Raw genomic sequence first — 57,671 nt, 5'->3', positions numbered from 1 at the left:
AGGTCTAAGTACTTAGGAATTAATACTCCATATAAAATTCAAATGCCGGCAGAGTTGCAATTAGAGGATGATGAATTTAGTGATGATAACTTATCAGAGGATGATGAGTTTGTAGAAGAAGAGACAGAAGAAGAATTTAATGATGAGGGGAATGAAAGCTCTGAAGAAAAGGAAGAAACACCTTTAGATAATCAGGAACCTGTAAAAGAGGATGAAGATGATGGCTTCTAGATTAGAAGCCATCTATGATCTAAATTTTTTAGAGAAATTAAACTACCGTTCCCTCCCAGTCTCCGAAAAGCCAGTTACCTGGTGCCTTAGGGTCTGAGTCTTTCATGAATTCATCTACTGATTGGATGATTTCATCATGAGAAAGTTTTCCATCGTTATTAGTATCAAGGTTTCGGAAGGCTTTAGGAGCAAACCTTACCTCTATCCTCAGTCCAATGAATAGGTCTATATATTCAGTCTGAGAAATATACCCATCCTCATTAATATCAAAGAGTTTGAATAAAGTTGAAACAAACTGACGAACGTACTTGTCATATTTATCTTCATTTTCATCCGCAAGTAGCACTGTCATGAATTGAAGCCATTGCTCTTGAGTACCCTGAGTGCCCTTTACGAATGGAACTAGGTTACCCCAGATACCTTTGGTGAGTCTCATTACGGTTTCATACTCGACCGTGTCCATATCAAAGTCTCTGACAATGCTGAGATTATCACCAATGGCTTCGAAGTCATCTTCCTCGATCGTACCGCTACGATCAAAATCCAAGATGTTGAAAAAGTGAGTTTGTTTCTTTATTTGTAGTGGGGAAAGCATACTGTTTTTGCTTATTAAAGGTTATCCAAAATTTTTCCTACGGTGGCTCGCTTTCTATAGTCGGGATCATAAAAGGTGTAAAGTACCTTTTGATCTTTTCCTATAATATAGGTTGCCGGTACAGGGAGATTTGGACCATTAGATCCATTATTTCTTTCGACATAAATGCCGTGTTTTTGATATTGCTTGTTTAAAGATTCACTAATCGAAAAACCAACCTTGTAAAGGTTCATAATTTTCAAGTCTTTGTCATGAATTATCTTGAATGAAGAACCCGTTTTCTTTATCGTTTTCTCGATTCCCTCTGGTTGTTCAGGAGTGACTGCGATGACAGTACCCCCTTTTTGAGTAATGAAATTCAATGAGTCCTCGAGTTGACTAAGTTGTTTATTACAATACGGACACCAATAGCCTCTGTAGAAAATAAGAACTACTGGGCCTTTTTCTAAAGTACTATACAGCTCAAATGGTTTATTGAATTGGTCAGTTCCTGTGAAATTAGGAACAATATCTCCTGGGTTAAAATTAGAATTAGGGTTTTGTGCGTTGCATATACTTAATGAAAGCAGAGCGATGACAAAAAATGCTTGTATTCTTTTATTCACAATCAAATTTATTTGCAATAACGACTAAGATACTCTTTTCTAACAGTACAGTGAACAAAATGCATGTCCAAGTTTTAAACTTAGCACAATAAGACTACCTGATTGATCCTCGAGTAATAGTTAACTCTAAGAGTCTATAATATGGAGAATATTAGTATTCAATGTTCAGATAAGGCTTTTAGAACGGTTTTCACTAAAATAAATAATCGAATTGGAGCTTTTTAATCATTGTTGAGTTGAGCCCAGATCATATCCTTCAATTTGTCAATATTGAACTGAGTAACACTAGATATAAATATATTGGGGATTCCTACAGGTAGCTCCGCTTGCATCTCATTCATCAACTCCTCGTCAAGCATGTCAGATTTTGTAATAGCCAGCATGCGTTGTTTATCGAGTAATTCGGGATTGAATTCGGTCAGCTCATTGAGGAGGATTTCGTATTCTTTTTTGATATCATCAGTATCTGCAGGAATCATGAACAGAAGCGTAGAGTTGCGTTCGATGTGCCTTAAGAATCTTAAACCAATTCCTTTTCCTTCAGAGGCTCCTTCAATTATCCCTGGAATATCAGCCATTACGAACGACTTGTGATCACGATAGCCCACCACACCAAGGTTTGGAACAAGTGTGGTAAATGCATAATTAGCTATCTCAGGTTTAGCTGCTGACACTACAGATAGTAAAGTAGATTTACCAGCATTTGGAAAACCAACAAGTCCTACATCAGCTAGAACTTTTAGTTCCAGTAGAATCCACTCCTCTATCCCTTCTTCACCAGGTTGAGCATAGCGAGGCGTTTGATTAGTGGCGTTCTTGAAATTGTGATTACCAAGTCCACCTCTACCACCTTTGGTTAGAATAAGTTCTTGACCTTCTTCGAGTATCTCTACTATAGTTTCTTCTGTCTCGGCATTCTTAGCTACAGTACCTAATGGTACCTCAAGAATAACATCTTCACCATCTGCACCAGATCTGATGCCGCCTTCACCATTGCCACCGTCTGTGGCGATAACATGCTTACGGTATCTTAAATGGAGAAGAGTCCAAAGTTGTCTATTGCCCCGAAGTATGATGTGCCCACCACGGCCACCATTACCACCATCAGGCCCTCCTTTTGGTACGTGCTTCTCTCTACGAAAGCTGACTGCTCCAGCTCCGCCTTTTCCTGAGCGAGAACAAAATCGTACGTGATCAATGAAGTTGCTGCCTGACATTTTTAATTGGATAATTGTTCAAACAAAAATGTCATTTTAAGAGAATGAAGAGATTATCGTTTTCACTAAATCTATGCTTAGCAATAGATTCTTCACTCTCTTGAAATGACAAATTGTAATTTTTTAAAGCTTCTCAATCACAGTGCTGATTTCACCGAAGATTCCTTCTATGCTACCTACACCATGAATTTTATTGAATTTACCTTGCTTTTCGTAAAACTCAGCTACCGGAATAGTTTCATCCTTGTAGACTTGGATTCTATTGTTGATTTTGTCCACGTTTTGATCGTCAGCTCTACCTGAAGTTTTTCCTCTTTCAAGAAGTCTAGTTCTTAACTCATCGTCTGGTACATCAAGAGCAATCATACCACTGATGTCTGAGTCGAATTCTTTGAGCATAGTATCTAGCGCTTCAGCTTGAGGGACGGTTCTAGGAAAACCATCGAAGATGAACCCTTTAGCTCCAGAAGTGCTTGCGATTTTGTCCTTTACCATGTCTATCACTACGGAGTCAGGGACAAGATTACCATCGTCCATATATTTTTGAGCAAGCTTACCAAGGTCAGTTCCTTCGCCCAAATGCTTTCTAAAAAGGTCTCCTGTAGAAAGGTGAGTTAAGTTAAATTTTTCAATAATGTTTTCACTTTGAGTGCCTTTTCCTGCGCCAGGAGGTCCAAATAATACGATGTTAAGCATCTTCTTCTGATCTGTTAGTTTGAAATATTTTTTTTGGAAATAGCTGATGCAAACTCTTACACATCGAGTCCGATGAGCTATTAGCCATTTTTAGGGTCGCAAAGATACGAAAATCTATTAGTCCTTTAATTGATAGAGCTCATTCAGACTTCTGCCCTTTCCATTGTAGTCCATACCATACCCTAAGACGAACTTGTTGGGTAGCTCTTTGCCGATGAATGACAGTTCAACTTCACTATTGTAGCAATCTGGTTTGAGAAAGAGCGTTCCGTATTTCAAGCTAGCAGGTTCATGTTCTTTAAGATCCTGAGAGATTCGAACAATAGTCTTTCCTGTATCAACTATATCTTCAAGAATGAGAACATGCTTGTCTTCAATATCATCTTCTAACTCAAGCTGAACTTTTACCTCTCCTGATCTAGTGCCTTTATAGGATTTATACTTTAAGAATATTACCTCTGGATCGAGTTTCATTTTTCTTACTAAGTCAGAAACGAATATAAATGATCCATTGAGAATAGCGACGATGACTAAGTCTTTGCCTTGGTACTCTGTATCTAGTTTAGAGGCCAAGTCACTTACTAGAGAGTCGATTTCTTCCTGGGTCATCATGACCTCAAATTCTTTATCTAATACTTTCATCTTTTCAAAGATTCTTTAAAAGGTATTTGTACAAATCCACCATAGCTGCAATATCAGCTTTGTGTACTTTTTCATTAGGGGAGTGAACATTGTCTTCTGGAGCTCCGATAAAGCACCAGTCAACTGGATATGGTGAAGATTGGATTTCTCGTCCGTCGCTTCCTCCAGCTCTTTCCACTTCGATTTGATATGATACGCCAGACTCTTTAGTAAGTTCAATGATTTTATCAACATATGACCGGCGGGGAATACTCATATCGCGCATCGATATGGCAACGCCTTCACCATGTTTGACACCTTCGGTCACCCAGGTGATATCAGAAATCAAAGCCTGCTTTACCCCTAGTTTTTCATAGATATACTTGGTTAAAAAAGGTACTGATCCACCACCATGTTCTTCACCTGTAGAAAAAACTAAGATACCATTCTCTAAGTCCTCAGCGATCTTGAGGCAATTGAAAATGCCAAGACGATTGTCCATATAACATGATTGTATATAGTCTCCTTCAGACCTAAAGTTAGATTTGAATACGAGTTCTGTTCCTGATTGAATACCTCTACCAAAGTCATAAAATAGATGATTTCTACCCATTTCATCTTCTTTGGTGACCAACTTGCAATCAATAAGCCCCAAGTTATCTGAGCCAGTCAGTTCATATCCATCTTCTGCATCAGGGCTACCGATAGGCACTAATTGATTTTCATATCGAACGGTGAATCCGATAGAGTCCATGTGAGCAAAGACGGCGGTTCTTGGTTGGCCAAATTTCAACATAACACAATCTTGAAATTCTGACCCTTCTATGATTTCAGGCTTTACTTTCCAATCTCTTTGATGTGTATGTACAAAATCAATAATGAATTCCTTCATTGCTGACTCTCGCCCAGAAGGAGCGAAGACATTGACTAAGTCTTGGATAAGATTGAGATCTTTTTCTATCATATCTGTGTGATTCGTCATTGAGTTGAGAATATGACAATAATAATGTGCCACAAAACTCTAGCTTTTTCGTCTAAATCAAATACGAAATTTACTTTTGCCTCCCCGATTCGAAAGGGATCATCTGAAAGTCAACTCATGCAAGAATATATCATCAAGTGTTTCATAGTGTTTCTCGGTAGTACTTTCAAGATCATCTTTGGGGTGCTGCTAGGTACTTCGTTTGAATTCAGTGTATTTATGACTGCTACGCTGACGATTCTTGGGATGATGGCTGCCATTTACATTGTAACGTTTTTTGGTACTCCAATTCGTCACTACTCTCAACGTTTGATGAAAAAGAAAGAGAAGAAGTTGTTTTCTCCAAAGACACGGCGATACGTTCGTATATGGCAAAAGTATGGAGTCCCGGGTATTGCTTTTTTGACTCCTCTATTATTTATGCCAATAGGAGGTGCAGTATTAGCGAATGCATTTGGAGGTAAGAAAAGTGAAATCTTCAAATGGATGTGGATAGCTTGTATCGTGGAGACTTACCCGATCACTTGGATAGTGAAGTTTGCTAGTGACCTAGTACCATTTGCAGACGATGTCTTGGACTCCCTTTCAGGGTTTGTGGATTTCTTCTTGTAAGTATTCGTCGGTACGCGGTCGTGAGTTATTTGTACATGGTCGGCAATCTCTAGTACGTGGTCGTGAGTCATTTGTACATGGTTGGCGACCTTTGGTACGTGGTCGTGAGTATCTAGTACATGGTCGTCTGTCATTGGTACATAGTCGGTAGCCTCTAGTACATGGTAGTAGATCATTTGTACATGGTTGGCAATCAAAAGTACACGGTCGGCAGTCTCTAGTACGTGGTGGTGGATGACTGGTACATGGTCGGAGCTCCCTAGTACATGGTAGTGACTCTATTGGACGGTTGCTTAGAAAAGGGGTTTTCCATTTATATCTCTATCCGAGAAGTGATAGTATTTTTCTGACTCTATATTAGAATTTCTAATTTCCATATTTAGCTAGGTTTTTAGTTTAGTAACAAGTTCACTCGCAGTTGCCTTGTTACTAACTTAGCGAATTCGAATCAGATACAAATTTTAATCCCATGAGCAAACCTGAAAAGAAACTATTCCTACTAGATGCCTATGCTTTAATATTTAGAGCGCATTTCGCGTTTAGTAAGAACCCTCGTGTCAACTCTAAAGGCCAGAATACCAGTGCTGTTTTTGGGTTTGTCAATTCCCTGTTGGAGATATTAAAAAAGGAGAAGCCAACTCATATTGGAGTAGCATTCGATACTAAAGCTGCGACTTTTAGACATGAAAAGTTTCCTGAATATAAGGCTAATAGAGATGAAACTCCTGAAGATATCAGGTGGGCGGCTCCAGTGATTAAAAATATGTTAGGGGCGTTCAATATTCCCGTATTAGAGCTGGATGGATATGAAGCTGATGATATCATAGGAACCTTTGCTAAGGTAGCGGCAAGGAAAGATTTCGAAGTATTCATGATGACTCCAGATAAGGATTATGCTCAACTTGTGGAGGAACACATTTATCTCTATAAGCCTGCATACATGGGTAATGGTGTCGATGTATTAGGAATTCCTGAGGTACTCGCCAAGTTTGAGATTGATAACGTAGATCAGGTGAGGGATATTCTTGGGCTAGAAGGAGATGCTGTAGATAACATTCCCGGTATCCCAGGAGTGGGAAAGAAAACAGCTATCAAGTTCGTAAAGCAATACGGAAGTGTAGAAGGCTTGCTGGAGAATACCGCTGACCTGAAGGGGAAGATGAAGGAGAAAGTTGAAGAGTTTGGACAGCAAGGTGTTCTATCTAAAGAATTGGCAACTATCAAAATTGACGTTCCACTGGAGTTTGACGAAGAAGCTCTGAAGCATAAAGAACCAAATAAGGAGGAGGTTACTAAGATTTTCGAGGAACTAGAGTTCAGGACTACACTTAAGCGAATTTTTGGAGATGAAGGAGGATCTGAGACGTCTACTTCTACTGCCAAGGCTACTAAAAAAGCTACCGCCTCATCATCTCAATTGGGGTTATTTGGGAGTGCGCCTAAAGAAGAAAAGGAGGAAGTTTCAATCCCAAAAGAAAAAGAAGATATTACAAATGCTGAACATGATTATTATTTAGTAGATACCCCTGAATTGAGGAAGTCTCTGGTTCATTTCTTATCTATTCAAAATGAGTTTTGTTTTGACACAGAGACGACTAGTCTTAACCCTGAAGAAGCTGAATTAGTAGGTATAGCCTTTTCATATCAAGCTAAGGAGGCATATTATGTTCCGTTTCCGGCTGATCAGAAGGAGGCTCAATCTATAGCTGACGAGTTCAAATCGGTACTTGAAAATGATACTATCATTAAAATAGGGCAGAACCTTAAGTATGATATTCAGGTGATGAAAAATTATGGTGTTGAAGTAAAGGGTAAGTTCTTTGATACTTTACTAGCTCACTATTTAATAGATCCTGAAACTCGCCACAAGATGGATGTGCTTTCTGAAGTGTATCTGAATTATACACCTGTTCCGATTGAGAACCTGATCGGTAAAGGCAAGTCCCAGAAAAACATGCGAGATATTCCGGTGTCCGAAGTCGTTGACTATGCTTGTGAAGATGCAGACATTACGCTTAGGCTGAAGCATAAACTTTCGGAGGAGATTGAAGCTAAGGAGCTAGGTAAACTTCTGCATGATGTAGAAGAGCCATTGAGCATCGTATTGGCTGATATGGAGTATGCGGGAGTGAAGATTGATACCGATGTGTTGGGAGAAATGTCAAAAGACCTCAACGGACTATCTGTAACGGCTCAGGATAAAATTTTTGAACTAGCAGGTCAAGAGTTTAATACCAATTCACCTAAACAACTTGGAGAGATACTTTTCGAGAAGATGAAACTTGTCGAAAAGCCTAAGAAAACTAAAACCGGCCAGTACGCTACTGGTGAAGAAATACTTTCCAAACTAGCTAATGAACATGAAATAGCAGCTAAGATTCTTGAATACCGGGAATACCAAAAGCTCAAGTCTACTTATGTGGATGCATTACCAGCATTGATCAGTTCTAAGGATGGGTTGATTCACACAGATTATCGTCAGGCTGTAGCTGCTACAGGTCGATTGAGTTCTAACAATCCAAACCTTCAAAACATTCCTATTCGTACAGCGAAGGGGCGAGAAATCAGAAAGGCTTTCATACCTAGAAGCGAAGAGTATAAATTGTTTGCTGCTGATTATTCGCAAATTGAGCTTCGTATTATAGCTGCGTTTGCAGGAGATGAACATATGATTGATGCTTTTAAAAATGGAAGAGACATTCACGCAACTACTGCATCCAAAGTCTTTAAAGTGCCTATGGAAGAAATGACTCCAGACATTCGCCGCAAGGCTAAGGAGGTCAACTTTGGACTGATCTATGGAATTTCTGCATTTGGATTATCTCAGAATATAGGCATCAGCCGTACAGAAGCAGCTGAGATAATTGAGGCATACTTCACTGAGTTTCCTAAAATAAAGTCTTACATGGATGATCAAGTCAATAAGGCTAAGGAACTAGAGTATGTAGAGACTATTTTGGGACGAAGAAGGTATTTACGCGATATCAATTCTAGGAATGCTGTACAGAGAGGCTTTGCAGAGCGAAATGCCATCAATGCTCCTATTCAAGGTAGTGCCGCTGATATGATCAAAGTCGCAATGATCAATATCCATAAATGGATGAAGGAGGAAAATCTCAAGTCGAAGATGATCATGCAAGTACATGATGAATTGGTATTCGATGCACATATTGATGAATTGGACATGCTCAAATCCAACGTAGAAGAAATGATGAAGAATGCAATCGAACTTCCAGTTCCTATGGAGATAGGTATGGGAATTGGGATGAATTGGTTAGAAGCTCATTAATCGTAGATAGCTGATTAGGTTTAATTCTCTGCCCCATTTGTTGGAGAGTTTTATTTAGGTTACGGAATTCTGTCAAACTTTATTAAATTAAAGTATAAGTAAATAGTTGATGGTTTTCACCTGCCTATGAAACCAATAAACCCATTTAACCTAGTATTTGAGGATGAAAATATTGAAAGAGAATTTCGCCAACGCTTTGTTTCTCTTGAGCTCATCTATATAAAGCGATTTATCGTCTTATTGATTTTATTCAATTCGATCTATGTGGTTAGGGACATGTGGTTACCGACAGATAGAGGTATGGATTCAATTAAATTCCAAGGCTATATCATATTACCGGTTTGCTTGATTCTCTACCTCTTATTTTCAAGGCATATCTATGGAGTAGGTCGTTTTTTTAAGCTAGGAATATTTCTGTTTTTGTTCACAATGATTAGTCAGTTGACCTTATTGCTAATCAACGATGGTGACGGGTCGGGAATGGTCAGTATCTTCTTAGTAGTGATAGTGGCTTGTTATTCTTTCTCAGGGATCATTTACAAGCATCTACTTTATTTGACGCTACCTATGGTGGTACTAACTACAATTTTGATCTTTTTGGGGTGGCCTTCCTTTACAGTGACTACTAAGATCAATTACCTCATGATTCATGGTATGACTTACATTGGTACCCTGATGATAAAGTATAGAACTGAACATTATCAACGAGCTGATTTTTTGCATACCAATAGGCTTGAGAAAAAGGGAGAAAAGCTTAATAAGAGTCTGGATCGAGTCAATGAAGAAAGCAATTTGAGAAAAAATATTATTTCCGTGCTAGCGCATGATTTGAGATCCCCTATTGCCAACCTTCGAGCTATTTTAGATTTAACAAAAAGTAAGTCAATCACTGAAGAAGAATCAAGGAATTTCTTAGCTCGATTGGATGATCAGGTGTTAATGGTCGATTTTCTGATCAACGACATATTAGTCTGGATTAAGAGTCAAGCAAGTTCTGTAAATATTGAGATGGCGAGTTTGGATGTGAATCAAGCTGCCCAAGATTTAAGTTTTATATTCAATGATCAGTTGACTAAAAAGGGTGTTGATCTTCATTACCAAATTCAAGTCAGTCAAGTCAAATGTCACCCTGATATGATAAAGGCGGTATTGAGAAATCTAATTAGCAATGCTTTGAAGTTTAGTCAACAAGGAAGTTCAATCGAACTGAAGGTGAGTTCTTCAGGGGCAGGAAGAGTTAGTTTTTATGTGATAGACCATGGTGTAGGGATGGATGAAGTTAGAGTTAAACGTTTAGAATCTACTTTTAATTCAAGAAAAGGTACTAATATGGAATCAGGTACTGGACTAGGACTTAAGATATGTCAATCATTGCTCAAAGTACATGGTTCGACCATGCGGATCTCTAGTGAAGTGAACAAGGGAACTGCCATAGAGTTTGAGCTTGCTACATGACGAAATATGAACATAGATAGGAGGTTTGACCAGAGAAATAGTAAAATAAAAGCTCACAACAAATTGCTTGCTGTGAGCTTCTCAATTATGAACTTATATGAATTTTTTTACAATGAATACTCTACTGTAGCCTCACCAAAACTTTCATAAACTCCATCAATATTGACCTTCATTACCTCATATCGATATATACCAGCTACGGCAGGATGGTCGGTAAAGTTGAACATTGACTGATGTCCTGATTCTATTTGTTTCAGTATGTCAGCTTCATTGGATTCGTCATAGCGAAACAATACAAAGCTGTCAGTAGTGTCATCTATAGCGTTTTCCCAATTGAGCGTGATCTCTTCACTTTTCTGTGATACGATCAATGCATCTCCTTGACGTATATCCTTATCTCCTAAAGAGACGAGATAGACCCAAGAACTAGAAAATAAGAGAACAACTAATAGGATTTTAAACGCGTTTCTGATCATGACTAAATTTTTCGATTGCTGACTTTTTCTACTAAAGTAATGGCTGAAACCACCATCTTCCAGTCTATTTAGTGCATTTAAGAAATACCGCAATTAGATTATGAAATTCTCCTAAACATCTGATTAAGAGCTATAACACATATTGCTGTTTCTGAACAAAAAATCACTAAATTCAGCTCAAACTATAACATATGAAACTTCCATCTATTTCCTATTTGACCAAAGCATCACTAGCTTCTTTCAAAAGGTTTCCTCTTTCTATTATTTGTGGGTTCATTGGATCACTTCTTAGCATCTATATGGTAGAATATGAGGATAGTATTGATAACTATTTCCCGTTTATCAATTCTTTATTGGTAGCAGCACTTGGTATACCTCTCTTTTTTTGTGTTAATATTTTTCAAGAGAAGTATTTAAATAATAGGCTATATGAATTACTGACTTATGGGGCTGCAATAAGTTTTTTGGTGCTGATATATTTTTCTTTTCCAGATAGAGAAGTTACTCACAACACTTCTCTGCCTTATATTAGATATGGAATTTTCAATTTGATCGTTCATCTCATAGTATCTTTTATACCATACATTAGGACAAAGCAGCTGAATGGTTTTTGGAACTATAATAAGTCTCTTTTTCTTCGAATTCTAACCTCGATTTTGTATTCTTTAGCGCTTTATCTGGGATTAGTATTGGCCCTTTTTGCCCTTGATACACTTTTTGGGATGGATATCGATGAAGAGCAGTATCTAGACACCTTTTTCTTAGTTGTAGGATTGTTCAATACTTGGTTCTTTTTGTCTGGCATTCCGACTGACTTTGATGCGCTGGAACAGGATTATTCGTACCCGAAAGGGCTGAAAATATTTACCCAATATATATTGTTGCCATTGCTAATACTCTATATCATCATATTGTATGCATATGGTGTTAAGATCATTGGTCTATGGAATTGGCCAAAAGGAATAGTTTCCTATCTAATCTCTGTCGTGTCAGTGATAGGTATATTAGCTTTTCTCCTGATTCATCCTTTTGGATTTCAAAACGGGAATGGGTGGATTAAGAAGTTTTCGAAAGTCTATTATTATTTGCTGTTCCCATTAGTCATTCTTCTTTTCATAGCGATAGGAATGCGAATTTCAGATTATGGTGTGACGATCAACAGATATGTGATTGTTTTACTCGGTGTTTGGCTGACACTAGTGTCAATTTATTTTTCAATTAATAAGACTAATATCAAGTTTATTCCAGTCTCACTCGCCATCATTTTAGTTTTAGTGTCATTTGGTCCTTGGGGGATGTTTTCATACAGCGAAAGAAGTCAAGTTAGTAGATTGATGACCATTTTGAAGGAAAATGATCTATTGGAAAATGATAAGTCTAAGTTTGAGCCGACTTGGCAATTTAGGGGTGATTCTTATCTTGAGGTAGGTAGTAATAGACTTAAAGCGTCACTTTCTGATTCTTTGAGTAATGAAGTGTATTCCATTTTAAACTATTTGGATGATCATCATGGTTTTGTGAGTATAAGGTCGATTTACAATCAAAATCTTGATTCTCTCATAAGTATTTCAGCAGATTCTCATAGGTATATTAATGAGGCAAAGATTTACATGGAATCATTGGGATTGAATGCAGTTTACTTATACAATAACGATTACAACTACTTTTCTTTTTGGGTAAATGATGAAGACAAGTTTCTTGAAATTTCAGGATATGATTATTTAATCAATTTGGGTCAATTGTATTTAGGTAATGGCAAACAGACACAGTCAATCAATGTCAATAATGTCGAGCATACTATTTCCTTTGACTGTGAAGGGTGTATCTCTATGAAGATTGAGTCTCTAAACGATAGTGCAAGTTTGCCTCTTGATTCATTGGCAAATGAATTATCATCTAAGTATGGCAATGATTATAATTCAGCTATTGATCCGAGTCATATGATACTAGAAGGACGAACTAAATCTTTTGAATATCGAATCAATTTTGACCATTTGTATTTAGAACGAAAATCAGGTGTTTTAAAAGTTAATTCTTTTAATGGTTATTTACTGATCAAAGAGCTTTCTGGTATAGAGGACAATCCTTAGATGGATTGGTTATTATACGAAATAAGTTTTTTAAAGAGTGGTAAACCGTTCAACTAATAAAAAAGCACCCATTGATTCCAACAGGTGCTTTATAGAATGATGATGATTCGACTAAACTAAATACTTTGTCCTAGCGATGATAGTTTACTACTGGCTGAAAGACCTTTGAAGTTTATTTTAGACTCATTATATAAGTACTTTAACTTATTGTCTTCTACATATATCACCAAGTCAGCACCTCGCTGAATATGTGCTTTCGTTTCACTTACAAGTAGAATACTCTTCTTATCTATGCCTTTAGCGTAATTGTAAAGTTCCTTGTTATGAGCAGTAGAAATGAATACCATATCGCAATTCACTGCATCAGATACACTAGTTAGCGTTACTATTTCAAGGTTCTCACGCTTACTAGCATAAGACATTATATCCTTATAAATACTTGCATCCTTGAATACGCCAATTTTCTTTACGTGGTCTTCTTCAGGCCATATAATGTACTCAGATACTTTGTATACAAGCAGAGCTTTATACTTATCTAAGTTTTGTGCTTTTGACGAGAACGAGATTGTGCACAACATGAGCACAATAAGGGATAGACGCGCCAATTTAATAGGTGTTTTTTTCATTGTTATTGATTTGTAACGTAAAATTCACGTTTATTAGGTTTTTCGTCAATAGAGTAACTCCGTAAAGAGTATAATAGGTAAATCACTTAAAAGGCCGCAAGTATATATTCTTTGGTCTGGAAATAAAAAAGACCACTCGATTGAGTAGTCTTCATGTTATCATGTAAGTCTTTTATAGCCTAAGCTACTTTCTTTAATTTTAGTTTACTTTCAAACTCTTCTAGTCGTTTTTGTTCTTCTATAGCCGCTTCTTCATCATCTTTAGAAAATTTGATACCGAATCCAAGAAGACTAATTGCTACAACAGCCAATCCAAAGTACATAAAACTATCCTGTAGTGAAGAACCACTTCTCAGTAAGAACTGAGCATAGATTACAGCCCCTACATTCCCACCAGCACCGACGATACCCGCAACTGCTCCAAGTGATTTTTTATTAATGAACGGAACTACTGAATACGTGGCGCCTTCTGCCATTTGCACAAAAAGTGAAAAAATAATCATTGTAGTAATGGCAGGTCCTAACAGATCCATTCGTGAAAATAAAACCAAAGCAGCCCCTTCTGCTAAAAGTACCAGAACTAACCATTTTACTCTACCAGCTAGTCCTCCAGTTCTAGAGAATTTATCTCCTAGATATCCTCCTGTTGATCTAGCAAACAGGTTCATTAAACCGAACAAGGCAGCGATCAATCCAGCCGTGGTTTCATTCAGCATAAATTTGGTTTGATAATAAGTTGCAGCTCTTCCATTTACGAATAGCTCAAGACCGAAACAAGCACCATAGATTGCGAATAGAATCCAAACTCTTTTATCTTTTACAGCTGACATAAATAGTCCTGACTCACCTTCTTTCTTTACGGACCTTTCTTCAGGTGCTTCATCGAAGTTACCTTTAGGAGTATCTTTAGTAAACTTCCAGTATAAGTAAGCTACTATCAACATTATTGCGGCCGGAACAAACATAGCTGGTCTCCATTTTGATAGCTCTGATTCCGCAAACCCAAAAGCCAACATGCCAGATGCGATTAATGGCATTACAGCTTGAGTGACACCTCCTCCTAGGTTACCCCAACCAGCAGTAGTGGCATTTGCAATACCTACTGCGTTAGGAGCAAACATTCTAGTTGTATGGTATTGAGTAATTACAAATGAAGCGCCTATTACACCGATAGCCATCCTAGAGATTAAATACGTTTCCCAGTTGTAGGCGAAAGAAGATGCAGCAACAGCTATAGCTCCGAAGAGTAATAAATAAGTATAGCTTTTTCTAGGGCCGATTTTATCGCAAAGACTACCAATTAATAATCTAGCAAAGATTGTAACACCTACAGAAGCAATGAAAGCTGTGATTTTTTGTGCTTTCGTGAGGTCCATTTCAGGACCAATAGTAGAGTTCATTAATGGTGCATGAGCAAACCATCCAAAGAAACAGAGAAAGAAAGCCAACCATGATAAGTGAAAGGTTCTCATTTGAACCGACTTAAAATCGAACAAGTTGATTCGTGTTGCTTTTTCAAGCGACAAATTAGTATCCATAATTATGGGCTTTGATTTAGTAAACTAAGAATTCTACTGTGCTACGTAAAATTCGTTGTGCAAATGAAAGCATAAAGTGAGTAAAAGCAAGTGTTAATACGTAGTATTTTACGTAATTAACGAATTAAACTACTTAGTTTTGTAGGGGTTTAATATTTGCTTTTTTTGATTCGAAGGAGTGATATAAAAATTCGATTACTTTCTGTTTGTTTACTTAAAGTAAAATATGGGCTATAGGTTTAGCAACCACTAGAATATTTTGGCTTTTGTTTTTCCTCCTAACCAAGCCATTGGGATATATGCAAAGATCAAATCTATTGAATTGAACCAGAGTGGACTAGGGAGCATCATGATGTTTATTATCCCACCAATCAAGAAAAACACACCGACGACTATAGCCATAGTCATTCGATTTGTAGCTATTAATGCAGCAGCAACTGCACCATTTAAAGTTCCTAATGCATGAGCTAAAAATGGCATAATAAAATGTTTCGGCTGGAATAAGTGAATAGATTCCTTTAAGCCTTCCATTGTCGTGATATCCGCTCCTTCTGGTGGAGGTATTATATAGCTACTTGCCGTAACTATAGCCATGTTGATAGCGCTTCCATAAAGCAACCCAACTAGAACTGCTAGAATGTTTTTTAGGATTGGTTTCATAGTGTCCTGATTTTATTCCTAAATATAAGGTTTTATTCATGGATGGTTCTAAACTAAAAAACGCCTGCGAAGCATTAAACTTCACAGGCGTTTAAAGAGGACTAAAGTCAATAGAATTTATGTCCTTCGTCTATTTATTATAAAAGACTTATGCTTTTTTACTGTTGAAATCGATTACAACAGGGGTAGCAATAAAGATTGAAGAGTAAGTACCGATTAAGATACCAACGATCAATGCGAAAGAGAATCCTTTTAATACAGCTCCTCCTGCTACGAACAATACGATAACTACAATTAAGGTCGTAATCGATGTGATCATGGTTCTAGAGATCGTACTATTAAGAGCTTCATTAAAGACTGGCTTCAATTCTGATCCTTCTTTTAAACCCATATTTTCTCTTACTCTATCGAATACTACTACGGTATCATTAATTGAGTAACCTATGATCGTCAACATCGCAGCGATGAATACTTGATCTACTTCAAATGAGATGCCTAATACGTTAGCTATAGCAAATGCAGACAATACGAACATAGTATCATGGAATAGTGCGATAATAGCACCAAGCCCAAATTGCCATTTTCTAAATCTAACTAAGATGTATAGGAAGATTACAATCAACGCGAATACTACTGATTCGAAAGATGCATTCTTAATATCGTCTGCAATGGTAGCTCCCACTTTTGATGAACTAGCGATCGTGAATTCATCAGCTCCACGTTTAGTATCATCTTCGATGTATGACAGCCCAGTGAATTCAGATATACCTTTTACTACAATTTCTTTTACTTGAGCATCAGCGGCATCAGATTCATCGTCTATCATGTATGAAGTAGTCACTTTCAGTATGTTATTAGCACCATAAGTTTTTACCTCTACACCTTTTCCTTCTAGAGTCTTGCTAAGTGCTACTTTCAAGTCAGATGATATTACTGGCTCTTCGAAAGCAACTACATAAGATCTACCTCCTGTGAAGTCAACACCATAAGTCAAACCTTTTCCAATCATTGCTACGATACCGATACCGATAAAGATCAATGAGAATAGGTAAGCGAATTTTCTCTTAGAAATGAAGTCTGCGCTTAGGTTCGTCAAGAAGTTCTTAGCGATACCAGTAGCGAAAGAAATTTTGCTGTCATCGCCTTTCTTGCTAGCCCACTCTACGATCACTCTAGTGATAAATACTGCAGAGAAGAATGAACAAGCGATACCGATCATCAATGTAATAGCGAATCCTTTCAATGGACCTTGACCCAAAGTGTAAAGAATAATACCTACTAAGAAAGTAGTCACGTTCGCATCGACGATAGAAGAGAATGCTTTGTTATAACCTGAAGAAATAGCTTGCTTGATTCCTGCGCCGTTTCTTAGTTCTTCTTTGATTCTTTCGAAGATCAGCACGTTAGCATCGATAGACATACCTATAGTCAATACGATACCAGCTATACCAGGTAACGTCAACGCAGCATTCAACTGTGCTAGGATGCCTAAGATGAAGAATACATTGAAGAATAATGCTACGTTAGCGATAGCTCCACCTTTAGAGTAGTAAAGAATCATGAATACGATCACGATACCTAGACCACAAACAATAGAAAGGAAACCTTGGTTCTGAGCGACCTTACCAAGAGTAGGTCCGATCACAACGTCCTCTACGATAGTAGTAGGAGCAGGTAGACTACCAGCTTTTAAGATGTTAGCTAAATCCTGTGCTTCCTCTAGAGAGAAGTCTCCAGTGATTTGAGACTGTCCGTTTGGAATCTCACCTTGTACGTTAGGCGCAGAGTAAACATATCCGTCCAATACTACTGCAATTCTTCTGTTGATGTTAGCAGCAGTCAGTTTTCTCCATTTCTTAGCACCTGTAGCGTTCATGCTCATGCTGATAGATGGAGCAGATCTTTGATCTAGGTCTTGGTAAGCATTAACGATTACTTCACCTGATAATGGAGCTTTACCACCTCTGTTCATTTTGATAGCATGAAGCTGGATAAATTTATCAGTACTGAAGTCATCCTGATTCTTCATTGGCTTTACATCCCACATGAACTTCATAGTTGAAGGGATGACTCTTGCAGCTTGAGCAGCGTCAATTACTCTGTTTACCTGAGCAGTATCTTTTAAATCGTAAATCAATCCATATTGAGCTTTCAATAGGCTGAATAATGGAGAAACTTGAGTAGCGAGGTTTGCTGAATCGATAGCCGCAGTGCTACTATCGCTTTCTAATTGAGCAGCTAAGTCATCACCTTCTGCAGATGAATCAGACTCATCAGTACTTAAAAGATCTCCTAAATCTTCACTTTCAGTTTCTATAACAGGCTCTGCATCTTCGTCAGCAGATAGTTGAGCAATCTCTGCTTCTGCAGCTTGAGCATTTTTCACAGAGTTATCATTCATGGCTTGAAGCGTAGGGAATATTTCTTGCATTTCATGCACTTCCCAGAACTCTAGCTTTGCTACGCCTTGTAATAATTTTCTTACTCTCTCAGGGTTGTCTACACCTGGAAGTTCAATTTGAATCCTACCAGTACCTTGTAGTTTCTGGATGTTAGGCTGAGAAGTACCGAATCTATCAATTCTAGTTCTTAGAATGTTGAATGATCTATCGATAGCGTCATCTACCTCTTCATTGATCATATCTAGAACCTCTTTATCAGAAGTACTAAGGCTGATTCTCCCCTTATTAGCCGCGGTAGCAAATACACTTGCAAGAGATTTTCCTGGAGCTACCTCTTGGAATGCCTTGTAGAATTCAGAAACGTAATTCAATTGAGTCCCTTTTACATTGGCCTTAGCCATATCAAGAGCTTTCAAAAAGTCAGTATCAGAGCTGTTTCCACTGATACCTTTTACGATTTCAACAGGAGAAACTTCTAAAGTCACGTGCATACCTCCTTTAAGATCGAGACCTAAGTTTAGCTCAGTCTCTTTGATATCTTGATATGTGAAATCAATACCAAAGAGGTTATAAACTGGCTCTTGCCAAATTGAATCAAGATATTGTTGTTTTTTAGTGTAGTCAGTAGTGTTTCCTACTGTAGCAGCTTCAGTAGCTTGTTCATTAATTCTCATTTCCACGAATGTGAAAGAGAGATAATAGATACATAATAGGGAGATGATTACGGTCAAAAAGACCACTCCGCCTTTATTCTTCATTGTATAGTAATTAAAAAAATGTGTTGATAATTATTTGTAGCTGTCAGTGAACAGCATAAGACCTCAATTGTCTGAGGTATTTCTTTGAAAATCTTTTGAGTTCAGTCCGTGAGTTATGGACTAATTAAGGTGCGTTAGGGGCTATAATGAAATTGAAAAGGACACGAATTAGATTAGTGCGAACCTTTTCAATGAAAGCAGAGGTTTTTTCATGAATAACCTCTTCGTCAAGAAAAACTTCATCCAAAATGTAATAGGCTGTCGATACATCTTGGACTTGGTGAGTGGGTGAAACCGCTTCAAGACTAGAGACAGCTTCATCATTTGTTTCAGATTTGTCATCAGATTGTTCGACTTTTTTGTCGCACAAATCAGACTTTTCTGTCAAGAATGGCTGACCTATTACTAGAATAGCAATGATTAGCCCGATCATGATGATCAGTGACTTTAATGATACTATGTTTTGTAGCCTTTTCATTAAGCGCAACAAATGTATATACTAACTTTTAAAGTTCTGATGTCCAATGAATCAAAGTTTACAGGTAATATCAATAAATCGCCATTTTCTTGGTGATCCCATAATAATTTAGCAGAATGAGTCAGCCTTTAGTCTCCATCATATGCTTGTGTTATAATCAGGCTCAGTTTGTCCAAAGGACCTTGGAATCTGTTTTTAACCAAGAATATAGTAACCTTCAGGTTATAGTAGTGGACGATTGTAGTTCAGACAACAGTCAAGAGATTATCAAAAAAGTTCTTCAAGATAAATCAGATATTCCATTCTTGGCTTTGAATCAGAATGTGGGGAATACAAAGGCATTTAACAAAGGCTTGGAGTTGGCTAAGGGGAAATATGTTATTGATCTGGCTTGTGATGATATTCTCTATTCAGATAAGATCTCAAAGCAAGTAGCGTTTTTTGAGAATCAATCCAATCAAGTCGGATTAATTTATTCAGATGTACGTTTTGTCGATGAATCAATCAATGAATTAGGATGGCACTTCCAAGGACAATCATTTCGACTACCATACTCAGGAGAAGTATATGAAAAAGTTATAGATACTTTTTTTATACCTCCTCAGTCAGTAATGATCAAGCGTGAGGTATTTGAAGAGTTAGGTGGATATGATGAATCTTTAGCTTATGAGGATTTCGATCTTTGGGTAAGAGCTTCACGGCATTGGTATATAGCTTATCAAGGCGAAGTGCTGATGGATGTCATCAAACACGAAGGTTCGCTATCCAATAAGTTATATGAGCCAAATGATCAACAGTTGCATTCTACGTATAAGATTTGTCTTAAAATCAAAGACCTTAATAGGACACCGAGTGAAAATGACGCATTAGTGAGAAGGCTGAAATATGAAATAAGACATGCCGTTTTTTCTGCGAATCATTATGAGGCCGAATTGATGGGGAATCTATTAAGTGAGATAAAAGGATTGAGTTTTTCTACTCACATATTGCTTTTTGTAAATAAGTTGAGAGTTAATTTAAGGTGGTTTAGGCAACTATTTTTTAGACTAAAATATGGTTGAAAGCTATCGTCTGTTGTCATCTCCTAGTAGCATACTCAAATAGCTGTCATATCTTGAATGCGAAATTTCCCCTTCTTCGTATGCAGCATGAATCACACAGCCAGGTTCATGAGTATGTGTGCAGTTGTTGAACTTGCATTGACCAAGGTAAGCACGGAATTCAGGGAAATAATGACTTAATTCTTCAGCTTCTATTTCTGCTAATCCCAATTCTTTTATACCAGGTGTATCAATGATGTATGTATTGTCATCCATTGTAAATCTTTCAGCAAACGTAGTAGTATGAGTTCCTTTACCGACGAAATCACTGATTTCAGAAGTCTTTTGTTCTGCATCGGGAACTAATTGATTGATCAATGTCGATTTGCCTACACCTGAGTGTCCCGATAGCAATGAAGTTTTTCCATTCAGCAAGTCATTCAATTCTTCTACGCCGTCATTATTCAAAGCAGATATGTAAGCGACAGTATATCCCAGACTTTCATATTCTTTCATTTTTTCTTGCAGGCCTTCAAGGTGCTCCATAGGGAGTAAATCTATCTTGTTACAGAGAATTACAGCAGGTATTCTGTAAGCTTCAGCTGTGACTAGAAATCTATCAATAAATCCCAAAGAAGTTCTTGGTTCCGCCACTGTAGCTATGACTATCGCCTGATCAATATTACTGGCTATGATATGACTATGTCCTTTTTTCTTCGGAGATATTCTAATAATGTAATTTTCTCGAGGTAGAATTTTGCTGATCACTTTCGTGTTTTCATCGCTGACATCATCTATTAGTTCTACTTCATCACCTACTGCCACAGGATTGGATACTTTCATCCCTTTTAGCTTGAACTTACCTTTTAGACGACAGTTATAAGTTTTGCCTTCATCAGTCTGGACGTGATACCAGAGTCCCATCGATTTTGTCACAATTCCTCGCATAGGTCAAAATTAGTGAAGAGATGCAGTAGTCGCAGTAGAAAAGAAGATTATCAACCTTTTACTCAATAAAAATCTCTTAGGTCAATCGGGTTATGCTTAAAACTTAATTGAACAAACCAGCAATAAGCCTTAAAGAAAGAATAATAGAAGTATTGTGTTAATTGATATTTTGGTAGAGGGGGGTATTTATATCAATTAGAATATATAGGCTCTTTTTTTGGATAAAATTACTCTGATGCTTCATAGGTAATTACTTAATTTGGTAGCTATGAAAATTGACTTCGAACTCAACGGTAAACCTACGTCAGTAGATGTAGACGGAACCACTCCATTGCTATGGGTGATTAGAGATACACTTGGATTCACAGGGACTAAATTTGGCTGTGGAATGGCTCAGTGTGGTTGTTGTACCATTCATTTCAACGGTATGGCCACCCGTTCTTGTATGTTACCTATTCAGGCTGCAAAAGGAGCCAAAATCACCACTATTGAAGGGATCGCAAAAGATGGAAAGCTACACCCAGTCCAGCAAGCATGGATTGAAAAGGATGTAGCTCAGTGTGGCTACTGTCAAGCAGGGCAAGTGATGACTGCTGTCAATTTACTAGAGAGAAATAGTAAGCCTACTGATGAAGAGATAGAGCGAGCGATGGAAGGAAATATCTGTCGATGTGGTACATATCACCGAATCAAAGATGCGGTAAAACACGCTTCCGAATTAATGAACAATCAATAAGCCTAACATGAAAATAGACAGAAGAAAATTTCTAAAAATCTCAGGAGCATCTACTGCCGGAGCACTGGTGATTGGTTTCAATTGGCCAGGTATGGTGAAAGCAGCCTCCGCTGGTGAAACCGAGTTGAGTGGTTATATAAAATTCTTGGCTGATGGCACCGTGGTCATTATGTCACCTAATCCAGAAATAGGCCAAGGCGTAAAAACATCCATGCCAATGATAGTGGCAGAGGAAATGGATGTGGACTGGCAGAAAGTAGTAATAGAACAAGCTGCACTGGACACTACAAAATACAAACGCCAAGTAGCAGGAGGAAGCGGTAGTATTCGGACGAGTTATAAGACTTTAAGAGAAGCTGGAGCCACTATTCGACAATTGTTTATAGAGACAGCGGCTCAAAAATGGAACGTAAAGCCGAAGCATTGTTCTGCAAAAGAAGGAATAGTCACTCATAAGTCTGGTAAGTCTGCTCGATACGAAGATCTGATCGAAGCTGCTAAATCCAGAGAACTGCCTTCCGGTGTTAAACTTAAAGAACCAAGTGAGTTTTCAATCATTGGTAAGGGGAAGGTCAATTTCGATGCAGAGAAAATTGTAAAAGGTGAGATGAAGTATGGGATGGATACTGTTATGCCAGAAATGAAATATGCTGGTATTATTCATACTCCAGCTTTTGGGGGCAAGTATATCTCTCATGACGATAGTTCTTTAGCGTCTTCTTTTCCTGAAGTCAAAACATATAAGATAGGCAATGCCATTGCGGTAGTGGGCTCTAATACCTGGGAGATATTCCAAGCTAAAAAATTAGTCAAAGTAGAATGGGAATTACCTAATACCGAATCATCAGAATCTCAGCTAGAGGATATGAAGAAGATGATCGAGAAAGGGAAGTTAAAAGAGAAAAAGTCGATAGGAGATATTGGCCAAGCCATGGCGCAGGCTGATGAGGTTTTAGAGGCTAATTATTTTACCCCGTTCTTACCTCACAATACTATGGAGCCGATGAACTTTTATGCCAATGTCACAGGAAATAAAGTTCACTTACTGGGTCCTATTCAAACTCCAGAAGGAACTAGAAAAAAAATTAGTAATGATCTCGGGATACCCCAAGAAAATATTACACTGGAGTTGACTAGAATGGGAGGCGGTTTTGGTCGAAGACTGAGAAATGATTTTGTAGTCGAAGCAGCGATGATATCTAAAAAAGCTGGTGTGCCTATTAAACTGGTCTGGACACGAGAAGACGATATGACAGGGGGCTTTTATAAGCCAGCTACCTTGCACAATTACAAAGCCTCTATAAAAGAAGGAAAACTGACGGGCTGGGAACTGAAAGGATTAGGGATGAAATCTCCAAGATCAGTAGACGAGAAAAACTTCCCCGTTGGAGCCATAGAGAATATTAAAATAGAATCTAATGTAGCACCATCTAAAGTAACCACATTCGCATGGAGAGCCCCAAATCATAATTATTTAGGTTTTTCGGAGCAGTGTTTTCTAGATGAAATAGCTGAGAAGATTGGCAAAGATGCAATTTCTCATCGCTTAGAAATGCTTGATGGAATCAATAGTGAAATCAAGTATAGTGCCGCTAAGATGAAAGGCATAGTCGAAAAAGTGCGTGAGATGTCAAGCTGGAGAAAAGACAAGTCTAAAAAACAAGGGTTTGCGGCTTACTATTCTTATTCTTCTTATGTAGCTATGGTGGCTGAAGTGTCAGAAGTCAATGGAAAGATCAATGTAGACAAAGTCTATGCAGCTGTTGATTGTGGACAGGTGATAAATGCATTAGGTGCAGAAGCTCAAATTCAGGGTTCAATAATTGATGCGATAGGACATGCATTCTATGGAGAGATTAAGATCAAGGATGGAACGCCACAATCTCAAAATTTTCATAACTACAGGTTAGGAAGAATGAGCTGCAAACCAGACGATATAGAAGTAGCATTCATAGAAAGCAATGACGACCCTACAGGTCTCGGCGAGCCAGGTATGGCTCCTGCCTCCCCAGCAGTGGTCAATGCTATTTATCAAGCAACAGGAAAACGATATTACAATCTTCCATTGAGTCAATACGGAATCGTCTAGACCATGTCAGATATAAGGAAAATAGTTTCGGAATATCAACGCCTGAAAAGTGAAGGCGTCAATCAGTTAGCTTTAGTTACAGTATTAGAGGTTTACGGGAGTTCATTTAGAAGGCCTGGTGCGATGATGCTAGTAACTGCCAATAGTCGCTGGTATGGTGCAATTTCTGGAGGTTGTTTAGAAGGTGACGCACTGAAAAGAGCCAAGTCTAGCTTGAAAGAAGGCAAGCCATCCATAGTAATGTACGACACAGTCAATGACGAGGAGAATGCACTAGGTCCACGCATAGGGTGTAATGGGATCGTGAAAGTCATGATCGAACCAATAAAATCTAACTGGCTCGATGAACTAGCTATGTTGGATATGAATCAAGGTGGGTTTTTCGTGACCAAAATATCTCAAAACCAAAATTCCGTGTTCAGAGCTTTCCTATCGACAGAAGGCGAAAAGCTATTCAGTGAAATTGATGGTTGGCCACCAGAAAGAGATTTTGAACAAATGGTCAACGTTTCCACCAAATCAGGTGATGGCGAATGGATTGTGCAAGAATTGCCAGCTTTGAAAAAAATCGTGATTTGTGGAGGAGGTAATCACATAGTGCCGCTGATCAATTTGGCTAAGACCATTGGTTGGGAAGTGACACTAACAGACCCATGTGTTGCTCATTCGGCTCCTGCTCTGTACCCTCAAGCCGATAATGTGATTATGCAGCAGGCCGATCAAGTCAGTGAAGGTATGACCGCGCTAGAAAATACGGCATTCGTTATTACCTCTCATAGTCCAGATTATATCAAACAAGTTTTATCTAGCACCATTTCAAACGGAGCCCAATTTGTTGGACTTATCGGAAATAGAATACGACTACAAAAAGTACTCACAGAGCAGTTTGGCAAAACTATTCCCACGGTAGTCAAAGCACCAGTAGGACTGGACCTTGGTGGAAATACACCAGAAGAGATGTCATTGTCGATCGTGGCAGAGGTTCAAGCTTTTTTCAATAAGAAAGCTGGATTACCATTGTCCCAAGGAAAAGGCTATATTCATGATCGTCGTGCACAAGAAATAGAGCGTGACAGTATGATGAAAATTAAGTGAGTCACTTAGCAGTAGCCATATTAGCCGCAGGGAATTCATCTCGTATGAATGGTCAGTCTAAGCAGCTATTAGATTTTGGAGGAGAAACATTGCTTGAAAGAACCATCAACTGTTTCAAAGGACTTGATGTACATGTATTTTTAGGTTCACAGTTTGATCAGCACGCTAAGGTTATTCAACGGATGGATATCAAGATTCACCAAGTAAAAAATTGGCAGTTGGGAATGGGAGCCACCATCAAGTCAGCTATAAAATGTCTTTCTGGTCATCAAGCCATATTGCTTTCAGCCTGCGATCAGCCCTTTTTATCAAATCAAATTGTGAAAGAATTTTTACAAGTCAATAACCAAAAAGCTGACAAGCTGGTGATCTCAGATTATGGTCAAGCAAAAGGAATTCCCATACTTGTACCAAAAAAATACTATTCAGATTTCTTAAGCATACCCGACCAAAACGGAGGGAAGTCTGTCATATCCAAATATTCGGATGAATTCGAAATAGTATTTTTTTCACGAGGGGAAATAGATATCGATACGGAAGAGATTTACCAACAAACAGTTACCGAATTAGTCAACTGAAAATGGCTAACTTTATTCCTTAACCACATCTAGTTATCAAAATGAACATAGAAGAATTCCGAGATTACTGTTTGTCTAAGCCAGCTGTATCTGAGAGCTTTCCATTTGATGAAAAGGCACTTACTTTCAAAGTGTTGTCAAAAATGTTTGCAATTACAGATGTAGATCTATTCGAATCTGTCAACTTGAAGTGTGATCCTGAAAGAGCACTCGAACTTAGAGATCAATATCATGCTGTAAGCCCAGGCTATCATATGAACAAAAAACATTGGAATACTATTCTTAACAATAGCGACTTACCGGATGACCTCATGTATGAATTAATAGATCATTCGTATGAACTAGTGGTCAAAGGGATGAAGAAAAGCGAACGTGAGGAGCTTCTAAAGCTCGGAGAGTTGTAATAATCTAATAATCGTATGAAGAGGTAGCCCATCTCTCAGCCAGTACTGTGGTGATTCGAATCTCAGAGAAAAACAATAAAGTCACTATAAAGATCCAAAACCCATTAAAATGACCTAATCAATATACTACCAGCCTTTAGGTTGATCCTTTTTTATTTCAGCTGCTCTTTTTTTCTCCAGCTCTACGATGAGGTGCTCTAATAACCCTTTTAGTAAAGAATCTATGTTGCTTAAAGGTTTATATGAATTTGATTCGGATACTTCTACTTGCCAAGTCTTATCATCTAACAGTTCGATATCAAGCCCCTCTATATAATAGTTGCCAGGTATATAAAAACTCCCTTGATTAGTTCGGACTTTCAAATCAAGGAGGCCTGCATCACTCCGCCGTGGTTTTAAACCTAATTCAATATCAGAAACGTCAAAGTCATTTAGCTCCTTTGATTTCTGATCAACAGTGTTGATTAATGATGTATTTCCTTCACGTTTCCATTCAACACGATTGTCATATTTATTTTGATTGAAAGCCATGAATTTATCTATAAGTTCTTCGAAGCCAGCAATTATTTCTTCCTTAGAATGCTCCTTTATTGAAGTAGGAGCTGTGACTTTCCAATGACCGTCGACAAGCTTAGCACTGATGTTATCATATTTTTCTGGAACTATATAAAGGTTCTTATTGAGAAGTTTGTATACCCAAGTTTCACGAGCACCTCTATTTCCTCCGCCCCGATCATTGTCTTCCATGTGGATTTTGTATCGATTCAGCGTAATAAAAAACTCCGAGTGTTTTTCTAATGCTAATTCAAATTCAGGTACACGCATACGGAAGAAAATAGAGTTGATTAAGCATATCACAACCAAAAAAGATACAACTGACAAAAAGTATAAAACTCTTTTCCTATTTATTATTGACTTTACATAACGATATATAGCCCATAGCAACATTGAAAAGAGCAAAATGTAAGGAAGCACAGGGAGGAGGATAAAGATTGCAAAATCAAAAAAATATGGTTCCATTTTGGGAAATTGTGGTTTGTACGATTAGGTGACTATATAGTCATATGTCAGCATGATGCTTATTCCAAATCTAGAGAATTTTTTATGTTTTGAAAATTGGGCCTAGCTATATGGATGTATGACAATAATGACGCAATAAAGGAAGAGTCAACTGTCTATAGATGGATGTACGATTATAGCTCGACTTACAACTAAATAGGTACAATCACTCTGCATTCTTTTTCAAAAACGCTCAACCATTCTATCTAATTTCTCTCATTTATAGGTTAGTACATATTATCCTGCTAACTTTGTAAAGTTAGATCTGGAATAAGATGAAAGATCTAGAAAAAATAGCAAAATACCTGCTGGATCAGCAGTCCTCCGTTTAGCATTCTCAATTAGATTTTACTTGACGTTTGAATTTGACCCAGAGTCAAATGACATTTTTCTGTTTTAGAATAAAGTTTTTCAAGAAAATCTAAATTCATTAAGAAGCTCAGATATCCAAAATCAGTAAGCTCTGATTTTTCCACTACACTTAGACATCGTGTATCGGAATACTTCAAAAGCTCCAATAAGAATATATATGGCAATAATCAGATGGTTTATAAATCCATCTTTATGCTGACCTTATTTTTTGCTCCACTGGTGAGCATAACTATTTTCCCGATATCTAGCCTTCCAATATTGTTTACTCTATACATATTGAGTGGCTTTGGTATGGCAGGGATAGGTATCATGCATGACGCTATCCACGGTTCTTATTCTAATAATAGAACAGTGAATAAACTGATGAGTTATACCATCAATTTAATAGGGACCAATGTAGAAGTATGGAGGCTTCAGCACAATGTATTACACCATAGCTATACCAATGTGGAGGAACATGATGATGATATTAATGCTCCGAGATTCTTAAGGTTTTCTCCTCATAGTCCTAAAACTAAACTTCATAAGTATCAGCATATATATGCTTGGTTTTTTTATGGCTTAACCACCCTGACATGGGTGACGGTGAAAGATTTTGTGAAATACAAAAGGTACTTTCGGATGGGATTAATAAAAGACAGGAAAGAATACCGTAAAGGTCTGCTTCGAATCTGCCTTTCAAAAGTATTATACTATTCTATTGCTCTAATTATTCCCATGATCTTTTCATCATTTTCAATAGGAGCAATACTCGGGGCTTTCATAGTCATGCACTTCGTCACAGGTTTTGTCATCACATTAATTTTTCAAATAGCACATGTCACGCCAGATACTTCATACCCTCTTCCAAATGAAGACGGAGATATGGAATATGAACGGTTAGTGCATCAGCTAATGACGACATGCAATTTTGCTCCTAAGAGCAGGTGGTTATCATGGTTTATTGGAGGGCTGACTAATCAAATTGAGCATCACCTTTTTCCACATATATCCCATGTACACTATAAGGATATTGCACCGATCGTTCGTCAAACCGCAGATGAATTTAACCTGCCATATTATTCCTGTGACACTTTTATTTCAGCCGTAGTGCAGCACTTCAAGATGCTACATTTTTTAGGGAAAATGGAAACGCAGTATGTGTATTCTAAATATGACTAACGAATAAAAAATCATATGATGATTTATCAGAAAAGCTCTGAGACAATGATCAAATAAGAAAGAAAAAAATTAAATAGAATAATTATGAAAGAAGGAACAGTAAAGTTTTTCAATGATGCCAAAGGTTTTGGTTTCATAAAGTCTCACGAAACGAATGAAGATATATTCGTTCACTCATCAGGGTTGATAGATGAAATCAGAGAGAACGATGTAGTAGAGTTTCAAGTAGAGCAAGGAAAGAAAGGCTTGAATGCGGTAAGAGTTCAGGTGAAATAATTGATATCTCAGATGTATTCTTTGATCGAAATTTCTCATTCTTAGAATACAACTTCCTTTACGATTACATAGTGCAAGTAAATCAGATACTAGGTATCTTATAACAAAATAGAAAAGATTTAGAACAAAACAATCATATATGGCGAGATCCCAAAAAACATTTCAAAAGAAAGAACGAGAGAAAAAGAAGCTACAAAAACGAAAAGGCAAAGAGGAGAAAAAAGCTTTGAGAAAAGAAAATTCAAAGTCTGGAAGCTTAGATGACATGATGGTCTATGTTGATGAAAATGGAAATCTTATCGATACACCTCCAAAAGAAAAAGATAAGACCATGGAAATAGATGCATCTCAAATTGACGTGAGCACACCTAAATCAGCTTCAGATGATATAGACGCTGAGCGACGCGGGAAGGTAAAGTTTTATGAAAGTAGTAAAGGGTACGGATTTATCATTCAGGATGGATCTAATGACGAGTTCTATGTTCACGGAACGAATGTTGTGGGAAATATCGCTGAAAATGATAAGGTCAAGTTTAAAATCGAAAAGAGCGAAAGAGGATTTGTTGCTATCAATGTAAGTAAGATTGGTTAAATCGTTTGACTACTACTTCGTAATAATTGATAAATCAAACCTTGTGAAGTAGTAGTCAAAGGAAAGAAGGAAAATGGGGACAAGGAGCTTATAAGGTCAAGTAGTAAGAAAGAGAAACAAACTACTGCTTGCTCCTAGTCATGATCCAAAAGTGATCGTTGGTATTAAAGTCTCCTGTAAGTATTGTTTTAAAACCATTGCGCTCATAAAATCTAGCCCCTCCTTCTGTCACCGTTTCTAGATAACAACCCAAATTTTCATCGTTTGCTCTTTTCAGCCATGAATTTAGCAACCGTCCACCTAAACCACCCTTTTGACTATCTGGACTGACCCCCAGTACCAGAAGGTAATAGTGTCTTTTATTTTGTTTTTTATGCTCTCTAGACCACGAATCACTAATTCGGATCAATCTGATAAAACTTTTAAGGCCAACTTTAAAGGGAAATAGGGCTATACCTAATGAGAGCATTTTTAGATCACTTATAAATGGACGATTCGGTCCTACCCATAGCGCAGCAGCTTTGTTGTCACTACTGCATTGGACATACCCGCAAAGAAACGAGTAACGAAGCATAAGTTTCATCCACCACAAAAGCTGCTTGAGCCTTCTACCATTATTAGGCATGATGTACTTGTAATATGGATCATCGTAGAAAGCCTGACTAAGTGATTGGGCTAACTCATTGATGCGATTTGTAAATTCTTCCTTGGTTTTTATGGTGTGGATTTCGTCCAAAGGCATTGAAGGCATTTTGTGTGTTGATTAAATTTTGGGCACTTCATTTTCGGGTTTCTAAGATAGTTTTAATCACCTGCATAAATGAAAGAAAAGTATGGGGAAGAGTCGTAAAGCTTTCAAAACATAAAAAAGAGACTGCTTTGTTCGATAGCAATCTCTTTCATTGAATTACATTTTAATCATAAGGAGGTAGACTATTAGGTTTAATTCACTTACGCTTAGGTCGAGTAACTTCTTCATTATTAATGAATCACCAATCGGTTTGATATGCTATTCTTCTTATTGAAAATAGAAACAGTATATATCCCGGCAGGCAGTGAAGTATTCATTTTGATCGTTTCACTCACTGCGACATTTTCCATTTTTACCATGTTTTGACCCAATGCCGACTGGATGACAATCGTAACTGAGCCATCGAAATTTCCATCAAGATTCAGGTTAAATGTACCATTGGACGGATTAGGAGATATCGTCATATGCTCTTCTTTCAATGAAGGTCTAGTCAAGTAATCATCGACACCCCGTTCAGAAGACAAAGCCTCTGGGTTGACAGCCTCAAAGTGTCCCCATACAGATTCACTTTTGAATTCCACATAATATTTACCCTTGATAGCCTGCGGTATATCAGTCGAAACAAAATTGGTAAAGTCAACACCATTCACTTTGACTGACTGTGTTTCCCACGAATTGACATAATTGATATCTTGAGATATTTCCCAGCAGAAATCACCTTCTCCGTCAAAATAGAAAGGTAACTTGATAGGAATAGGATTAGCACAAAACTGGTCAGCGTACTCTATATATCCAGCACAATGAATCCACTCGCTGTGAGATCCACCACACTTATCCTGCCACACCCCAGTGTTTATAGATTGATCCTCGGACTCATACTTCTTACCATTTACACTGAGGTAGTCTATTTGTACATCTCTGTCAAAAGAATCATTGATGAATTCAACTCTTGCTGTTCCAGTAGCGTCACTTGAGACGCTGTATATCTCGTACTGAGTAGTTAAAGTCAAAGTCTCTATGATTACCTCATTCACCAGGAGGTTGATTTGTTCATCTCCTTGTACACCACGAGCTCTGATCGAATAGTTCTCACCACCACTAGGGCAATTGTTGGATATCATAGAAGTAGGAATAACCGAAGTATTCTGTATCGAATAGGGACTTGAAACTGAAATCTCCTCAGCGAATGAATTTGCCCAGCTACCGAAATTGCCATCCGTAGTGATATCAAAAACACTATTCGGAGCACCACAATCATTGTTGTTGACCTTACCCCAAGACCAAGACAACCACCCGATTTGTTCCGTATGAAGGATTTCAATCATTTCTGCATATGGAAACGGCTCATTGCAAAAACTAGGGGATGCTACTGCTTGGGGGCCCTCACCAATTATGTAGGTCAAGCCCTTTGATTTGGCATTATTGATCATAGATCTCAGACGCTGTATTTTGTCCTGATCTGATCCTCCAAACCAATAGGTGTGTACCGAGAAAATGATGTTTTTCAGCGGGTCATGATCAAGTAGCTCTTGACCTCCTTCTATGAAATAATGCTCGAAACTCCCATAGCCACCACAGTCAATCATCAAAGGAGTATCTATCCCCGCATTTCGTAGTTGAGTGATAGCATCTTTATAATAATCCACCCATTGTCGGACAGTTTCCGATCCAGCACCTACTTCATTTCCTATATTGACAATTAGCCATTTTTTATGTTTTTGGACGATATCCAATACAGCAGGCCTCTTCCAATAGTCGAGTAGCATCTGTAGTTTGCTAAAGTCGCCCGTCGCATCGTGTAGTTCTGCCACTGGTATCATGTGATGACTGATACTATTAGTGATCAATTGATCCAGTTCGTTTTCATCACCAGTTGTCGTCCAGACCAATCGCACAGCATTGGAGCCTGTTTTCGCTATTTCTGGTAGAGTAACTATACCTGTACGGTCACTAGACCAGATGAACATCTCATTGTATCCTCGCATGACGATCGGTTCATCACATGACGATAGTATTTGTCCTTTGTCAATGTGAATCGTGTTGTTGGCCTGTGTTATGAGCGTAGTGAAAAAACACAAACCAGTCAAAAATGATAGTAATCCTGATTTCATTCCTTTTAGAAGAATTGTTGTAAAAATGATTTTGAAACGGAACAATCAGGTGACGCATAATTACTAAAAATTGTGATCTAAATAATCAGGGTTTTTAGACTATTTGAGAAAACGGTTTATTTAGGTGAAAAGAAGTAACTATAGATGATCGATGAACCATCGATTGATGTTGTTACCAATTACCATAATGTGCTATAACTACCACTAGACTAAGTATAGTTAAGAATGAAAAGAAGCTAATAATCCTGTTGATGAAACCCCTCCAACCTAATATTTACAATAAAAAGGCTGAAGGGATCAAGGGTGCTTCGACGGTTACTTAGCAGCCGTATTAGCTTCTTTGATGATCTGATTTAGCTCAACTACCGTGTCTTCTATTCCAGACGGCTGGCCAAAGGCAGACAATGAATCAATCGTAGATACGAATACTTTGAGTGCATTGGTCAATTCCACTGCAGCAGCTCTATCCGTAGTCACGTCAGTAGTAGCAGACTCGTCCGTTCTGTCCTCCAATACCGCCTCAAAAGCGAGGTTGGCAGACTTCAACTCTTCTACCCACTCTGTACCGTTCAGTACCGCGACCTCATCTCTGACCGCTTCGATATCCGCTAGCAAACTCTTGATCGCAGCAGATTCCTCACGGTAAGGCAATTTGGCCAATTGAGTATTGTTGTTTTTGAAGACTTGCCAAACCTTCTCAGCAGCTTTCTGATAAGGCTTGTTGGATTCTCTCATCAGTCCAGACTTCACATAGTCTCTCAGAGAGCGGTAGCACAAGTCCCTCATGTTATCAGCTTCCGCCAATGATTTGGTTTTTAGACTTCCCATGCCACTACCTATCGCCTCTCGTCCCAGTTCGATAGCAGATGCTACCTTGTTCACACTCGCAGTGATCATAGGATCATCAGGGTGATGGGTAGTTGCTTTCTTAGTAAGATTTTCGGCTAATGTAGTCAGGCCTCCTAGAGGGTAGGTTGAATAAGGTATGTTATCTAACATAACTATAGGTTTTGTTAAAAAATTATTTAATCCACGAGCACTCGCCCGTTAGCTCTCATCTCCCTGACGATACAGTCGATGATTAGTAGCAAAAGCCAAGATCAAATACTGAGGTCAAAAAGATAAGGCGCGAATCTAATGAAAGAAGTTAGAGAATAACGGTTCTAAGTTGTTTTTTTCTGTCGCCGCTCGGCGGCAAAGAAATCAGCCGTCGTTTTGGTAGCCTCACGCGGCGGGAAGAAAAACGACGGTCAGTTTTCTTCCCTCATCCGTCCGCAACAAAAATGACGGCTGTTTTTCGAGCCTCACGCGTCCGCAACAAAAACGACGGCCATTTTCCGAGCCTCATCCGTCCGCAGCAAAAACGACGCTCGTTTTTCGTCCCTCACTCGGCGGCAAGAAAAATGACGCCCGTTTTTGTTGCCGCCGACCGGCGGGAAGGGGTTCAATCAAAATTGAGGACAATTGATTAGTTCAGGTAAGGAGTTAAAGGTATTCAAATTGTATTACTCGAATTTTATTATTGAGCTAGTAGAAAAAACGTACGTATATACAGAATCCAATGCATATTTTCAATTCCACTTTTTATCTTGAAGAAGTAGAATTTCAAAGCTTCCATTCGACCTAAATAGAATCGAAAAGAATTCCCTACCACAGTTTGATAATTACTAATCTTAGCTTTTTGAAGCTACGAACAACTCTCTTACTTCAACATCTAAAATTTTAGCGATTTCATAAAAAGTTTCAATTGATGGTTGCATATCATTAGTGCACCAACGAGAAATTGTGGACTTATCTTTATCTAGTTGATCTGCTAACCATTTTGCCGATTGCTCTTTTTCTGCAAGAACTATTTTAATTCTATTGTACCGTTGTTTAGACATTGAATCAACTAAGTTTCGTGTGGCGCAAATATAATTGATCATAAACCAACTATATTTTGCTATAGTATTCTATATTCGATTATAAGTTTTCGTTTAACGAAAACTATTTTTCTTAATTAGAAAATTGTCCAGCGATTTATAAAAAGTGAAAAAAATTAAAATTCAGCCCAAACATCGCAGAAGAACTTATGATGAAATATGCATACCTGAAATCAAGATGGAGGGCAAGTGGTTAGAAGAATTGGGGTTTAAACAAGGAAAACATGTAAAAGTAGAATGGAGGCAAAAGAAAATAATAATCACTCTGATCGAAGATGAATAGAAAGTTGATCGCTAGAATTTATGGTTGTCCAAAGTTGCACTTTGTCTTTAGTTCGTAATTTTAGATCCAAAATTCACCCAAAAACCAATAGAGTTATTTCACTGAATATCCCCCTATACCGTTAAAACGTATTTTATATCTCATTAAAAACACAAAATCTTCTTGATAGCATTAGCCGAAATATTAGCACACCTTCCCAAAGACAAGATCCAAGAACTAGAAACGATTACTCAGCGGATCGTCGATACCCAAAAAGCAGAAATGGTCGTCTTGTTTGGCTCCTATGCAAGAGGGACCTATTCGGAGAAACATGGAAAAATAAGAGGACGAAAAAGTGACTATGACATCTTGGTAGTCGCCAGACAGCGATCCACCGTACGAGAAATCAAAGACCTATTGGAAAACCAATTTGAGGATATCGATAGGATAGTCAACCTAGAAGTTCATCCTATCAAATTCATCAATAGCAACATCGAAGATGCCCACTATTTCTTCCTAGATGTCAAGCGAGAAGGAATCATACTCTACGATACCGAGAGATTTGAATTCTCAGACCCTGTCAAAATCACACCTAAGAAAAGAAGAGAAATAGCCGAACAAGACTTTGAGGAATGGTATGAAGGTGCCGTTATTTTTTTTCAAAAAGGGAAAGTCTCCAGAAAAGAAACTAACCAAAAAGTATTTAAAAATGCTGCTTTTCAACTTCAGCAATGTTGTGAAATGTGCTATACCACAGTCGAGATGGTGTTTAAGCATTATCGTCCTAGAGAGCACAAGCTGGAAGTGCTGAGACGAAGAATGAAGAAGCTCGATAAGCGAATAGCCCTAGCATTTCCACAAGACACCCAAGAACAAAAAGCGTTCTTCGAGCACCTAGATTATGCTTACATCGGAGGCCGCTATCTCAGCGAAGAAGACTATTCCGTCACCAAAGAGCAGCTAGATTATTGGACCAAGGAAGCCAAAAAACTAATGAAGCAGACCGAATTGGTTTGCAAAGATCGAATCGAGTGCTTGATAGAGATAGAAAACAAAAGCCGCGAATCTCTTTAGTCTTGGTTCGCTGCTGGTGGTGATCATTTTTAATATAGATCATCAGTTTAAAGTAAAAAAAGCGATCATGTTGAGCAGAGCGAAATATCTAATTAGGGTGTGCAGAGTTGGAATGGTAAATCACCATGCTCATGGCGGGAATGGGGGCTTCTTACATATTGTCGGAACCACGGATTTTCTTGGATTACACTGATGGCACGGATTTATATTCTACACGCAAGCATAATCAGTGAAATCCTGTAATCCGTTTCATCTGTGATTCCGACTATTTGATCATAGTACTAGCCGCTTAAATGTTAGAGACTTGCTGCCAAAATTAATGAGCAATCCTACTTTGAGCTTATAGGCTTTGAGGTAGTTGAGTGCCTGTGCCAGATGTACATCTTCGAGCTCTTTAATGGCTTTTAGCTCTACCAATACTTTGCTTTCTACTACGAAATCTGCTCTTCTAGTACCTATAGGTTCGGGTAGATCCTTGTAAAAAATATCCTGCTCGATTTCGCGGGCATACTCCAAATTCTTCTGTGACATCTCCCATGCCAAGGCGCGCTGATATATGACTTCTTGGAAGCCATTGCCTAGAAAGGAATGTACTTCAAATGAGGAACCTATAATTTTCTCGGTGATGTCTTTGTGTTGTAGTTCTTGCATAGTCTGTATCACGGATTTATAATTTGTGGGTAAAACAAATCTGTGAAATCCTTTCATCCATATCATCAGTGATTCCGACTATTTCGCTGAATTTTCTAAAATTTCTATTTCTTCTCCTGTGAGATCACAGAGCTGATATACAAGACGGTCGATTTCCCCTAGTTGCTGCCACGTTTTACATGGTGGTTGCTAACTAGGGTGCGCAGAGTTGGAATGGTAAACCACCATGCTCAGCATGGCGGGAACTGGGGGGACTTCGTTTTAGGATCAAGCCAAAAATGAAAAAGTACTCGATAACGTAAGTCCTCTATGATCCCTAGAGTATGTCAAATCATAGATGAAAGAGAAACCAACATTTCCCCGAGTAAAAAAATTACAAACGTACTGTAACGATTCGCCAAGTCAATGCATCTGTAGAATGAAACACAAAGGGTTATCACCCTGAGATTAAACTTTATAAAAATGGCTCAGAAACAGTTTTGGAATCAACTCATTCTATTTTCAATATGCTTGTTGCTCATATTATCAATCAGGGAAATTTTATCCTATCAGCTCATCGCACACAGGATCGAATCATATCAGATACATACGGCTTTGAATATTGTAGCCAACGTAATTCTAATCCTAGTATCGATATTTTTTATCAATAAGAATGAACTAGGAAAAGTCGCTGGACTTAAAGGAACCAAATTGAAAAAATGGTTTCTATTAATATTCCCACTAGCCTATTTAGTACTACTCAATGTATTGTTTTCAGATTCTACCGAGACAAATTATCAATGGCTAGACATGGTATTATTTGTCATCTACTGCCTATCCATTGGGTTTGCCGAAGAGTTAAGTATCAGAGGTTTTCTACAGTCGCATCTCATCTCCCGTCTAGGCAACACCAAAAAGGGAGTTGTCCTATCAGTCTTCATTTCAGCGCTGTTTTTCGGAGTCATTCACTTACTCAATTTTGATGCTGGTATCACAGGAGAATTACTACAAGTAAGCTACGCTACCTTTATTGGTGTCATGTTTGGGGCAGTACTCGTTATCACCAAGAGACTTTACCCTTTGATGATTATTCACTCGATCATAGATTTTGTCGGAGAACTGGAGCTAGTAGGAGTGCCGATAATAGAAAAAATAAAAGAACCCGTATCCATCGAAGATGCCCTTATTGTTGCTTTGCTCGTTTCTCCGTGCCTATTCTACGGAGTATTCTTGATGATCAGACATAGATTGATAGAGGAGGAAAAGTAAATACAGAGATGGTAGATATGTTGAAATCTTATATGAGATCAGAGGATATAGAGACCTGCTACTTTGATGATAGAAGAATCGGGGTCATCTGATAGGATCCATTCTTTTAGATTCTTGTTAATCGAGAGACGATCAACGGTGTTATATACTACACTGTATCATGTCTACATCAGAGAGCTTAGATGTGCTTTATACAAAAAATGAGATCACTCATCCAACATTCAGGTACGTTCACACATTAATTTTCTTAGAGGTCTCCCCGAAATCTAAATTACAAGTAGTTATTAAGTGCTTTTCAGGTAACTGCCTGTAAAGTTGAAAACAGAAAAAATCAATTTTTAAAACCAAAAACAAACTAAAAATGGGAGCAAGACCAGTAACAATGACAGTCATAAACTACACAGGACAGACGCTAGTGTTAATAGCGACCGATGTAATAAACGGGAAGTTTACCGTGAAACCACCAAATGAAATTAAATCTAATGGTAGTGGATCTTGGTCGTGTTCTGCGCGGGATGGTGCTATGATTGGGCCTAAAGGAACAGCCACATTTGAGGCAGAAGATCATAGCTTTAAAGTAGAGTTCTTTTGGAATCATCCTTATGGAAGTGCCACTAGTGCATATAGTGTGACTCCAGATCCGTCAGATGCAATTCGTTACAATATTGACGGAGACCCCGAGGGGCATACCCAAGACATCACTTTCGTGTTGAATAAGGTTTAGTGAGAGCTTTTTTAATAAATAAGATAAAGATGAGGAATGATAATATAGACTCTGCTAGCTGGATGGGACAGTTGGCAGACTCTATTAAACTTAACGAAATCATCATGCCAGGAAGTCATGATGCAGGAATGTCCGTATTACATCATTGTGATATAGGGTCTAAGATGAATAAGGGCATGGTACAGACACAGGAATTGAAGATTGCAGATCAGTTGAAAGTAGGTTCTCGGTACTTTGATATACGAGTTGATTACGATCATAAGAAGCTTGTAACTTACCATAGAACTGGTAATCTTGGCTGTAATGGTCAGAGTCTAGAGCAGGTGATGAATGAGTCAGTTGCTTTCCTTCAGGAGCAGAAAACGGAGACCTTTATTCTTAAGTTCTCACATATTAGATCCAATCGAGGAATGGAACGTGAAATCAAGGATCGCATCGACCAGTTTTTATCTAATATAAATTTCCGTCCATATTTTTTTACTAGCTCAAATCAGGAAGTCAACTTGGTAGAGTTATCTCTTGGAGAGGTTCGAGGTAAGATGATACTAGTTTTTGATTATGTGGAGTACATTTCTACGAAACAAGGACACTTACGCTATTATAATGCTCTTGAAAAGGACGACAAGGGAAACTTTGCTATTAAATTAAAAGGGCCAAATATTAATATTGCCGATGCTTATACAAATACTACCAGTCTAAAAAAAATGTCTGAGGATCAGATAAATAAGCAGAATGATTTCGGAGGGTTAGGTAAAGAGTATTTGTTTTTGCTTTCTTGGACGCTAACTCCTGGAGCAGGAACTTTCTTTGGCGGCTCAATCCGTGAGCTAGCAGGGAAAGCAAACAGAGCACTGCCCAAAGCACTGAGTGGTCAGAAAGAAGAAGGCAATCCAATGCCTAATATAGTATATGTCGATTATGTAAATAAAGTCACAGCACGAGAGATCATTCAGTACAATTTTCGTTAACCAATAGCTCTATTTCTATAAGTATAGTTTTGTGTCTGTTGCAACAGAGTCTCTTTAGATTACGTGAGTTTTTATAGAATATTGACTAAGTGGCTCAGCGTAAGATTATACATATAGACATGGATGCTTTTTTTGCTTCTGTAGAGCAAAGGGACCATCCTCAGTATAGAGGAAAGCCTCTGGCTGTAGGAGGTTCTAGAGAAAGAGGAGTGGTAGCTGCAGCAAGCTATGAAGCCCGAAAATTTGGTGTACGGTCTGCGATGCCTTCAAAACTAGCTTACATCAAATGCCCAGACATCATATTTGTGAAACATAGATTTGATGTCTACAAAGAGGTTTCTGCTCAGATTCGTGAGATATTTTTGAGTTATACAGATTTGGTAGAGCCTTTATCTTTAGATGAAGCTTATCTAGATGTTACCCATCACAAGAAAGGACCTCCCTCCGCCACACTCATAGCGAAAGAGATCAAAGCAGAGATATATAAAAAGACACAGCTGACTGCTTCTGCTGGTATCAGTACCAATAAGTTCTTGGCCAAAGTGGCCTCTGACTACGATAAACCAAATGGAATCTATGTGATCACTCCAGATCAGGTTCTACCATTTATTTCTGAGTTGCCAATTGAGAAGTTTTTTGGAGTAGGAAAAGTGACCGCAGCCAAGATGAAGAAACTGGGGATTCATACAGGTGCAGATTTAAAAAGATATTCTCGAAAGGATCTCATGAGGCAATTTGGGAAAGCTGGAGTCTACTATTTTAATATTTCTAGAGGAATAGACGAGAGACCAGTAGTTTCCAACCGCAAGCGAAAATCTGTAGGTGCTGAACGAACTTTTGATACTGATCTTCATGGACCTGATCAGATAAAGAATACTCTTGAGAGTATTGTAAAAATGGTGGAGGAAAGGGTGAAAAAAGGAAATCATCGAGGACGAACCATCACTTTGAAGATCAAATATTCTGACTTTCAGACGATCACCCGAAGTTTGTCATTGTCGTTCGCTACTCAAGATTATCAAATGATTTTTGATAAATCCATCGAGTTATTGTCTCTTGTAGATCTTGAAGGCAAAGGAGTCAGATTAGTCGGGGTATCGGTTTCCAATTTAGAAGGAGAAGAGTCCAAGTCTGGAGCTCAGCTTACTTTGTCATTTTGAAACAGTAAGCATACAATGTCTAACTCTCCAGTCTATGACAGCCATGGCTTATTTAGACTTCATTATTTAACCCTTACAATTAAGGTGTTCCTTGGAAAGCAATCAAAGATATTTAACTCTACATATTGTTGTTTAAACTCTCATTACAAAGTTCCGATGTATAAATCCGGTTAAAACTATAGGCTATGTTTCCGATTTGTAACTTCAGTGTTATTTAATGTTTTTTTTAGCAATTCGACTAGCCCCATTAGTACTTGAATCATACTATAACTATTGACAGTGGGAATCGCACAAGATGTAGCGACCACAGTGTTTCAATATGAATAAACTACAAACAATTATTACAAGTACTATGAGAATTATAAACAAAATACTGCTGTATACTATGCTGTCAGTTTCAGTAAGTTATTTGGTGAGTTGTGCAGAAGATGGTATAGACGGAATTCAAGGAGAGAAAGGAGATCAGGGAGATCAAGGTGAAAAAGGAGATCAAGGAGACGATGGCGAAAAAGGAGATCAGGGAGACCAAGGTCAAGACTTGGTAGGTCTAGATGATACAGAATTATTCAATAATAAATCTATCATAGAGCCATTGGTCAATATTTACCCAGATTTCTCATCAAGAGTGAAAGCATATTCGCTAATGACTTCAGTTGATATAATAGGAGATTCTAGATTTCAGTTGGCAGCTACTGTAGATGGAGCAGGGTTGATCAAGGATGATGTTGGAGATGGTTTCATATATGTGGTTAATTGTGAAGACGCTAAAGCTATCGCTAGGGTACGATTAGATAAAAACTTAAACCCAACATTTGGAGACTATTTGCTGAATTCAGACGTAGCGGATTTCTCGCGACAGTGCTCAGGTACTATGTGGGAAAAAGAGATTCATGGAGGTACAAAAGATGTATTTTTATCAGCATCAGAAGAGAGCAATAGCAATATAGTGAAGGAAATAGACCCTAGAACTGCGACGCCAAACCCTACTGGGGATTATGGCAACAGAGCATTGGGACAATTCCTCTGGGAGAATGCAGTTCCATTGCCTAAAAATGCATACCCTGGTAAAACGGTAATCATTGGAGGAAATGATTTAGATGGAGGGCAACCTATCTTATATTATTCGGAAAATGGAGACGTAGATAGAGAAAATGGGAAAGTCTACGTACTACGTACCAAAGAGATCTCTGATGGATCAGGAGGGAAAGTAGCGGCTCCTGCAGGCGTCCAACATGACGAAAGTGATTTTGATTTGAGAGTATCGTATGATATTGAGTTTTTGGAGGTAGTAAATGCGAAGTCATTAAATACAGGCGAAATTTCTAACTATTACCGAAATACTCTCTTTGCAACCAAGTTTGTCAGAATGGAGGATTTGGACTACCAAAAAGGAAGTGATGCCAATGCGAGAAACATCTATTTTGCAGTGACGGGTAAAGGAGCAGGTAGAGGTACAGTGAACGATCAAGGAACAGTATATAAACTATCCTTGAGTGAAACAGATCCTACTCAAGGTACCTTGACTAAACTTCTTAGCGGTAATAATGCAGATATGGGTAAAGTGGGATACATGAATTCTCTTCAGAGCCCAGATAATATGTGTGTCACAGAAAACTATGTATATATCCAAGAAGACCCTAATGGAGGTACTTGGAATCGAGGACACTCAGCAGCTGTTTATCAGTCGGATTTAGAAGGGAATAATGTAAAAACTGTCTTAGATATTAAGATTAAGCCAGAGCTAGCAGAGTCCAATGCGGTGACGATAGAGAATAGTGGAGAGTACGGAGCAATGTTAGATATTTCGGACAAAGTAGGTGTGCCAGGTACTTTCCTACTAAACCTCCAAGTCAAATATTGGAGCAATGACGCTTTTGCAGGGTTAGATGGAAGTGTTGCTAATGGAGGTAATAACAAGACAGGGTCTCAAGTATTGATCTTAAGAGGGTTGGATCAATAATCACAAATAATTTCCTCACATTATGGAGGTTGTCTGATAGGCAAAACGTAGCCATTCTGAGTGATAGCTAGAAGCTTTTCGCTCCGTTTGATATGTCAATTTTAAAGTTAAGCCATTGAGACAGCCTCCTTTATATATCATCATACCATGTCATTTATAAGAAAAATTTCTTTCTTCTTATTTTCCCTACTTAGTTTCTGCTCCTGTCAAAAAAAGGATTCAAAGAGTATGCTTACTCATGTTGACTGGGGAGTAGTCCAAGAATATTATTTAGAAAATATAAGTCAAGCCATTTCGTTGATGGATAGTTTGACCTATAGCGATACGGGAAACCAATCAAACAAAGAGATTTTTAAACAGATTCGAATAGCTTTTAAAAAGGCCGAGCCATACTCAGCATATCTCAAACCTGAAGTAGGTCATCGAGTCAATGGTCCAGCACTACCAGTATTTAGAGAAAACAGTGGTAGAGTACTAGCACCAGTAGGATTGCAACGTCTGGAGGAAATGATATACCTCAACGACGCTACTAAAGATGACTTCACAGAAACGGTTCGGATTACCAAAGGAATGATGTTAGTCCTCAAAAGTGAGGTGGAGTATTATCAAATATCACCTAAGCGCTTTTTTATATCGACCAAGCAGCAATTATTTCGACTCGTAAGTTTAGCTATGGCTGGGTTTGATACACCTGTCAGCGGATTATCTATTAGTGAAACAGCCGTATCTCTGGAGAGCTTGTGGTATCTATACTCTAATAGCATAAGGCCAATTATTCTATCCAAGAATGAAGATTTGGATAATAGGTTTAAACAAGACATAGATGACGCAACCAACTATATTGATAGTAACCCAGATTTCTCTGATTTTGATCAATATACTTTTATTCGTAATTACTTAAACCCTGTTACTAGGGAGTGGGCCAATATTATAACAGAGAGCGGACTTTGGTCAGGAGAAAATTCTGTAGCATTAAACCTAGAGTCACCTACTTTCTTCGAAAAAGACTCTTGGAATACTCCCTACTTTTTGACTTATACCGACCGTATTGATTCTTCGAGAGTATTGCTAGGTAAAAAACTATTTTTTGACCCTAAAGTATCAGGACAAGGAAACATGTCTTGTGCCACATGTCATCTACCCGATAGAGCATACGCTAGCAATAAGCAATTTGATTTGGATAATGCAGGGAAGGAGTTAGATAGAAACACACCGACCCTTATCAACAGTGTTTATCAAAAAGCATTTAAATGGGATGGGAAAGCACAAAATATAGAAGATCAAATTTCTCTTGTCTTCTTAAATGATAGAGAGTTTGATACTGATGTACATCGATTTTCAGAGAATCTTTTGTCAGACACATCTTATATAGAACAGTTTCAAGATGCATTCGGTAAAGTACCACATTCGAACAGAGAGGTAATAGAGGTCATAGGAGAATATATTGCTACACTGAACAGCTTTGACTCCAAATTTGACAAGAATATAAGAGGCGAATTAGAGACATTTACTAGTAGCGAAAAGAGAGGCTTCAATTTATATATGGGAAAAGCTCTGTGTGGAACATGTCATTTTGTTCCTCTGACTAATGGTAGCGTGCCTCCATTTTTTAATGAAACAGAAAAAGAAGTGATAGGTGTTCCCAAAACATCAGATAACAAGCAACTGGATGATGACTTAGGGTTTTACACTGTATATGGTAAAGAAATTCATCGAGGGATGTTCAAGACGCCCTCTATTCGAAATGTGACAAAATCAGCACCATATATGCATAATGGAGTCTATGAGACTTTAGAAGAAGTAATAGATTTTTATGATTTAGGAGGAGGAGCAGGTTTGGGTTTTGACATTCCATATCAAACGCTACCATTTGATAGTCTTAGCTTATCAAAACGAGAGAAGAAAGATTTGATAGCATTTATAGAGACATTAACAGAGTAATCATCAGGCAACAAGCGAGGATTTAATCTAGAATCTCTTTTTGACATAATGTACCTGCTACATTTTATTAAAGTAATCATAACTTTAGTTATTCTCGTCAGTACATTCTCCTGTATAACTTGCAGGAGTTAATGAGAGAAATTAATGAGCAGCAGTACTTTAGACAATAGTTCTGATATTGAACTAATGAAGCTTGTCAAAAGTGGTAATCAATTGGCATTTGATCAGCTTTACAATAAATATTGGAATTTGCTATTTTCAATAGCTTACCAAAAAACAGGGTCACAGTGTGATGCTGAAGACTTAGTGCATGAGGTATTTTTGGATATATGGAAAGGCAGGGAAAAAATTGAGATCAAATCTTCTTTTGCAGCATATATAGCCACTTCCTTGAAGTATAAAATATTCAGGCAGATAGAATCTAAAAGTGTCAAACAACGATACCAACAGCATGTCGTCAGCAGTAGAGAGGAGACTGAACTGAATACTCAAAATTATTTGGCGTTTAACGAGCTCTATGATTTGATAGAAGAGTCAGTTGATGGACTGCCTGACAAGTGTAAATCAGTATTTAAACTGAGCAGAGAGCAAGACTACTCTATCAAAGAAATAGCAGAGGAGCTCGAAATATCTCCCAACACTGCTAAAAATCATATTAAGTATGCACTGAAGCAACTTAGAGTGGATTTATATGACTATCTCACCGTGGTATTGATTTTGAATGTAATACATCCAAATTAGAAATAGATAGTGCAAATTAGATGGTGTGTATAGGTTGTATTTCATATAGCCAAAGTAAGATCGACCATGCGATAAATCGAAAAATCATTGTTAGTATAGGAGTCATTGGAAAATAAGGATAATCAAGATCGAGTAAAAAGATCTATTCATAATATACTAGTCGGTAAGCATGATGATAGTGACTTGAATTTGGCTAATGAATGGTATCATAGTCAAAACGAGTTAGTAGACCCAAGTGAACTTGAGACCTTAAAGTCAACTATAGGTTCAAAAATCTTAAAAAGATTACATGACGATATTGAAGTACTCGAAAAACAGCGAATAAATAGAACAAAGAGACGGTGGGTATTGGGGAAAATCGCAGCTCTAATCGTCATAGTGACTTCTGTATATTTCTCTTATCACCAAGATCTGATGGAAAAAATATTCACTGCTATAGCATATAAGTCATATTCAAATTCTACTTCTGAAAGGTCGTTTCATCAGCTCCCAGATGGTACTCAAGTATGGTTAAACTCTAGTAGTTCAATATCTTTTAAAAATAAACTTGATGAAGAATCACGGGAGATAGAATTAGTAGGAGAGGCTTTTTTTGATGTAAAGAGAGATGAAAACAGGCCATTTATCATTCATACTGATAATGTTTTTACTACCGTCTTAGGTACTTCATTTAATATCTCAGCCCAACCAGACAAAAACATTGAAATTGCCGTTGCTACAGGTGTAGTACAAGTCGATGTGATGTCTAAAGGTGGAGGAGAAGAAATTGTAGATCAGGAAATATTAACGCCAAATCATAAGGCACAGTATAATCCTACAACTGGACAGCTTATTCAGTCTAAAGCTGATATGGGTATCCAATTAGCATGGAAGGCTGATACATTAGTTTTTAATAATACATCATTGCAAAAAGCTTTTGTAATGATCAGTAAGAAGTACATGGTCGATATAGAATTAGCAGAATCAGGTCATTCGGATTGCGCTATTAATGGAGAATATGGAGATGATTCACTTGAAAATATTCTTGATGCGATAAGTTTTTCAATAGGGTTTGATTATGAGTATGTGTCAAAAAACGAGATTGTCATTACCAAGATAAGCTGCCATTAGGAATTAAAAACCGCTCTGACTTAATAGAAATGTAACTATGAATAAGGTATACATCTATATTAAAAGAGCTGAATAGTTAGTGAGGTCTGAGCGTTTTCATTGGTTGCTTACAAATTTCATTTATAAAACAAATGTTTAGTGCTACAGCTATAAAGCAAATATTAGCGATTACACATATATTTTGTTTTGGTATCATGTCGAGTATTGCCGAAGATGCCAATGCTCAGGATGTGAAAAAATTGAACATATCTCTGAGGATAGAAGAAGTATCTCTAGTCGAAACATTTGAGCAGATTGAAGAGCTTACAGGTCTTCGGTTTCTATACTCTTCAGAGGTAATAAAAATATCCCAAAAAGTTTCTTTACATGCGAAAAATGAACCGTTAGAATTCGTTCTTAATTCTATTTCAAAACAAGTCAATGTTTCTTTCAAGCTCATAAACAATACGATATCTGTAAAGAAAGAATTGTCCATCAGGACAAGTCAAACTAAGAAGATATCAGGAATCATTGTGGATGCAGATACAGGAGATGAACTGATAGGTGCAACAGTCAAAGTTAAGGGGACCAATCGCGGGACCATTACAGATATAGAAGGTAAGTATAGTGTTGAAGTTACAGCATTAGACACATTAGAAGTAGCTTATGTAGGTTACAAATCAGTAGAGGAGAATATCAGTAAAAGGAGTATTGTGGATATCAAGATGGAATCCGATATCTCTCAATTGGATGAAGTAGTAGTAGTGGCATTAAATGTCAGAAAAAAACAAAAAGCTATAGGATATTCAACTCAAAAGATATCTGGTGTCGAAATACAAGAGGCTAACGAACCTAATTTAATCAATGCACTTAATGGAAAAATTGCAGGTGCTCAAATCACAAATACCAATGGTGGTATTGGAGCTTCTTCTACTATTATCCTGAGAGGATATAATTCATTATCGGGCAATAATCAGCCATTATTTGTAGTCGATGGTATCCCAATCAGTAATATGGTTCATCAAACTTCAAGAGCATTTGGAGGAGCAATCAGTCCAAATCAGAGTGGCTTTTTAGGAGAAGGGTTCAGGACAGACGATGACGGAGGAGAGATACAAGTAGATTTTGGGAATTCGGCAGCTGAAATAAACCCTTCGGATATTGAGACTATTCAAGTGCTGAAGGGTGCTACTGCTGCAGCTCTATATGGTGCTCGGGCGGCCAATGGAGCATTGCTAATCACAACAAAAAGTGGAGCAAGTCAAAGAGGCTTAGGAGTATCTTTCAGAACAAGTATTTCCGTTCAAACACCTTTAAAAACACCGAATTTTCAGACCCAGTTTGGTAAAGGAATTAATGGCTTGTATTCATTCCCGTATCTAAACTCCAATAGTGCAAGAAACTTTGGTCCCAAATTTACAGGGCAATTAGTGGATCAGTATAATCCATATCATCCAAATGACCCTAGGAGTCTTCCTTGGGTAAATGGACTGGGAAGTGATCCTATTCGAGATTTTCTTGAGCTTGGTATTACTCAAAACTATAGTCTGTCCATTACAAATAGTTTTGATAGTTGGAGCTATAGGTTTTCTTATAGTAGACTAAATCAAAAAGGTATGATACCGAATACCGATTTGCTCAGAAACTCTTTGATGCTCAATGTAAGAACACTCTTAGGAAAGAAAATAAAGGTATCTATTGGAATCAGCTATATCAATAGTGGAAGTAAAAACAGACCAGAAATAGGGGCAAAAAATTCTTCAAATATTGTCTATACATTTTTACGAACAGGAACAAACGAGCGATTGGATAAGTTGAAAAATTATTGGGAGCCTCAAAAAGAAGGTGAAAAACAGGCGACATCAGATCGGAAAGTAAATAACCCGTTTTTTTTGGCGGAGGAGAATATCAACTCCAATACACGCTATAGAGTAATGGGTAATGTTTTGGTAGATTATAAAGTCACGAATAGTTTGACATTTCAATTGCGTACAGGTAGAGACTTTTATCGTGACAATAGAATTGCCAAGAAGCCTTTTTCACATTTTCCATATAGCAATGGATTTTATGCAGAAGCCAGTGTTTTTTATGTAGAGGAAAATTCGGATGCATTACTGACATATGAAAAAGGTTTTGGGCTTTTGTCTTTAAAAGTAATTGGTGGTGGAAATCGTTTAAACCAACGTACAGAAGAGTTGAGAGCGAGTACTGACACTGATGGGTTGGTAGTACCCGGTTTGTTTAATTTATCAAATAGTAGGTCTCCGACTATTTCGGGTAATTATCTATCAAGAAAAAGTATCAATAGTCTTTATGGAGGTGTCACCATTGGATTTGATGATTATCTTTTTTTAGAAATAACTGGTCGAAACGACTGGTCAAGTGCTCTTCCTTTGAGTAATAATTCTTTTTTCTATCCGTCAGTATCATTGAGTGGGGTTATTTCTGATATAATTAATTTCCAACTGACATCCCCAGAGGACTATATCAAAACCAGAATAAGTTATGCTGCAGTAGGAAATGACACAAGTCCCTATCAGACTGATGTAATCACTATAAATGGACGTACAAATGAGAATATTACAATAAATACTGTAAACGGGACACTCGGGAACTCAGCCTTGAAACCAGAAGACATATCTTCTATAGAAGCGGGTGTCGAGACAAGATTATTGGATGATCGACTTTTCTTAGACGCTACTATATATTCTATCAAAAATAAACAGCAAATCGCAGTAATTCCTGTAGCTGCAGAGAGTGGTTTTCTAAAAAGAATAGCTAATATTCCTGCAACTATAACCAATAAAGGGATAGAGCTAACGGCTGTGGTGACGCCGGTTAAGACTGACCGTATTCGGTGGGACTTGACGATGAATTGGTCTCAAAATGTAAATAGAGTTTCAGGTCTTAAATATGGAGATAGTGAAAGAATAATCTTAGCAGAAAGATGGATTAATCTTGATGTAAAGAATAATGGTAGCTATGGCGATTTCTATGGTGATTTTCTACTAAAAGTTGATGAAAGTGGACAATATGGACAACAAGGAAGTCAAGTATACCAATCAAGTGGGCAAGCTGAAGAGTCAGATGATGGAGATTATAATGTGGAAGCAAAGCCAATACTTGGGAATGGAGTGCCTGACTGGATAGCAGGTATAAAAAGTACAATATCATATAAGGGATTTTCCTTTGGTTGCTTATTTGACATTAATTATGGAGGAAGGATTCACTCTCGTACTTATGTCAGTGGTAATCGCTTTGGGGCTTTGAAAGAATCTGTCAAGGTTTTTAGAAGAGATAATGCTGAAGCGGTTGATCTTGCTTTGCAAGAAGGACATAAAGTAGTAGATGGAGAACAGTGGATTGTACTGGATGGTGCAATAATAGATCGCAGCACAGGAGAAGTAATGGTCAATCGGAAATTGGTTGCTAGAGTTTCAAAAGTTTATGAAGGGTATTTCGACAATGATGCAATAGGGACGTTTGATAGAACCTTTGTCAAGCTTAGGGAACTGAAAATTAGCTATAGATTTCCAAGTAGTATTATTCGCAATTTATCCTTAGAGGAGGTCAATTTGACTGTATTTGGAAGAAACCTAATGCTTTGGGATAATGTTCCACATATTGACCCTGAGACGGCAGGTTACAGTGGAGAGCTAGTAGGAGGTGAGTTTTTCTCCCTTCCTTCAGCTAGATCATTTGGTTTTTCATTGACAGCGAAATTTTAAAGAATAAAGTTATGGCCTTGCATTGGAAGCATTCAGTATCAATGATTGTCACTTGTATTTTACTTGCATGTGATCAAGGGTTTGAAGAGATTAATATTAACCCTAATCAAGCCAATAACAATCCAAGTATGGCTTTGTTATTTGGGGCAATAGTTCCAGGGATAATTGATCAGAATATAAATTCACATCATACACCAGGTCAATTTGTACAGCAATTTGCATATGTAAATTCATCAACAGGAACACTTAACCTTGAAGATGACTTTGTATCAAGAAGAGCTTGGGAAATAGCCTATTCTGAAAATGATGGAGCATTGAGGAATGTGGAGGTATTGAGAGACGAAGCTCAAAAGCGAGATCATAGTGCCTACCAAGCGGTAGCAATAATACTTAAAGCTTACATGCTCAGTTATATCTCTGATCTCTTTGGAGATATTCCTTATATCGATGCAGGGCAGGTTTTTAAACTAGAAGATAAGTATTGGTTTCCGGTTTATGATCCTCAGAGAGTAGTTTACTATGCCATGATTTCAGATCTTCAAAAAGCAAACTTACTTTTAAAAAACTCAGTTGAATCAGAGACAATAGACAGTTCCAGAGATTTATTATTTTCAGGGAATAAACTAAAATGGAGGAAGTTTGCGAACTCGCTTCAAGTGAGGCTGTTGATGAGGATGTCAAATGTAGAGGACGTTTCTTCTGATCTAGCTCAGATATTTGGTTCTTCGTTAGAATTCCCTGTAATGGAGTCATTGGAGGATGAACCTGTATTTAGCTATAGGTCAGCTGCCAATTGGCCTTTCAATAAGAGTAGTCAAGCAATAAGTACAGTTAAACTTTCATCTACTTATGTAGAAATAATGAAAGGAACAAAAGGTGTCAATCAAATTTCAGATACCACAGATCCTAGACTTGAAAAGTTGCTTGACCCGACAGAGGCATCGATTGAACTAGGAAATCCAGAGTATATAGGTCAGCCAGTAGGTTTATCATCATATAATAAACCATCAAGAGAAACTTCTTCATTAAGTCAAAATTTAAGAGAGTTAAATAGATTTTATTTTATGACTTATTCAGAACTTAACCTTATTAAAGCAGAAGCCATTCACCGAGAGATGATCTCGGGAGTTTCCGTAGATTCATATAAAGAAGGTGTGTCTGCGTCGATAGAAAGGTATGGTATAGATATGTCTTCTACAGTTGTAACCAATTATTTAGAAGATATCACGAGTAAATATTCTGGACATGAACTAAAGCATATTGCTATTCAAAGGTGGCTAGACCAGCCTCTTAATGGATTTGAAGGCTATTCTGTCTGGAGGCGGATGGATATACCAAAGTTGACTCTTGGGCCAGATGTATTAGTGAGTCAGATCCCTACACGTTATTTTTATTCTAGTAAGACTATGGACAAGAATCAAGAAAATGCAGATATAGCAGTCAAGAGGGCTCCTTTGAATGGTAAGAACACTACCTATCAGAAAGTCTGGTGGGATTCAAAGTAGATTGATGACATTTTTCCTTCTAGGATATACTAGAAATTTCTGTTTCTTTTTGTAGAATACTGAATCCTAGTTGATCAATGACTTACTGTCATGATACTATTCCTATTGAATCGAATTCATGGAGGTTGGTTAACACTCTCTCTTTTACGATTTGAATGATTCTTTTTCTGAAGTTGTTTCCTAATTCATTTAGATTCTTGAACTCTTCTTCAGTGAAATTCCCCATGATCATTCCCCTAATTTCACTGTTGAGTTTTGCATCTTTACCAAAAGCAGTCGATATATATTTGATCCTTTTCTCTTCAGAAAATTCTCTAAAGTCTACTTTTTTCGTCTTCAGGTAGTTTCTCATATAGTGCATCAGAAGATCATGTTTCATCTTGATCACAGGTCTTAGTGTTTCATTTTGAAATTTTTCCTCTTTGCTGACTGCACTCTGAAAGTCGATTGTCTTGATTTCAGGTCTCTTCATGGTGCTTTACATTATTCACAGGTTCCCACTGTCTTTCATGATTCATTTGAAACGTGCCCAAATACTTTTTATTCCAGCTGTGCGGCGGAATTAAAGACAGGAAGTTTTTACTAGTTTTAGGGTTGTGATAGAGGTGGTATTTCTCTCCTATTATTGGTTCGAAATTGACATCAGCCTGATAAAGCATCTCATTGGTGTTGTATTCATCCATGAGGCGTTGATACTGATGTCTAATTTGATCCACCTTATTTCCAAAACTCTTGTTGAAAGTATGAACGCTACTTGATTTCCAGCTAGATAGGGAATCAGTATTAATAGTAGGAGCACCTACATTGGTTCCATATGGTTTTAAAGCAGCATTATAGGTTTGAGATTCTTCATCAAAAACTACTTGATCTGGTCGTTTCTTAGATTTAGGTGCTTTTTTCATGTCCACCTCATTGAGTTGACCAATGGAAAAAAAATTACTTCTATCGTGAATGAGGATAGTTGTTTTTTTTTCAGACAATATCTCTTCTTCTATTAGTCCAGTAATTAGTATACTGTCTGAGTAGAGTGGGATTTCTTCGAGGAATTTTATTTTCCACCTGGGGCTTTGATCATCACTAGTATCTTCAGCTCTTCCTTCATTTAGTGGTAACAGGTGAAAATTTTTGCTTTCAAATATAGTTTTCAAGAAAACACTAGAGTTTTCATTTTTATCTATCACAATAGCTACTCTATTGTTCCCAAGATTAATGGTCTGATTTACCGAACAGTATTTTACTGTTCCATTTTTATGAACTGCTTGAGCAATAAAAGGTTGGTTATAACTTTTGACTGAATGATACCCTGAGCTATGCAATTGATAAACGTAATTTGGTTATGTCTAACTATATCGTTGAAAGGTTAGACAAAGTTGCGTGAAAGTAGTAGTGATTTTAAAACTTTAGATAAGAATACTTCTAAGTCTGGAAGTTCAACACCTAACAAAGGGAGATTTTAAGGTGTTGTAGTTTTCAAGATACTTTATCGTTTTTGCATTATTTCGAGTATTCGTTTGAAAAATCCTAAGACATATCGAAATATGAGAGGCTAACGATTCAATAAATTGTAGAAATAAGGAAATATTGTACAACTTTGATAGTTAGAGATAATGTTAGAAAACCTGTTAACTAACGTTGAATAAAGTTTGTGAGGAGTAGGTTACTTCTGATATGGTTTGTGTTGTGTTTTGCACTTTATAGTTGCAAAGACAATGTGGTATGTCCAGCTTTTCAAAGCACGTATATACTGAATGACTCGGTGCGTCAAGCCCGATATAGCCTTTTCCTCAATGATAGTACTCCCAAATTTGCATTAGCCTCCCGACGTACTAAGTACGGTGTCAATAAAAAAACTAATTACTATCGAAAGAATTATGAGCTGATGACAGCTCCAAAGGAAAATATTCTGAAAACTCCCGTTTTCGATTCAGTCAACTTTGGAATAGATCAGGCTACTTTATTGGCTAGAGAAGATAAAAGAAGGGATGCTTTTAAATTATCTGGTGAGGAAGATCCTTTTTTAAGTCCTATAGACTCCATGTTGATGGTGTCGGATTCTACGATGCTTCCAGATTCTACTTGGGTTGTTGAGTCAAGAGTAGATTCTACTTCTTTGGATTCATTGACCATGATGGCGCTTAACGAACCAGATACTGTAGATGAAGGGCCTAAATATAAATACAGGTACCATACTGAGAATAACTTCAATATGGAGCAAGTGTACTATAACAAGTACTACGGAGAATTGTTTATTGATAATCGTCCTCCCCCCCCTAGTCCAGAGGAACTGGCAGCCATGCAAGCTAGAGCAGACTCAATCAAACAAGCTAATAAGAAGCCTTTCTTTGGGTTATTTGCTAAGGCTAACGCAGACGATCTAAAAGAGGATACTTCCGAGGAAGAATTTGACCTTGATGAGCTATTGGAAGGGACGGAAGCAGAAGACGAACTATTAGAAGAATCAGTAGAAACAGAAACTACTGAAGTACAAGAACCGGAAATTGAGGAGGAGAAGTCAGTGGAAGATAAGTCTGAGGAGGAATAGATAATAACTACCCCTTTTTGTAGTGCACTATTTCAGGTGTGGGAAACTTAATGAGAGCTGAGAAATTAGATTTCCAAAAATCAAGGTCGAGTAGTTTGCCTTCCTTATCCTTTGTCAATGATAAAACTACATTTTCTCCATCATCGTCTGTGTATTCACATTGTATAATGTCACCATCATACATATCTGGACGATCATTTTCGAAATTGATACTCCCCATGAATGGATCACCATATTCACTTACTCGCTCTGAAATTGGAAATTGATCTTCATTAAATCCAGCTTGTCCCAACATCGCCAATACAATTTCCTTTTCTTCTTTTCGAATATCTCTTAGCATACCTTCGAGGTGGTCAAATTTATTTTCTAGTACAGAAATGCCCCTTTATCATTGCCTGATACTATTACTTCAACATGTTCATTGATTGTAGTAGCAAGTTCATAACCTACATATTTAGGATAGATAGGAAAAGCCTTATGACTTCGGTTAATTATTGTAGCTACTTCAATTTTTTTAACATGAACATTCAAGAAAGCTTTTAATACAAAAGCTACAGTGCGTCCACTATTGAGCACATCGTCAATGATAATAATCGATTGATTTTCAAGCTCTTTTTTGGTCAAGGGAATTTGAATTTCCTCTTTTAAAGGTTGCTCTTTATTGATGTCAACTTTTACGATATTGGTAGTGATTTCACTAATTATACTAAGTTGATCATTGATCAAAGAAGCTATTTTGAAACCATTGTCAGAAACGCCTGCAAGGATAAGCTTTTTACGTTCAATATTGTGTTCATATATTTCATAAGCCATCCTAATGATGCGCTGATCTATTTGTTCACTGTCGAGAATCAAAGTCTTTTCACTTGCCATATACGCTCCTTAATGTGGGAATGGAATTACCTTGCTGTTTTTTAGGGTAGACAAAATTACCATAGACTGCAGTGAATCTACAACTTCAATCTCACTTACTTTATCTAGCATTACTTTTTGGTATGCATTAATATCTTTTGCTACCACTTTCAGCATAAAGTCTCCAGATCCAGTAGTATGGTGACATTCGATGACTTCGTCTATCTCTTTAATTTTGTCTAAAAAGGTTTCGATATTGGTTTTATTGATTCCCTTTAAAGAGACTTTGACAAAGGTTTTTACGCCAACTCCAATTTTGTCCATGTCTACTTGCGCATGATAACTTTCGATCAGACCATTTTGTTCTAGTTTTTTGACACGCTCTAGAGTCGGTGCAGGGGATAGCCCTATTTTTTCAGATAATTTAGCGTTCGTTATTTTACCATTTGATTGTAAAATTTCAATGATTTTTCGGTCGGTTTGGTCAATTTTTAAAATACCATTCATGGTTATGCTTAGATCTTAATTTTAATGGTCTGAAGAGAGGCTCTAGGACAAAATCAGCCATACTGCACAGAACTAATTTTGATCTTCTTTTATCGTTCAAAATGAACGTGGCAAAAGTATTAATTATGATGTAACAATAAAGCTCGAGTCAAGATTATTGAAATAGAGATAGGAAGTTATTTGAATTGGATGAAACCGAATACTCTTGAATCACTTTACTTCTTCCATATTTACCCATTTCTTGTCTAAGTGATTTGCTTTCTAATAACTTTTGAAGGTTTGATTTCCAATCCTCTTCTGAAATGCATAGAAACCCTGATTTACCTTCATCTACGATTTGAGTATTCACTCCGACAGGGCTTGCTAACACCGGTTTTTCTAGAGCCATGTATTGCAATGCTTTAAAACCGCATTTTCCCTTAGCCCATATATCATCAGTCAATGGCATGATGCCAATGTCAATTTGGTTAAGGTCTTCGATTTCTGTTTCCTTATCCCAAGCCTTAAACTCAATGTCTTTTATAAAGCTATGTGGTTCTTTATCTGCTATAATTCGGACCTCGAAATCATATTTCTTTTTAAGGTTAATCAAAATCTTTTTGACCATTTCTAAATACTTCAGGGTAGAGTGGGTTCCCGTCCAACCAATTACTGTCTTAGTATTTTGATAACTATTTGGGTAGTGAAGGTTTTCTGTATCTATAGTGGTAGGATTGATAAACACGTTTTTAGCATGTTTGCTGGCATATTCTGCAAGGTACTGATTACCTACACTTGCTTTATAACTCCATCTACAGATCCAGCCTACTTTTTGAGGGAACTTTATGATTGATGCAATCAAATTGGTCTCTGTAGTGTTTTCTAGCCAAATAGCATCGTCAAAATCATAAATAACTTTCTTATTCCAGAGCTTGGCAATGATCCATTCGAAAACAGGAGGGCCTATTGGTGCTGCTTCTCTATGGATAAAAATAAAATCGTAAGGGCTTAATCTTAGTAGTTGCCAAAATCTTCTAAGAAATCCATTTAGTATGCCTGAAATTTTTTTTAACCCATTTCCGGGTTTGTATAGAATTTTCCAGGTGTTCTCATCTAGAAAGCTTTGATGTTTATAATGAATATTATTTGATTCTAGAATATCAAGATACTGTTCATATCGAAATCGCTGAGAACCTGCTGTACCAAATGGATAAGGTGATAAAATGAGAACCCTTTTCATAATGGTGCTAAACTATATATTCCGCTCTAGGTAACTGGATATTCAGGCTTTAAATTACCAGCCTTCAGGAAGTCCTTTTTCAATTTCAATATTTGAGAATTCCGATGATTTCATCGGTCCACTTTTCAAAGCCCATTTAGCCATTCTATTTAGACCTTCATAAAGGCTTGTTTCTTTCGATGGAGAAAAAAACTTCTTGAACTTTTCATGACTTGAATGGGCGTGCAGCACTTCATTTCGCTCTTTTAGATATTTTATGGTGAACTTAGAGTTCATTGCCCTTCCGACTTCCTTGGCTAAATGATTTAAAGTATAATTTTCATCTGAACCTATGTTGAAAATTTGATTCCAAGTGTCAATATTCTTAGTGGATCGGGCAATGTAAGGTGCAACATCTTTTATATAACTGAATGCTCTAGTCTGTTTACCGTTACCAAAAATGGTTAGAGGCTGGTTTCTCATAATCTGGTTCATAAATATACCGATTACGTTACGGTACTTGTCACCTATGTTTTGCCTTTCACCATAGACATTGTGAGGTCGGAATATCACATAGTTTAAGCCAAATTGTTCTTTTGTGACTTTTAATTCTTGTTCTATGCTGTACTTGGCTATACCGTATGGGTCTTCTGGTTGAGGAATCATATCCTCAGACATTGGAGGAATTTGTGATCCATAAACAGCAATAGAGGAAGTAAATACAAAACACTTGATATTATGTTTTACAGATTCGTTGATCAGGTTGATACTTCCAATAACATTATTTTGATAATTGTATCTTTTGATAAAATGACTCAGACCTTCCGCTGCATAGGCTCCTAGATGATATACATAATCAAACTGGTGCTCTTTGAAAAGTTCTGAAAGAAGATCATGGTCTAGAATAGAACCATGAATAAATTTTGCTGATTTAGGTGTGTTAGAAGTAAAACCCCCGCTTAAGTCATCCAAAACGATAACTTTATGACCTAAGTCTAAAACTTCTTGAGCTACATGACTTCCAATGAACCCTGCACCTCCTGTGACTAGAGACGT

At 37.6% G+C, this 57,671-nt stretch carries 53 protein-coding genes (2 of these 53 running past the window's edge); 27 read left to right on the top strand and 26 right to left on the bottom strand.

Annotation, left to right across the window (positions count from 1 at the left end; translation table 11 throughout):
- Positions 1-231, top strand: the 3' portion of a protein-coding gene (locus tag DKG80_RS12225) for a hypothetical protein (protein WP_109831626.1). 4,731 nt of this gene lie to the left of the window's left edge; only the last 231 of its 4,962 coding nucleotides appear in the window; its start codon lies beyond the left edge, outside the window; it ends in the stop codon at positions 229-231.
- 37 nt (positions 232-268) lie between these two features.
- Here DKG80_RS12225 and DKG80_RS12220 read toward each other — a convergent pair whose 3' ends face one another.
- The 6 genes from DKG80_RS12220 to DKG80_RS12195 form a co-directional block, all read right to left on the bottom strand.
- The gene (locus DKG80_RS12220; RefSeq protein ID WP_109831625.1) at positions 269-826 is read right to left on the bottom strand and encodes an EF-hand domain-containing protein; all 558 of its coding nucleotides are present in this window, start codon (positions 824-826) and stop codon (positions 269-271) included.
- Between the two features lie 14 nt (positions 827-840).
- The gene (locus DKG80_RS12215; protein ID WP_162555853.1) at positions 841-1,431 is read right to left on the bottom strand and encodes a peroxiredoxin-like family protein; all 591 of its coding nucleotides are present in this window, start codon (positions 1,429-1,431) and stop codon (positions 841-843) included.
- Positions 1,432-1,652: 221 nt separating this feature from the next.
- Positions 1,653-2,648 (bottom strand): GTPase ObgE, encoded by a 996-nt coding sequence (gene obgE, locus DKG80_RS12210; protein ID WP_109831623.1) that lies wholly within the window; start codon positions 2,646-2,648, stop codon positions 1,653-1,655.
- Positions 2,649-2,771: 123 nt separating this feature from the next.
- Complete coding sequence (locus tag DKG80_RS12205; RefSeq protein ID WP_109831622.1) at positions 2,772-3,344, bottom strand: adenylate kinase; 573 nt, start codon at positions 3,342-3,344, stop codon at positions 2,772-2,774.
- A 117-nt stretch (positions 3,345-3,461) separates the two neighbouring features.
- Complete coding sequence (gene hpt / locus DKG80_RS12200; RefSeq protein WP_109831621.1) at positions 3,462-3,986, bottom strand: hypoxanthine phosphoribosyltransferase; 525 nt, start codon at positions 3,984-3,986, stop codon at positions 3,462-3,464.
- A gap of 4 nt (positions 3,987-3,990) precedes the next feature.
- The gene (locus DKG80_RS12195; protein WP_245907003.1) at positions 3,991-4,947 is read right to left on the bottom strand and encodes a M20/M25/M40 family metallo-hydrolase; all 957 of its coding nucleotides are present in this window, start codon (positions 4,945-4,947) and stop codon (positions 3,991-3,993) included.
- 117 nt (positions 4,948-5,064) lie between these two features.
- Here DKG80_RS12195 and DKG80_RS12190 point away from each other — a divergent pair, with 117 nt between their 5' ends.
- The 3 genes from DKG80_RS12190 to DKG80_RS12180 all read left to right on the top strand — a co-directional run bounded on the left by DKG80_RS12190 (position 5,065) and on the right by DKG80_RS12180 (position 10,303).
- Positions 5,065-5,559: a hypothetical protein gene (locus DKG80_RS12190; protein WP_109831620.1), complete on the top strand. Its 495-nt coding sequence runs from the start codon at positions 5,065-5,067 to the stop codon at positions 5,557-5,559.
- Positions 5,560-6,028: 469 nt separating this feature from the next.
- Positions 6,029-8,848, top strand: coding sequence for a DNA polymerase I (polA, locus tag DKG80_RS12185; RefSeq protein WP_109831619.1), 2,820 nt, complete (start codon positions 6,029-6,031; stop codon positions 8,846-8,848).
- Positions 8,849-8,974: 126 nt separating this feature from the next.
- Positions 8,975-10,303: a sensor histidine kinase gene (locus DKG80_RS12180; protein ID WP_109831618.1), complete on the top strand. Its 1,329-nt coding sequence runs from the start codon at positions 8,975-8,977 to the stop codon at positions 10,301-10,303.
- Positions 10,304-10,410: 107 nt separating this feature from the next.
- Here DKG80_RS12180 and DKG80_RS12175 read toward each other — a convergent pair whose 3' ends face one another.
- Complete coding sequence (locus DKG80_RS12175; protein WP_109831617.1) at positions 10,411-10,779, bottom strand: hypothetical protein; 369 nt, start codon at positions 10,777-10,779, stop codon at positions 10,411-10,413.
- 191 nt (positions 10,780-10,970) lie between these two features.
- Between DKG80_RS12175 and DKG80_RS12170 the strand changes: the two genes are divergently transcribed.
- The gene (locus DKG80_RS12170) at positions 10,971-12,869 is read left to right on the top strand and encodes a DUF4153 domain-containing protein (RefSeq protein ID WP_109831616.1); all 1,899 of its coding nucleotides are present in this window, start codon (positions 10,971-10,973) and stop codon (positions 12,867-12,869) included.
- A 116-nt stretch (positions 12,870-12,985) separates the two neighbouring features.
- Here the strand turns inward: DKG80_RS12170 and DKG80_RS12165 are convergent, their stop codons facing one another.
- From DKG80_RS12165 to DKG80_RS12145, 5 genes are all read right to left on the bottom strand, one after another.
- Complete coding sequence (locus DKG80_RS12165) at positions 12,986-13,495, bottom strand: YfiR family protein (RefSeq protein ID WP_109831615.1); 510 nt, start codon at positions 13,493-13,495, stop codon at positions 12,986-12,988.
- A gap of 179 nt (positions 13,496-13,674) precedes the next feature.
- Complete coding sequence (locus DKG80_RS12160; RefSeq protein ID WP_109831614.1) at positions 13,675-15,033, bottom strand: MFS transporter; 1,359 nt, start codon at positions 15,031-15,033, stop codon at positions 13,675-13,677.
- Positions 15,034-15,282: 249 nt separating this feature from the next.
- Positions 15,283-15,693, bottom strand: coding sequence for a hypothetical protein (locus DKG80_RS12155; RefSeq protein WP_109831613.1), 411 nt, complete (start codon positions 15,691-15,693; stop codon positions 15,283-15,285).
- 148 nt (positions 15,694-15,841) lie between these two features.
- Entirely contained in the window at positions 15,842-18,853 is a 3,012-nt protein-coding gene (gene secDF, locus DKG80_RS12150) for a protein translocase subunit SecDF (RefSeq protein WP_109831612.1), read from the bottom strand.
- Between the two features lie 124 nt (positions 18,854-18,977).
- Positions 18,978-19,331: a hypothetical protein gene (locus tag DKG80_RS12145; protein ID WP_109831611.1), complete on the bottom strand. Its 354-nt coding sequence runs from the start codon at positions 19,329-19,331 to the stop codon at positions 18,978-18,980.
- 116 nt (positions 19,332-19,447) lie between these two features.
- Between DKG80_RS12145 and DKG80_RS12140 the strand changes: the two genes are divergently transcribed.
- Positions 19,448-20,392 (top strand): glycosyltransferase, encoded by a 945-nt coding sequence (locus DKG80_RS12140; RefSeq protein ID WP_109831610.1) that lies wholly within the window; start codon positions 19,448-19,450, stop codon positions 20,390-20,392.
- Between the two features lie 3 nt (positions 20,393-20,395).
- Here DKG80_RS12140 and rsgA read toward each other — a convergent pair whose 3' ends face one another.
- Positions 20,396-21,319 (bottom strand): ribosome small subunit-dependent GTPase A, encoded by a 924-nt coding sequence (rsgA, locus tag DKG80_RS12135; RefSeq protein ID WP_109831609.1) that lies wholly within the window; start codon positions 21,317-21,319, stop codon positions 20,396-20,398.
- 268 nt (positions 21,320-21,587) lie between these two features.
- Here rsgA and DKG80_RS12130 point away from each other — a divergent pair, with 268 nt between their 5' ends.
- Genes DKG80_RS12130 through DKG80_RS12110 form a run of 5 tightly spaced genes read left to right on the top strand, consistent with a single transcriptional unit; the run spans position 21,588 to position 26,221 of the window.
- Positions 21,588-22,055, top strand: coding sequence for a (2Fe-2S)-binding protein (locus DKG80_RS12130; RefSeq protein WP_109831608.1), 468 nt, complete (start codon positions 21,588-21,590; stop codon positions 22,053-22,055).
- 7 nt (positions 22,056-22,062) lie between these two features.
- On the top strand, positions 22,063-24,144 hold the full coding sequence (locus DKG80_RS12125; RefSeq protein WP_109831607.1) for a xanthine dehydrogenase family protein molybdopterin-binding subunit: 2,082 nt from the start codon (positions 22,063-22,065) through the stop codon (positions 24,142-24,144).
- 3 nt (positions 24,145-24,147) lie between these two features.
- A complete protein-coding gene (locus tag DKG80_RS12120) occupies positions 24,148-25,239 on the top strand; it encodes an XdhC family protein (protein WP_109831606.1) in 1,092 nt (363 codons plus the stop codon).
- On the top strand, positions 25,236-25,817 hold the full coding sequence (locus tag DKG80_RS12115; protein ID WP_162555852.1) for a nucleotidyltransferase family protein: 582 nt from the start codon (positions 25,236-25,238) through the stop codon (positions 25,815-25,817). The genes DKG80_RS12120 and DKG80_RS12115 overlap by 4 nt, the downstream gene beginning before the upstream one ends.
- A 41-nt stretch (positions 25,818-25,858) precedes the next feature.
- Complete coding sequence (locus tag DKG80_RS12110; RefSeq protein ID WP_109831604.1) at positions 25,859-26,221, top strand: MmcQ/YjbR family DNA-binding protein; 363 nt, start codon at positions 25,859-25,861, stop codon at positions 26,219-26,221.
- A 126-nt stretch (positions 26,222-26,347) separates the two neighbouring features.
- Here the strand turns inward: DKG80_RS12110 and DKG80_RS12105 are convergent, their stop codons facing one another.
- Positions 26,348-27,046 (bottom strand): hypothetical protein, encoded by a 699-nt coding sequence (locus DKG80_RS12105; protein ID WP_109831603.1) that lies wholly within the window; start codon positions 27,044-27,046, stop codon positions 26,348-26,350.
- Between the two features lie 798 nt (positions 27,047-27,844).
- Here DKG80_RS12105 and DKG80_RS12100 point away from each other — a divergent pair.
- The 3 genes from DKG80_RS12100 to DKG80_RS12090 all read left to right on the top strand — a co-directional run bounded on the left by DKG80_RS12100 (position 27,845) and on the right by DKG80_RS12090 (position 29,681).
- Positions 27,845-28,813, top strand: a complete 969-nt coding sequence (locus DKG80_RS12100; RefSeq protein WP_109831602.1) for a fatty acid desaturase family protein — start codon at positions 27,845-27,847, stop codon at positions 28,811-28,813.
- Positions 28,814-28,897: 84 nt separating this feature from the next.
- Complete coding sequence (locus tag DKG80_RS12095) at positions 28,898-29,089, top strand: cold-shock protein (protein WP_109831601.1); 192 nt, start codon at positions 28,898-28,900, stop codon at positions 29,087-29,089.
- Positions 29,090-29,228: 139 nt separating this feature from the next.
- Entirely contained in the window at positions 29,229-29,681 is a 453-nt protein-coding gene (locus DKG80_RS12090) for a cold-shock protein (protein WP_109831600.1), read from the top strand.
- A gap of 121 nt (positions 29,682-29,802) precedes the next feature.
- On the opposite strand, the gene DKG80_RS12085 is transcribed toward DKG80_RS12090, so the two are convergent.
- The 4 genes from DKG80_RS12085 to DKG80_RS12070 form a co-directional block, all read right to left on the bottom strand.
- Positions 29,803-30,423 carry a GNAT family N-acetyltransferase gene (locus DKG80_RS12085; RefSeq protein WP_162555851.1) on the bottom strand — a complete coding sequence of 207 codons (621 nt, stop codon included), beginning with the start codon at positions 30,421-30,423 and terminating at the stop codon, positions 29,803-29,805.
- 239 nt (positions 30,424-30,662) lie between these two features.
- Positions 30,663-32,543 (bottom strand): cellulase family glycosylhydrolase, encoded by a 1,881-nt coding sequence (locus DKG80_RS12080; RefSeq protein ID WP_109831598.1) that lies wholly within the window; start codon positions 32,541-32,543, stop codon positions 30,663-30,665.
- Positions 32,544-32,858: 315 nt separating this feature from the next.
- Complete coding sequence (locus tag DKG80_RS12075; protein WP_109831597.1) at positions 32,859-33,542, bottom strand: DUF6261 family protein; 684 nt, start codon at positions 33,540-33,542, stop codon at positions 32,859-32,861.
- 674 nt (positions 33,543-34,216) lie between these two features.
- On the bottom strand, positions 34,217-34,468 hold the full coding sequence (locus DKG80_RS12070) for a helix-turn-helix transcriptional regulator (protein WP_245907002.1): 252 nt from the start codon (positions 34,466-34,468) through the stop codon (positions 34,217-34,219).
- Between the two features lie 103 nt (positions 34,469-34,571).
- Between DKG80_RS12070 and DKG80_RS12065 the strand changes: the two genes are divergently transcribed.
- Positions 34,572-34,748 (top strand): SymE family type I addiction module toxin, encoded by a 177-nt coding sequence (locus tag DKG80_RS12065; protein WP_109831595.1) that lies wholly within the window; start codon positions 34,572-34,574, stop codon positions 34,746-34,748.
- Between the two features lie 162 nt (positions 34,749-34,910).
- The gene (locus tag DKG80_RS12060) at positions 34,911-35,801 is read left to right on the top strand and encodes a nucleotidyltransferase domain-containing protein (RefSeq protein ID WP_109831594.1); all 891 of its coding nucleotides are present in this window, start codon (positions 34,911-34,913) and stop codon (positions 35,799-35,801) included.
- 273 nt (positions 35,802-36,074) lie between these two features.
- On the opposite strand, the gene DKG80_RS12055 is transcribed toward DKG80_RS12060, so the two are convergent.
- Positions 36,075-36,452, bottom strand: coding sequence for a GxxExxY protein (locus DKG80_RS12055; RefSeq protein ID WP_109831738.1), 378 nt, complete (start codon positions 36,450-36,452; stop codon positions 36,075-36,077).
- Between the two features lie 462 nt (positions 36,453-36,914).
- Between DKG80_RS12055 and DKG80_RS12050 the strand changes: the two genes are divergently transcribed.
- From DKG80_RS12050 to DKG80_RS12005, 10 genes are all read left to right on the top strand, one after another.
- Entirely contained in the window at positions 36,915-37,700 is a 786-nt protein-coding gene (locus DKG80_RS12050; RefSeq protein WP_109831593.1) for a CPBP family intramembrane glutamic endopeptidase, read from the top strand.
- Between the two features lie 361 nt (positions 37,701-38,061).
- Entirely contained in the window at positions 38,062-38,424 is a 363-nt protein-coding gene (locus DKG80_RS12045; RefSeq protein ID WP_109831592.1) for a hypothetical protein, read from the top strand.
- Positions 38,425-38,453: 29 nt separating this feature from the next.
- Positions 38,454-39,392, top strand: coding sequence for a PI-PLC domain-containing protein (locus tag DKG80_RS12040; protein ID WP_109831591.1), 939 nt, complete (start codon positions 38,454-38,456; stop codon positions 39,390-39,392).
- Between the two features lie 119 nt (positions 39,393-39,511).
- On the top strand, positions 39,512-40,552 hold the full coding sequence (gene dinB, locus DKG80_RS12035) for a DNA polymerase IV (protein WP_109831590.1): 1,041 nt from the start codon (positions 39,512-39,514) through the stop codon (positions 40,550-40,552).
- A gap of 319 nt (positions 40,553-40,871) precedes the next feature.
- Positions 40,872-42,512, top strand: coding sequence for a PhoX family protein (locus DKG80_RS12030; RefSeq protein ID WP_221409119.1), 1,641 nt, complete (start codon positions 40,872-40,874; stop codon positions 42,510-42,512).
- 228 nt (positions 42,513-42,740) lie between these two features.
- On the top strand, positions 42,741-44,453 hold the full coding sequence (locus DKG80_RS12025) for a cytochrome-c peroxidase (RefSeq protein ID WP_221409118.1): 1,713 nt from the start codon (positions 42,741-42,743) through the stop codon (positions 44,451-44,453).
- 144 nt (positions 44,454-44,597) lie between these two features.
- Complete coding sequence (locus DKG80_RS12020) at positions 44,598-45,194, top strand: RNA polymerase sigma factor (RefSeq protein WP_109831588.1); 597 nt, start codon at positions 44,598-44,600, stop codon at positions 45,192-45,194.
- Between the two features lie 105 nt (positions 45,195-45,299).
- The gene (locus DKG80_RS12015) at positions 45,300-46,304 is read left to right on the top strand and encodes a FecR family protein (protein WP_109831587.1); all 1,005 of its coding nucleotides are present in this window, start codon (positions 45,300-45,302) and stop codon (positions 46,302-46,304) included.
- 131 nt (positions 46,305-46,435) lie between these two features.
- Positions 46,436-50,011 (top strand): SusC/RagA family TonB-linked outer membrane protein, encoded by a 3,576-nt coding sequence (locus tag DKG80_RS12010; RefSeq protein WP_109831586.1) that lies wholly within the window; start codon positions 46,436-46,438, stop codon positions 50,009-50,011.
- 11 nt (positions 50,012-50,022) lie between these two features.
- Positions 50,023-51,516, top strand: coding sequence for a SusD/RagB family nutrient-binding outer membrane lipoprotein (locus tag DKG80_RS12005; RefSeq protein ID WP_109831585.1), 1,494 nt, complete (start codon positions 50,023-50,025; stop codon positions 51,514-51,516).
- A gap of 88 nt (positions 51,517-51,604) precedes the next feature.
- On the opposite strand, the gene DKG80_RS12000 is transcribed toward DKG80_RS12005, so the two are convergent.
- Positions 51,605-51,988, bottom strand: coding sequence for a glyoxalase (locus tag DKG80_RS12000; protein WP_109831584.1), 384 nt, complete (start codon positions 51,986-51,988; stop codon positions 51,605-51,607).
- On the bottom strand, positions 51,975-52,832 hold the full coding sequence (locus DKG80_RS21315) for a DUF2452 domain-containing protein (protein WP_221409117.1): 858 nt from the start codon (positions 52,830-52,832) through the stop codon (positions 51,975-51,977). Before DKG80_RS21315 ends, DKG80_RS12000 begins: the two co-directional genes overlap by 14 nt.
- A gap of 440 nt (positions 52,833-53,272) precedes the next feature.
- On the opposite strand from DKG80_RS21315, the gene DKG80_RS11990 reads away from it, so the two are divergent.
- Complete coding sequence (locus DKG80_RS11990; RefSeq protein ID WP_162555850.1) at positions 53,273-54,058, top strand: hypothetical protein; 786 nt, start codon at positions 53,273-53,275, stop codon at positions 54,056-54,058.
- Positions 54,059-54,065: 7 nt separating this feature from the next.
- Here DKG80_RS11990 and DKG80_RS11985 read toward each other — a convergent pair whose 3' ends face one another.
- From DKG80_RS11985 to DKG80_RS11965, 5 genes are all read right to left on the bottom strand, one after another.
- Positions 54,066-54,398: a DUF6984 family protein gene (locus DKG80_RS11985; protein ID WP_245907001.1), complete on the bottom strand. Its 333-nt coding sequence runs from the start codon at positions 54,396-54,398 to the stop codon at positions 54,066-54,068.
- A gap of 26 nt (positions 54,399-54,424) precedes the next feature.
- Positions 54,425-54,931: a phosphoribosyltransferase family protein gene (locus DKG80_RS11980; RefSeq protein ID WP_109831582.1), complete on the bottom strand. Its 507-nt coding sequence runs from the start codon at positions 54,929-54,931 to the stop codon at positions 54,425-54,427.
- A gap of 9 nt (positions 54,932-54,940) precedes the next feature.
- Positions 54,941-55,417 (bottom strand): Lrp/AsnC family transcriptional regulator, encoded by a 477-nt coding sequence (locus DKG80_RS11975; protein WP_109831581.1) that lies wholly within the window; start codon positions 55,415-55,417, stop codon positions 54,941-54,943.
- A gap of 154 nt (positions 55,418-55,571) precedes the next feature.
- Positions 55,572-56,636: a glycosyltransferase gene (locus DKG80_RS11970; protein ID WP_109831580.1), complete on the bottom strand. Its 1,065-nt coding sequence runs from the start codon at positions 56,634-56,636 to the stop codon at positions 55,572-55,574.
- 54 nt (positions 56,637-56,690) lie between these two features.
- Positions 56,691-57,671 carry the 3' portion of an NAD-dependent epimerase/dehydratase family protein gene (locus DKG80_RS11965; protein WP_109831579.1) on the bottom strand. It continues 6 nt past the right edge of the window, so the window shows 981 of its 987 coding nt (coding positions 7-987); its start codon lies off the right edge, out of view; it ends in the stop codon at positions 56,691-56,693.

It is taken from the genome of Reichenbachiella versicolor, from assembly GCF_003171675.1.
Lineage (GTDB): Bacteria > Bacteroidota > Bacteroidia > Cytophagales > Cyclobacteriaceae > Reichenbachiella > Reichenbachiella versicolor.
Note: the sequence above shows the minus strand (reverse complement) of the source record. Positions and strands in the feature narration are given on the sequence as shown.

Excerpts from the sequence above, each read along its gene's own strand:
- DKG80_RS12025 (WP_221409118.1), top strand. The coding sequence starts at position 42,741 with ATGCTTACTCATGTTGACTGGGGAGTAGTCCAAGAATATTATTTAGAA.
- obgE (WP_109831623.1), bottom strand. The coding sequence starts at position 2,648 with ATGTCAGGCAGCAACTTCATTGATCACGTACGATTTTGTTCTCGCTCA.
- DKG80_RS12085 (WP_162555851.1), bottom strand. The coding sequence starts at position 30,423 with ATGCCTTTGGACGAAATCCACACCATAAAAACCAAGGAAGAATTTACA.
- DKG80_RS12105 (WP_109831603.1), bottom strand. The coding sequence starts at position 27,046 with ATGCGTGTACCTGAATTTGAATTAGCATTAGAAAAACACTCGGAGTTT.
- hpt (WP_109831621.1), bottom strand. The coding sequence starts at position 3,986 with ATGAAAGTATTAGATAAAGAATTTGAGGTCATGATGACCCAGGAAGAA.
- DKG80_RS12050 (WP_109831593.1), top strand. The coding sequence starts at position 36,915 with ATGGCTCAGAAACAGTTTTGGAATCAACTCATTCTATTTTCAATATGC.
- DKG80_RS12090 (WP_109831600.1), top strand. The coding sequence starts at position 29,229 with ATGGCGAGATCCCAAAAAACATTTCAAAAGAAAGAACGAGAGAAAAAG.
- dinB (WP_109831590.1), top strand. The coding sequence starts at position 39,512 with ATGGATGCTTTTTTTGCTTCTGTAGAGCAAAGGGACCATCCTCAGTAT.
- DKG80_RS12220 (WP_109831625.1), bottom strand. The coding sequence starts at position 826 with ATGCTTTCCCCACTACAAATAAAGAAACAAACTCACTTTTTCAACATC.
- polA (WP_109831619.1), top strand. The coding sequence starts at position 6,029 with ATGAGCAAACCTGAAAAGAAACTATTCCTACTAGATGCCTATGCTTTA.
- DKG80_RS12080 (WP_109831598.1), bottom strand. The coding sequence starts at position 32,543 with ATGAAATCAGGATTACTATCATTTTTGACTGGTTTGTGTTTTTTCACT.
- DKG80_RS12190 (WP_109831620.1), top strand. The coding sequence starts at position 5,065 with ATGCAAGAATATATCATCAAGTGTTTCATAGTGTTTCTCGGTAGTACT.
- DKG80_RS12145 (WP_109831611.1), bottom strand. The coding sequence starts at position 19,331 with ATGAAAAGGCTACAAAACATAGTATCATTAAAGTCACTGATCATCATG.
- DKG80_RS12165 (WP_109831615.1), bottom strand. The coding sequence starts at position 13,495 with ATGAAAAAAACACCTATTAAATTGGCGCGTCTATCCCTTATTGTGCTC.
- DKG80_RS11970 (WP_109831580.1), bottom strand. The coding sequence starts at position 56,636 with ATGAAAAGGGTTCTCATTTTATCACCTTATCCATTTGGTACAGCAGGT.
- DKG80_RS12155 (WP_109831613.1), bottom strand. The coding sequence starts at position 15,693 with ATGAAACCAATCCTAAAAAACATTCTAGCAGTTCTAGTTGGGTTGCTT.
- DKG80_RS12020 (WP_109831588.1), top strand. The coding sequence starts at position 44,598 with ATGAGCAGCAGTACTTTAGACAATAGTTCTGATATTGAACTAATGAAG.
- DKG80_RS12130 (WP_109831608.1), top strand. The coding sequence starts at position 21,588 with ATGAAAATTGACTTCGAACTCAACGGTAAACCTACGTCAGTAGATGTA.
- DKG80_RS11980 (WP_109831582.1), bottom strand. The coding sequence starts at position 54,931 with ATGGCAAGTGAAAAGACTTTGATTCTCGACAGTGAACAAATAGATCAG.
- DKG80_RS11985 (WP_245907001.1), bottom strand. The coding sequence starts at position 54,398 with ATGCTAAGAGATATTCGAAAAGAAGAAAAGGAAATTGTATTGGCGATG.
- DKG80_RS12095 (WP_109831601.1), top strand. The coding sequence starts at position 28,898 with ATGAAAGAAGGAACAGTAAAGTTTTTCAATGATGCCAAAGGTTTTGGT.
- DKG80_RS12045 (WP_109831592.1), top strand. The coding sequence starts at position 38,062 with ATGGGAGCAAGACCAGTAACAATGACAGTCATAAACTACACAGGACAG.
- DKG80_RS12110 (WP_109831604.1), top strand. The coding sequence starts at position 25,859 with ATGAACATAGAAGAATTCCGAGATTACTGTTTGTCTAAGCCAGCTGTA.
- DKG80_RS12195 (WP_245907003.1), bottom strand. The coding sequence starts at position 4,947 with ATGACGAATCACACAGATATGATAGAAAAAGATCTCAATCTTATCCAA.
- secDF (WP_109831612.1), bottom strand. The coding sequence starts at position 18,853 with ATGAAGAATAAAGGCGGAGTGGTCTTTTTGACCGTAATCATCTCCCTA.
- DKG80_RS12005 (WP_109831585.1), top strand. The coding sequence starts at position 50,023 with ATGGCCTTGCATTGGAAGCATTCAGTATCAATGATTGTCACTTGTATT.
- DKG80_RS12030 (WP_221409119.1), top strand. The coding sequence starts at position 40,872 with ATGAATAAACTACAAACAATTATTACAAGTACTATGAGAATTATAAAC.
- DKG80_RS12055 (WP_109831738.1), bottom strand. The coding sequence starts at position 36,452 with ATGCAAGAACTACAACACAAAGACATCACCGAGAAAATTATAGGTTCC.
- DKG80_RS12120 (WP_109831606.1), top strand. The coding sequence starts at position 24,148 with ATGTCAGATATAAGGAAAATAGTTTCGGAATATCAACGCCTGAAAAGT.
- DKG80_RS12205 (WP_109831622.1), bottom strand. The coding sequence starts at position 3,344 with ATGCTTAACATCGTATTATTTGGACCTCCTGGCGCAGGAAAAGGCACT.
- DKG80_RS12175 (WP_109831617.1), bottom strand. The coding sequence starts at position 10,779 with ATGATCAGAAACGCGTTTAAAATCCTATTAGTTGTTCTCTTATTTTCT.
- DKG80_RS12040 (WP_109831591.1), top strand. The coding sequence starts at position 38,454 with ATGAGGAATGATAATATAGACTCTGCTAGCTGGATGGGACAGTTGGCA.
- DKG80_RS11975 (WP_109831581.1), bottom strand. The coding sequence starts at position 55,417 with ATGAATGGTATTTTAAAAATTGACCAAACCGACCGAAAAATCATTGAA.
- DKG80_RS12075 (WP_109831597.1), bottom strand. The coding sequence starts at position 33,542 with ATGTTAGATAACATACCTTATTCAACCTACCCTCTAGGAGGCCTGACT.
- DKG80_RS12000 (WP_109831584.1), bottom strand. The coding sequence starts at position 51,988 with ATGAAGAGACCTGAAATCAAGACAATCGACTTTCAGAGTGCAGTCAGC.
- DKG80_RS12010 (WP_109831586.1), top strand. The coding sequence starts at position 46,436 with ATGTTTAGTGCTACAGCTATAAAGCAAATATTAGCGATTACACATATA.
- DKG80_RS12125 (WP_109831607.1), top strand. The coding sequence starts at position 22,063 with ATGAAAATAGACAGAAGAAAATTTCTAAAAATCTCAGGAGCATCTACT.
- DKG80_RS12160 (WP_109831614.1), bottom strand. The coding sequence starts at position 15,033 with ATGGATACTAATTTGTCGCTTGAAAAAGCAACACGAATCAACTTGTTC.
- DKG80_RS12070 (WP_245907002.1), bottom strand. The coding sequence starts at position 34,468 with ATGATCAATTATATTTGCGCCACACGAAACTTAGTTGATTCAATGTCT.
- DKG80_RS12180 (WP_109831618.1), top strand. The coding sequence starts at position 8,975 with ATGAAACCAATAAACCCATTTAACCTAGTATTTGAGGATGAAAATATT.
- DKG80_RS12170 (WP_109831616.1), top strand. The coding sequence starts at position 10,971 with ATGAAACTTCCATCTATTTCCTATTTGACCAAAGCATCACTAGCTTCT.
- rsgA (WP_109831609.1), bottom strand. The coding sequence starts at position 21,319 with ATGCGAGGAATTGTGACAAAATCGATGGGACTCTGGTATCACGTCCAG.
- DKG80_RS12100 (WP_109831602.1), top strand. The coding sequence starts at position 27,845 with ATGCTGACCTTATTTTTTGCTCCACTGGTGAGCATAACTATTTTCCCG.
- DKG80_RS12140 (WP_109831610.1), top strand. The coding sequence starts at position 19,448 with ATGAGTCAGCCTTTAGTCTCCATCATATGCTTGTGTTATAATCAGGCT.